54 protein-coding genes and 2 pseudogenes (1 of these 56 running past the window's edge) are annotated in these 57,671 nt (G+C 51.7%); 21 read left to right on the top strand and 35 right to left on the bottom strand.

Annotation, left to right across the window (positions count from 1 at the left end):
• Together sbcC and araJ are read left to right on the top strand one after the other, a co-directional pair.
• Positions 1-2,622, top strand: partial view of an exonuclease subunit SbcC gene (gene sbcC / locus ACJHYR_RS14930; protein WP_072837330.1) — the 3' portion only. 522 nt of this gene lie to the left of the window's left edge; only the last 2,622 of its 3,144 coding nucleotides appear in the window; the start codon falls outside the window, past its left edge; it ends in the stop codon at positions 2,620-2,622.
• A 125-nt stretch (positions 2,623-2,747) separates the two neighbouring features.
• On the top strand, positions 2,748-3,932 hold the full coding sequence (gene araJ, locus ACJHYR_RS14925) for an MFS transporter AraJ (RefSeq protein WP_001337469.1): 1,185 nt from the start codon (positions 2,748-2,750) through the stop codon (positions 3,930-3,932).
• 142 nt (positions 3,933-4,074) lie between these two features.
• On the opposite strand, the gene mak is transcribed toward araJ, so the two are convergent.
• A complete protein-coding gene (mak, locus tag ACJHYR_RS14920) occupies positions 4,075-4,983 on the bottom strand; it encodes a fructokinase (RefSeq protein ID WP_059327723.1) in 909 nt (302 codons plus the stop codon).
• Between the two features lie 124 nt (positions 4,984-5,107).
• On the opposite strand from mak, the gene rdgC reads away from it, so the two are divergent.
• Complete coding sequence (rdgC, locus tag ACJHYR_RS14915) at positions 5,108-6,019, top strand: recombination-associated protein RdgC (protein WP_001366457.1); 912 nt, start codon at positions 5,108-5,110, stop codon at positions 6,017-6,019.
• Positions 6,020-6,096: 77 nt separating this feature from the next.
• Here the strand turns inward: rdgC and ACJHYR_RS14910 are convergent, their stop codons facing one another.
• The 7 genes and pseudogenes from ACJHYR_RS14910 to ACJHYR_RS14880 all read right to left on the bottom strand — a co-directional run bounded on the left by ACJHYR_RS14910 (position 6,097) and on the right by ACJHYR_RS14880 (position 9,363).
• The gene (locus tag ACJHYR_RS14910) at positions 6,097-6,180 is read right to left on the bottom strand and encodes a protein YkiD (protein WP_120795376.1); all 84 of its coding nucleotides are present in this window, start codon (positions 6,178-6,180) and stop codon (positions 6,097-6,099) included.
• Positions 6,177-6,521 (bottom strand): annotated as a pseudogene (locus tag ACJHYR_RS14905) (DUF2773 domain-containing protein); the annotation flags it as partial. The gene ACJHYR_RS14910 and the pseudogene ACJHYR_RS14905, both read right to left, overlap by 4 nt.
• Positions 6,522-6,665: 144 nt before the next feature.
• On the bottom strand, positions 6,666-6,950 hold the full coding sequence (gene ppnP / locus ACJHYR_RS14900) for a pyrimidine/purine nucleoside phosphorylase (RefSeq protein WP_000941942.1): 285 nt from the start codon (positions 6,948-6,950) through the stop codon (positions 6,666-6,668).
• A gap of 71 nt (positions 6,951-7,021) precedes the next feature.
• Positions 7,022-7,699, bottom strand: a complete 678-nt coding sequence (locus tag ACJHYR_RS14895; protein ID WP_001276421.1) for an AroM family protein — start codon at positions 7,697-7,699, stop codon at positions 7,022-7,024.
• 257 nt (positions 7,700-7,956) lie between these two features.
• A complete protein-coding gene (gene yaiA, locus ACJHYR_RS14890; RefSeq protein ID WP_001142439.1) occupies positions 7,957-8,148 on the bottom strand; it encodes a protein YaiA in 192 nt (63 codons plus the stop codon).
• A 49-nt stretch (positions 8,149-8,197) separates the two neighbouring features.
• Positions 8,198-8,722, bottom strand: a complete 525-nt coding sequence (gene aroL, locus ACJHYR_RS14885) for a shikimate kinase AroL (protein ID WP_000193393.1) — start codon at positions 8,720-8,722, stop codon at positions 8,198-8,200.
• A 182-nt stretch (positions 8,723-8,904) separates the two neighbouring features.
• Positions 8,905-9,363: a YaiI/YqxD family protein gene (locus tag ACJHYR_RS14880; protein ID WP_059327724.1), complete on the bottom strand. Its 459-nt coding sequence runs from the start codon at positions 9,361-9,363 to the stop codon at positions 8,905-8,907.
• Between the two features lie 119 nt (positions 9,364-9,482).
• Between ACJHYR_RS14880 and proC the strand changes: the two genes are divergently transcribed.
• Positions 9,483-10,292, top strand: a complete 810-nt coding sequence (proC, locus tag ACJHYR_RS14875; protein WP_001304841.1) for a pyrroline-5-carboxylate reductase — start codon at positions 9,483-9,485, stop codon at positions 10,290-10,292.
• Between the two features lie 16 nt (positions 10,293-10,308).
• Here proC and adrA read toward each other — a convergent pair whose 3' ends face one another.
• The 5 genes and pseudogenes from adrA to ACJHYR_RS14850 all read right to left on the bottom strand — a co-directional run bounded on the left by adrA (position 10,309) and on the right by ACJHYR_RS14850 (position 14,124).
• Positions 10,309-11,424: a diguanylate cyclase AdrA gene (gene adrA, locus ACJHYR_RS14870; RefSeq protein ID WP_000484048.1), complete on the bottom strand. Its 1,116-nt coding sequence runs from the start codon at positions 11,422-11,424 to the stop codon at positions 10,309-10,311.
• A 101-nt stretch (positions 11,425-11,525) separates the two neighbouring features.
• Positions 11,526-11,846: a phosphate starvation-inducible protein PsiF gene (psiF, locus tag ACJHYR_RS14865; protein WP_001295332.1), complete on the bottom strand. Its 321-nt coding sequence runs from the start codon at positions 11,844-11,846 to the stop codon at positions 11,526-11,528.
• 118 nt (positions 11,847-11,964) lie between these two features.
• Positions 11,965-13,380, bottom strand: a complete 1,416-nt coding sequence (gene phoA, locus ACJHYR_RS14860) for an alkaline phosphatase (protein WP_000814390.1) — start codon at positions 13,378-13,380, stop codon at positions 11,965-11,967.
• Positions 13,381-13,479: 99 nt separating this feature from the next.
• Positions 13,480-13,740 carry an anti-adapter protein IraP gene (gene iraP / locus ACJHYR_RS14855; protein WP_000792975.1) on the bottom strand — a complete coding sequence of 87 codons (261 nt, stop codon included), beginning with the start codon at positions 13,738-13,740 and terminating at the stop codon, positions 13,480-13,482.
• A 181-nt stretch (positions 13,741-13,921) separates the two neighbouring features.
• A pseudogene (locus ACJHYR_RS14850) lies at positions 13,922-14,124 on the bottom strand (hypothetical protein).
• Positions 14,125-14,201: 77 nt separating this feature from the next.
• On the opposite strand from ACJHYR_RS14850, the gene ddlA reads away from it, so the two are divergent.
• Entirely contained in the window at positions 14,202-15,296 is a 1,095-nt protein-coding gene (gene ddlA / locus ACJHYR_RS14845) for a D-alanine--D-alanine ligase (RefSeq protein ID WP_000413677.1), read from the top strand.
• Between the two features lie 202 nt (positions 15,297-15,498).
• Here the strand turns inward: ddlA and ACJHYR_RS14840 are convergent, their stop codons facing one another.
• The gene (locus tag ACJHYR_RS14840; protein ID WP_001295334.1) at positions 15,499-15,711 is read right to left on the bottom strand and encodes a DUF2754 domain-containing protein; all 213 of its coding nucleotides are present in this window, start codon (positions 15,709-15,711) and stop codon (positions 15,499-15,501) included.
• A gap of 259 nt (positions 15,712-15,970) precedes the next feature.
• Between ACJHYR_RS14840 and ACJHYR_RS14835 the strand changes: the two genes are divergently transcribed.
• Entirely contained in the window at positions 15,971-16,279 is a 309-nt protein-coding gene (locus ACJHYR_RS14835) for a YaiY family protein (protein ID WP_000763151.1), read from the top strand.
• A 57-nt stretch (positions 16,280-16,336) separates the two neighbouring features.
• Here ACJHYR_RS14835 and yaiW read toward each other — a convergent pair whose 3' ends face one another.
• Both yaiW and sbmA read right to left on the bottom strand, forming a co-directional pair.
• The gene (gene yaiW, locus ACJHYR_RS14830) at positions 16,337-17,431 is read right to left on the bottom strand and encodes a surface-exposed outer membrane lipoprotein YaiW (protein WP_000092043.1); all 1,095 of its coding nucleotides are present in this window, start codon (positions 17,429-17,431) and stop codon (positions 16,337-16,339) included.
• 12 nt (positions 17,432-17,443) lie between these two features.
• A complete protein-coding gene (sbmA, locus tag ACJHYR_RS14825) occupies positions 17,444-18,664 on the bottom strand; it encodes a peptide antibiotic transporter SbmA (protein ID WP_001304845.1) in 1,221 nt (406 codons plus the stop codon).
• Positions 18,665-19,015: 351 nt separating this feature from the next.
• On the opposite strand from sbmA, the gene ampH reads away from it, so the two are divergent.
• Positions 19,016-20,173, top strand: coding sequence for a D-alanyl-D-alanine-carboxypeptidase/endopeptidase AmpH (gene ampH, locus ACJHYR_RS14820; RefSeq protein WP_000830757.1), 1,158 nt, complete (start codon positions 19,016-19,018; stop codon positions 20,171-20,173).
• Here the strand turns inward: ampH and iprA are convergent, their stop codons facing one another.
• Both iprA and ACJHYR_RS14810 read right to left on the bottom strand, forming a co-directional pair.
• Positions 20,174-20,797, bottom strand: coding sequence for a hydrogen peroxide resistance inhibitor IprA (iprA, locus tag ACJHYR_RS14815; RefSeq protein ID WP_001295817.1), 624 nt, complete (start codon positions 20,795-20,797; stop codon positions 20,174-20,176).
• 85 nt (positions 20,798-20,882) lie between these two features.
• Entirely contained in the window at positions 20,883-23,789 is a 2,907-nt protein-coding gene (locus ACJHYR_RS14810; protein WP_000556534.1) for an autotransporter outer membrane beta-barrel domain-containing protein, read from the bottom strand.
• A gap of 525 nt (positions 23,790-24,314) precedes the next feature.
• Between ACJHYR_RS14810 and hemB the strand changes: the two genes are divergently transcribed.
• Positions 24,315-25,289 (top strand): porphobilinogen synthase, encoded by a 975-nt coding sequence (gene hemB / locus ACJHYR_RS14805; protein ID WP_001305473.1) that lies wholly within the window; start codon positions 24,315-24,317, stop codon positions 25,287-25,289.
• 39 nt (positions 25,290-25,328) lie between these two features.
• Here the strand turns inward: hemB and tauD are convergent, their stop codons facing one another.
• Genes tauD through tauA form a run of 4 tightly spaced genes read right to left on the bottom strand, consistent with a single transcriptional unit; the run spans position 25,329 to position 28,743 of the window.
• On the bottom strand, positions 25,329-26,180 hold the full coding sequence (gene tauD, locus ACJHYR_RS14800) for a taurine dioxygenase (protein ID WP_000004074.1): 852 nt from the start codon (positions 26,178-26,180) through the stop codon (positions 25,329-25,331).
• The gene (gene tauC / locus ACJHYR_RS14795; protein ID WP_001615065.1) at positions 26,177-27,004 is read right to left on the bottom strand and encodes a taurine ABC transporter permease TauC; all 828 of its coding nucleotides are present in this window, start codon (positions 27,002-27,004) and stop codon (positions 26,177-26,179) included. Before tauC ends, tauD begins: the two co-directional genes overlap by 4 nt.
• Complete coding sequence (tauB, locus tag ACJHYR_RS14790; RefSeq protein WP_410233115.1) at positions 27,001-27,768, bottom strand: taurine ABC transporter ATP-binding subunit; 768 nt, start codon at positions 27,766-27,768, stop codon at positions 27,001-27,003. Before tauB ends, tauC begins: the two co-directional genes overlap by 4 nt.
• Before the next feature lie 12 nt (positions 27,769-27,780).
• Positions 27,781-28,743: a taurine ABC transporter substrate-binding protein gene (tauA, locus tag ACJHYR_RS14785; RefSeq protein ID WP_001586726.1), complete on the bottom strand. Its 963-nt coding sequence runs from the start codon at positions 28,741-28,743 to the stop codon at positions 27,781-27,783.
• A 608-nt stretch (positions 28,744-29,351) separates the two neighbouring features.
• On the opposite strand from tauA, the gene ACJHYR_RS14780 reads away from it, so the two are divergent.
• From ACJHYR_RS14780 to fghA, 7 genes are all read left to right on the top strand, one after another.
• Positions 29,352-30,023: a PIG-L deacetylase family protein gene (locus ACJHYR_RS14780; RefSeq protein WP_001586725.1), complete on the top strand. Its 672-nt coding sequence runs from the start codon at positions 29,352-29,354 to the stop codon at positions 30,021-30,023.
• A 9-nt stretch (positions 30,024-30,032) separates the two neighbouring features.
• Entirely contained in the window at positions 30,033-31,229 is a 1,197-nt protein-coding gene (locus ACJHYR_RS14775; RefSeq protein ID WP_000860431.1) for a glycosyltransferase, read from the top strand.
• Positions 31,207-31,788 carry an acetyltransferase gene (locus ACJHYR_RS14770; protein ID WP_072148312.1) on the top strand — a complete coding sequence of 194 codons (582 nt, stop codon included), beginning with the start codon at positions 31,207-31,209 and terminating at the stop codon, positions 31,786-31,788. Before ACJHYR_RS14775 ends, ACJHYR_RS14770 begins: the two co-directional genes overlap by 23 nt.
• A 1-nt stretch (position 31,789) precedes the next feature.
• The gene (locus ACJHYR_RS14765; protein ID WP_000596109.1) at positions 31,790-32,563 is read left to right on the top strand and encodes a YaiO family outer membrane beta-barrel protein; all 774 of its coding nucleotides are present in this window, start codon (positions 31,790-31,792) and stop codon (positions 32,561-32,563) included.
• A gap of 185 nt (positions 32,564-32,748) precedes the next feature.
• A complete protein-coding gene (gene frmR / locus ACJHYR_RS14760; RefSeq protein ID WP_001141271.1) occupies positions 32,749-33,024 on the top strand; it encodes a formaldehyde-responsive transcriptional repressor FrmR in 276 nt (91 codons plus the stop codon).
• 34 nt (positions 33,025-33,058) lie between these two features.
• A complete protein-coding gene (gene frmA, locus ACJHYR_RS14755; RefSeq protein ID WP_000842102.1) occupies positions 33,059-34,168 on the top strand; it encodes an S-(hydroxymethyl)glutathione dehydrogenase in 1,110 nt (369 codons plus the stop codon).
• Positions 34,169-34,259: 91 nt separating this feature from the next.
• Positions 34,260-35,093, top strand: a complete 834-nt coding sequence (gene fghA / locus ACJHYR_RS14750; protein ID WP_000419037.1) for an S-formylglutathione hydrolase — start codon at positions 34,260-34,262, stop codon at positions 35,091-35,093.
• A 124-nt stretch (positions 35,094-35,217) separates the two neighbouring features.
• Here fghA and ACJHYR_RS14745 read toward each other — a convergent pair whose 3' ends face one another.
• The 8 genes from ACJHYR_RS14745 to ACJHYR_RS14710 form a co-directional block, all read right to left on the bottom strand.
• Entirely contained in the window at positions 35,218-35,757 is a 540-nt protein-coding gene (locus tag ACJHYR_RS14745; protein WP_001096705.1) for a DUF2058 domain-containing protein, read from the bottom strand.
• 101 nt (positions 35,758-35,858) lie between these two features.
• The gene (mhpT, locus tag ACJHYR_RS14740; protein ID WP_000107638.1) at positions 35,859-37,070 is read right to left on the bottom strand and encodes a 3-(3-hydroxy-phenyl)propionate transporter MhpT; all 1,212 of its coding nucleotides are present in this window, start codon (positions 37,068-37,070) and stop codon (positions 35,859-35,861) included.
• A 276-nt stretch (positions 37,071-37,346) separates the two neighbouring features.
• Positions 37,347-38,360, bottom strand: coding sequence for a 4-hydroxy-2-oxovalerate aldolase (mhpE, locus tag ACJHYR_RS14735; RefSeq protein ID WP_001013507.1), 1,014 nt, complete (start codon positions 38,358-38,360; stop codon positions 37,347-37,349).
• A complete protein-coding gene (gene mhpF / locus ACJHYR_RS14730; RefSeq protein WP_000044308.1) occupies positions 38,357-39,307 on the bottom strand; it encodes an acetaldehyde dehydrogenase in 951 nt (316 codons plus the stop codon). The genes mhpE and mhpF overlap by 4 nt, the downstream gene beginning before the upstream one ends.
• Positions 39,304-40,113 (bottom strand): 2-keto-4-pentenoate hydratase, encoded by an 810-nt coding sequence (gene mhpD, locus ACJHYR_RS14725; protein ID WP_000160742.1) that lies wholly within the window; start codon positions 40,111-40,113, stop codon positions 39,304-39,306. Before mhpD ends, mhpF begins: the two co-directional genes overlap by 4 nt.
• Positions 40,114-40,122: 9 nt before the next feature.
• Positions 40,123-40,989, bottom strand: a complete 867-nt coding sequence (gene mhpC, locus ACJHYR_RS14720) for a 2-hydroxy-6-oxonona-2,4-dienedioate hydrolase (RefSeq protein WP_000121898.1) — start codon at positions 40,987-40,989, stop codon at positions 40,123-40,125.
• Positions 40,990-41,006: 17 nt separating this feature from the next.
• Entirely contained in the window at positions 41,007-41,951 is a 945-nt protein-coding gene (mhpB, locus tag ACJHYR_RS14715; protein WP_000543457.1) for a 2,3-dihydroxyphenylpropionate/2,3-dihydroxicinnamic acid 1,2-dioxygenase, read from the bottom strand.
• A gap of 1 nt (position 41,952) precedes the next feature.
• Positions 41,953-43,617, bottom strand: a complete 1,665-nt coding sequence (locus tag ACJHYR_RS14710) for a bifunctional 3-(3-hydroxy-phenyl)propionate/3-hydroxycinnamic acid hydroxylase (protein ID WP_001007420.1) — start codon at positions 43,615-43,617, stop codon at positions 41,953-41,955.
• 190 nt (positions 43,618-43,807) lie between these two features.
• On the opposite strand from ACJHYR_RS14710, the gene ACJHYR_RS14705 reads away from it, so the two are divergent.
• From ACJHYR_RS14705 to lacA, 5 genes are all read left to right on the top strand, one after another.
• On the top strand, positions 43,808-44,641 hold the full coding sequence (locus ACJHYR_RS14705; protein WP_001309295.1) for a DNA-binding transcriptional regulator: 834 nt from the start codon (positions 43,808-43,810) through the stop codon (positions 44,639-44,641).
• Positions 44,642-44,717: 76 nt separating this feature from the next.
• Positions 44,718-45,800: a DNA-binding transcriptional repressor LacI gene (gene lacI / locus ACJHYR_RS14700; protein WP_000805899.1), complete on the top strand. Its 1,083-nt coding sequence runs from the start codon at positions 44,718-44,720 to the stop codon at positions 45,798-45,800.
• A 122-nt stretch (positions 45,801-45,922) separates the two neighbouring features.
• Positions 45,923-48,997: a beta-galactosidase gene (lacZ, locus tag ACJHYR_RS14695; RefSeq protein WP_059327725.1), complete on the top strand. Its 3,075-nt coding sequence runs from the start codon at positions 45,923-45,925 to the stop codon at positions 48,995-48,997.
• Between the two features lie 51 nt (positions 48,998-49,048).
• A complete protein-coding gene (lacY, locus tag ACJHYR_RS14690) occupies positions 49,049-50,302 on the top strand; it encodes a lactose permease (protein WP_000291549.1) in 1,254 nt (417 codons plus the stop codon).
• A 65-nt stretch (positions 50,303-50,367) separates the two neighbouring features.
• Positions 50,368-50,979: a galactoside O-acetyltransferase gene (gene lacA, locus ACJHYR_RS14685; protein WP_024174090.1), complete on the top strand. Its 612-nt coding sequence runs from the start codon at positions 50,368-50,370 to the stop codon at positions 50,977-50,979.
• Between the two features lie 87 nt (positions 50,980-51,066).
• Here lacA and cynX read toward each other — a convergent pair whose 3' ends face one another.
• From cynX to cynT, 3 genes are read right to left on the bottom strand one after another with little or no spacing between them, the layout of a single operon-like run.
• Entirely contained in the window at positions 51,067-52,248 is a 1,182-nt protein-coding gene (gene cynX / locus ACJHYR_RS14680; RefSeq protein WP_001305465.1) for a cyanate transporter CynX, read from the bottom strand.
• Positions 52,249-52,253: 5 nt separating this feature from the next.
• Entirely contained in the window at positions 52,254-52,724 is a 471-nt protein-coding gene (gene cynS, locus ACJHYR_RS14675) for a cyanase (protein WP_000616245.1), read from the bottom strand.
• 30 nt (positions 52,725-52,754) lie between these two features.
• The gene (gene cynT / locus ACJHYR_RS14670) at positions 52,755-53,414 is read right to left on the bottom strand and encodes a carbonic anhydrase CynT (RefSeq protein ID WP_000658642.1); all 660 of its coding nucleotides are present in this window, start codon (positions 53,412-53,414) and stop codon (positions 52,755-52,757) included.
• Between the two features lie 109 nt (positions 53,415-53,523).
• Here cynT and cynR point away from each other — a divergent pair, with 109 nt between their 5' ends.
• Complete coding sequence (gene cynR, locus ACJHYR_RS14665) at positions 53,524-54,423, top strand: transcriptional regulator CynR (RefSeq protein ID WP_059328256.1); 900 nt, start codon at positions 53,524-53,526, stop codon at positions 54,421-54,423.
• 132 nt (positions 54,424-54,555) lie between these two features.
• On the opposite strand, the gene codA is transcribed toward cynR, so the two are convergent.
• Both codA and codB read right to left on the bottom strand, forming a co-directional pair.
• Positions 54,556-55,839 (bottom strand): cytosine/isoguanine deaminase, encoded by a 1,284-nt coding sequence (gene codA, locus ACJHYR_RS14660; protein ID WP_001305464.1) that lies wholly within the window; start codon positions 55,837-55,839, stop codon positions 54,556-54,558.
• The gene (codB, locus tag ACJHYR_RS14655) at positions 55,829-57,088 is read right to left on the bottom strand and encodes a cytosine permease (RefSeq protein WP_000076233.1); all 1,260 of its coding nucleotides are present in this window, start codon (positions 57,086-57,088) and stop codon (positions 55,829-55,831) included. Before codB ends, codA begins: the two co-directional genes overlap by 11 nt.
• Positions 57,089-57,671 lie beyond the last annotated feature (583 nt).

Genomic DNA, 57,671 nt, shown 5'->3' with positions numbered 1-57,671 from the left:
GAGTTAACTGGCACTGAAATCTACGGGCAAATCTCGGCGATGGTTTTTGAGCAGCACAAATCGGCCCGCACAGAGCTGGAGAAGCTGCAAGCGCAGGCCAGCGGCGTCGCGTTGCTCACGCCAGAACAAGTGCAATCGCTGACAGCGAGTTTGCAGGTACTTACTGACGAAGAAAAACAGTTACTTACCGCGCAGCAGCAAGAACAACAATCACTAAACTGGTTAACGCGTCTGGACGAATTGCAGCAAGAAGCCAGCCGCCGTCAACAGGCCTTGCAACAGGCGTTAGCCGAAGAAGAAAAAGCGCAACCTCAACTGGCGGCGCTCAGTCTGGCACAACCGGCACGAAATCTTCGTCCACACTGGGAACGCATCGCAGAACACAGCGCGGCGCTGGCGCATACTCGCCAGCAGATTGAAGAAGTAAATACTCGCTTACAGAGCACAATGGCGCTTCGGGCGAGCATTCGCCACCACGCGGCGAAGCAGTCAGCAGAATTACAGCAGCAGCAACAAAGCCTGAATGCCTGGCTACAGGAACACGACCGCTTCCGTCAGTGGAACAACGAACTGGCGGGTTGGCGTGCGCAGTTCTCCCAACAAACCAGCGATCGCGAGCATCTGCGGCAATGGCAGCAACAGTTAACCCATGCAGAGCAAAAACTTAATGCGCTTGCGGCGATCACGTTGACGTTAACCGCCGATGAAGTTGCTAGCGCCCTGGCGCAACATGCTGAGCAACGCCCACTGCGACAGCGCCTGGTCGCGCTGCATGGGCAGATTGTCCCCCAACAAAAACGTCTGGCGCAATTACAGGTCGCTATCCAGAATATCACGCAAGAACAGACGCAACGTAACGCCGCACTTAACGAAATGCGTCAGCGTTATAAAGAAAAAACGCAACAACTTGCCGATGTCAAAACCATTTGCGAGCAGGAAGCGCGTATTAAAACGCTGGAAGCCCAGCGCGCGCAGTTACAGACGGATCAGCCTTGCCCACTTTGTGGTTCCACCAGCCACCCGGCGGTCGAGGCGTATCAGGCGCTGGAACCGGGCGTTAATCAGGCCCGGCTATTAACGCTGGAAAACGAAGTGAAAAAGCTCGGTGAAGAAGGTGCGGCGCTACGTGGGCAACTGGATGCATTAACGAAGCAGCTTCAGCGCGATGAAAACGAAGCGCAAAGCCTCCGACAAGATGAGCAAGCACTTACTCAACAATGGCAAGCCGTCACGGCCAGCCTCAATATCACCCTGCAGCCACAGGACGATATTCAACCGTGGCTAGATGAACAAGATGAGCACGAACGCCAGCTGCGGTTACTCAACCAACGGCATGAATTACAAGGGCAGATTGCCGCGCATAATCAGCAAATTATCCAGTATCAACAGCAAATTGAACAACGCCAGCAGCAACTCTTAACGGCATTGGCGGGTTATGCACTGACATTGCCACAGGAAGGTGAAGAAGAGAGCTGGTTGGCGACGCGTCAGCAAGAAGCGCAGAGCTGGCAGCAACGCCAGAACGAATTAACCGCGCTGCAAAACCGTATGCAGCAGCTGACGCCGATTCTGGAAACGTTGCCGCAAAGTGATGAACTCCCACACAGCGAAGAAACTGTGGCGCTGGAAAACTGGCGGCAGGTTCATGAACAATGTCTCGCATTACACAGCCAGCAGCAGACGTTACAGCAACAGGATGTTCTGGCGGCGCAAAGTCTGCAAAAAGCCCAGGCGCAGTTTGACACCGCGCTACAGGCGAGCGTCTTTGACGATCAGCAGGCGTTCCTTGCGGCGCTAATGGATGAACAAACACTAACGCAGCTGGAACAGCTCAAGCAGAATCTGGAAAACCAGCGCCGTCAGGCGCAAACGCTGGTCACTCAGACAGCAGAAACGCTGACACAGCATCAGCAACACCGACCTGGCGGGTTGGCTCTCACTGTAACGGTGGAGCAGATTCAGCAAGAGTTAGCGCAAACTCAGCAAAAGTTGCGTGAAAACACCACCAGTCAGGGCGAGATTCGCCAGCAGCTGAAGCAGGATGCAGATAACCGTCAGCAACAACAAACCTTAATGCAGCAAATTGCTCAAATGACGCAGCAGGTTGAGGACTGGGGATATCTGAACTCGCTAATAGGTTCCAAAGAGGGCGATAAATTCCGCAAGTTTGCCCAGGGGCTGACGCTGGATAATTTAGTCCATCTCGCTAATCAGCAACTTACCCGGCTGCACGGGCGCTATCTGTTACAGCGCAAAGCCAGCGAGGCGCTGGAAGTCGAGGTTGTTGATACCTGGCAGGCAGATGCGGTACGCGATACCCGTACCCTTTCCGGCGGCGAAAGTTTCCTCGTCAGTCTGGCGCTGGCGCTGGCGCTTTCGGATCTGGTCAGCCATAAAACGCGTATTGACTCGCTGTTCCTTGATGAAGGTTTTGGCACACTGGATAGTGAAACGCTGGATACCGCCCTTGATGCGCTGGATGCCCTGAATGCCAGCGGCAAAACCATCGGTGTGATTAGCCACGTTGAAGCGATGAAAGAGCGTATTCCGGTGCAGATCAAAGTGAAGAAGATCAATGGACTGGGCTACAGCAAACTGGAAAGTGTGTTTGCAGTGAAATAACTATTCAGCAGGATAATGAATACAGAGGGGCGAATTATCTCTTGGCCTCGCTGGTCGTTATCCTGCAAGCTATCACTTTATTGGCTACGGTGATTAGTAGCCGTTCTGGTGGTTGTGATGGTGGTATGAAAAAAGTCATTTTATCTTTGGCTCTGGGCACGTTTGGTTTGGGGATGGCCGAATTTGGCATTATGGGCGTGCTCACGGAGCTGGCGCATAACGTAGGAATTTCGATTCCTGCTGCCGGGCATATGATCTCGTATTATGCGCTGGGGGTGGTGGTCGGTGCGCCAATCATCGCACTCTTTTCCAGCCGCTACTCACTCAAACATATCTTGTTGTTTCTGGTGGCGTTGTGCGTCATTGGCAACGCCATGTTCACGCTCTCTTCGTCTTACCTGATGCTCGCCATTGGTCGGCTGGTATCCGGCTTTCCGCATGGCGCATTTTTTGGCGTCGGCGCGATCGTGTTATCAAAAATTATCAAACCCGGAAAAGTCACCGCCGCCGTGGCGGGGATGGTTTCCGGGATGACAGTCGCCAATTTGCTGGGCATTCCGCTAGGAACGTATTTAAGTCAGGAATTTAGCTGGCGTTACACCTTTTTATTGATCGCTGTTTTTAATATTGCGGTGATGGCATCGGTCTATTTTTGGGTGCCGGATATTCGCGACGAAGCGAAAGGAAAGCTGCGCGAACAATTTCACTTTTTACGCAGCCCGGCCCCGTGGTTAATTTTCGCCGCCACCATGTTTGGCAACGCAGGTGTATTTGCCTGGTTCAGCTACGTAAAGCCATACATGATGTTTATTTCCGGTTTTTCGGAAACGGCGATGACCTTTATTATGATGTTAGTGGGGCTAGGGATGGTACTGGGGAATGTGTTAAGTGGCCGGATTTCAGGACGTTATTCACCACTGCGCATTGCGGCAGTAACTGACTTTATTATTGTGCTGGCACTGCTGATGCTCTTTTTCTGCGGCGGCATGAAAATAACGTCGCTTATTTTTGCTTTTATTTGTTGCGCGGGATTATTTGCCCTTTCAGCACCACTGCAAATATTGTTACTGCAAAATGCCAAAGGCGGAGAGTTATTAGGTGCCGCAGGTGGGCAAATAGCGTTTAACCTCGGTAGCGCCGTCGGCGCATATTGCGGTGGTATGATGCTGACGCTGGGGCTGGCATATAATTACGTGGCGCTGCCTGCCGCCCTGCTTTCGTTTGCTGCGATGTCGTCGTTGCTGCTGTATGGTCGCTATAAGCGCCAGCAAGCGGCGGATAGTCCGGTGCTGGCGAAACCACTGGGGTAGATTACTGTCACGGTGCGCGTTGCTTATTGCCGGATGCGGCGTGAACGCCTTATCCGCCCTACGCGGTTCTGGCACATTTTGTAGGCCTGATAAAACGCGGCAAGCGTCGCATCAGGCATGATGCGCCAATTGCCTACGTTTTTTACTCTTGTAGCCATAACCACGCAGCGCCGCGTACGCCGCTGGAATCACCGTGCTTCGCCTTACGCACCGGTGTTTCACATTCGCCGCCGAAGACAAATTGTTTAATCAACTGCGGAACCGTTTGATATAAACGGTCTACATTGCTCATCCCGCCCCCCAGGACAATCACATCCGGATCGAGAATATTCACGACATGTGCCAGCGATTTTGCCAGCCGCAGCTCGTAGCGACGCAATGCCAGTTCCGCTACCGGATCGCTTTCTTCAACCAGGCGGATAATTTCACTGCCTTTCAGCGCATGTCCGCTCAAACGATGATAATCCGTCGCGAATCCCGTGCCCGAAATAAAGGTTTCAATACAACCTTGTTTACCGCAATAACAAGGGACTTCCTCGCGATAACGCAGTTCGTCTTCGTCCATCCACGGTAGCGGATTGTGTCCCCACTCACCTGCCGTGCCATTGCCGCCGATATGCGCCCGCCCATTGAATGCCACGCCCGCGCCGCATCCCGTGCCGATAATCACGGCAAATACCGTCTGCGCTCCCGCTGCCGCGCCATCTACTGCTTCTGAAACCGCCAGACAGTTGGCGTCATTTGCCAGCCGCACTTCCCGCTGCAACCTCGCGCTTAAGTCTTTATCGAATGGCTGACCGTTGAGCCAGGTTGAATTGGCATTCTTCACCACACCGGTGTAAGGCGAAATTGAGCCAGGAATGCCCATCCCCACTGTTCCGCGCTGCCCTGTCGCCTGCTCCGCCATATCAACCAGCGTGGCGATCGTTTCAATGGTCTGGCGGTAATCATCACGCGGCGTGGGCAGACGATGGCGGTACAACTGCTCCCCTGCATCGCCCAGTGCAATCACTTCAGTTTTGGTGCCGCCTAAATCGATACCTATACGCACGGTACTCTCCTTATTTTTTTCAATATCAATAGCGTAGAGACGGACAACCGGATTGGCAATGCAAGCCCGCCGACAATTCGTTATCATGCCCGCTAAATTTAACGACAAGGCCGTGGAAATTATCATGCTGTGGTTCAAAAATTTAATGGTTTACCGTCTTAGCCGCGAGATTTCGCTGCGTGCAGAAGAGATGGAAAAACAGCTAGCCTCGATGGCATTTACCCCATGCGGCAGCCAGGACATGGCAAAGATGGGCTGGGTTCCTCCGATGGGATCGCACAGCGATGCGTTAACGCACGTTGCCAATGGTCAAATTGTTATCTGCGCGCGCAAAGAAGAAAAAATCCTCCCGTCTCCGGTGATTAAACAGGCGCTGGAAGCGAAAATCGCCAAACTGGAAGCGGAACAGGCGCGTAAGCTGAAGAAAACCGAAAAAGATTCGCTGAAAGACGAAGTGCTGCATTCTCTGCTGCCGCGTGCTTTCAGCCGTTTTAGCCAGACAATGATGTGGATCGACACGGTTAACGGTTTGATTATGGTGGACTGCGCCAGTGCCAAAAAAGCGGAAGATACGCTGGCATTACTGCGTAAAAGCCTGGGGTCGTTACCGGTTGTACCATTGAGCATGGAAAATCCGATTGAACTGACGCTGACCGAATGGGTACGCTCCGGCAGCACAGCACAGGGCTTCCAGCTGCTTGATGAAGCCGAGCTGAAATCACTGCTGGAAGATGGCGGCGTGATCCGCGCGAAGAAACAAGATCTGACCAGCGAAGAGATCACCAACCACATTGAAGCCGGAAAAGTGGTGACTAAACTGGCGCTCGACTGGCAGCAGCGCATTCAGTTTGTGATGTGCGACGATGGTTCGCTCAAGCGTCTGAAGTTCTGCGACGAGCTGCGCGATCAAAACGAAGATATCGACCGTGAAGATTTCGCCCAGCGTTTTGATGCCGATTTCATCCTGATGACTGGTGAACTGGCAGCGTTAATTCAAAACCTGATTGAAGGATTAGGTGGCGAAGCACAACGTTAATTGCTGATTTACCTTTAATGCCGGATGCGACGCCTGCCGCGTCTTATCCGGCGTACGAAGCTACACCAGGCATATAATTATTCGCTACGGCGGGCAATAATTTTTAGCGCAGCAATATTATGCGTTTTACGCTGTAACTTGCTCCAGGGGCGTTGTGTCATTGTTTTTCCTCAAGCCGGTGACGCGCTTCACTGCGAATTTTCCGCGTTGCCCCGGTTTTCACTAAATCCCGTAACTGCGAAAGAGCGGGTTGATCGACAAATAAAAGTAATGATGGCTCCTCTTTTAGCCACACCGTTTTCACATCGGCAGCCAGCTGTGGATTATTAATAGCCAGCGACCGATCCTGAGGCTCAGTCAATGTCGTTAACAACGACGCCGAGGTATGTGCGTTGCGCAATGCCGTTTGGCGCAAATGATCATAGCGACTTTGCAGCAAAGCACGCCACCATTCATCATCTGATTTATCTTTTATCGTAACCAGTTCCGCAAAAATATCTGGAGATCTTCGCTGATATTTATATCCACCTTGATGAATTATGAATATATCGGAAATCGAAAAAATCGCAGCAAAGGAAATATTATTATGGGGTTATGAGAGGACATTTCAGAAAAATGCCCTCCCATTCAAGGGGAAGGCGAGGAATTACAGATAGCGGCACAGATAAGAGGTGGGTTCGGCAACTTGCAGATGAAACTCGCTGTGACCGGGAACATTAAACACCGAACCGGCTTCATACACTTGCCAGTCGGTCGCGTCAGGCAGTAACACATTCAGCGCGCCACTGATTACCGTCATCTCTTCAGGCTCAGCGGTGCTGAAGGTGTATTCACCTTCAACCATAACACCCACGCTGGCGCGACCAGTGCTGCTGCTGGAAAAGCCGATCGATTTCACTTTGCCTGAAAAGTACTCATTACTTTGAAGCATAAACTGGCCCTGTCTGGTAGTTGAACATCTACTTCACTATAGGGGCCAGAGGCGCTGGCTGTCACGCAAAATTACACCAGTAATTCCGCAGCCAGCCGTGCAATCAATACGTTAGAGAGCAAGACAGGAACATCAAGCTGTTTTTGCAGTAAATCGCGATGACGTTGGTGAAATCCTAAACAATCCAGCATGATGACATCAGCCCCTTTTGCCAGTAATTCTTTCCCGGCATCGATGATTTTTTGTTCTGAATCATGAATGGGGTTACCCAATGAAAATACCGGCGATTTCTGCAAAATTTGCCATTTTTGCGTCTGAACGGGCAGCATCTCCTCAACCGGAACGATAACCCCCACCTGATGATCTTCAACAATAGAAGAAACCAGCGGAGGCAATATTCGCGACGGCTCAAGAAAGATCGTATTACGCGCAGTCATACTACTAATGTTTGCTGTACTCATTAATAAAATGACGTCATAACCCTGATTATCGAGCACTTCAACCACACCTTGCAGGTCTCGTTCCACTTTACGACGCGAAACATGGGCCAGCTGGTTGTCATTTAATAATGTGAGAATTGTGTCTTCGCCTGCTTCTGGCGCGTACTCCGCCATCACTTCTTCGCGGCTTAACTTCCCCAGCAGGCTATGATGGGAAATATTATCTTCGTCAATGTATTCTGTCAGGAGCGGCAAAACTTCCTGCATAGGTACAATGCCGATGGTCAGGATCGCCAACGACGCACTCATTGTTCTTCCACCTTACTTTTATTTCGTCGTTAATTACCGGGCAAGCGCTAAGCACCACTGCTGACACTTACCTGTGCTACAAATGACAAAAAGCGTAGCAGCAGACCTGCACGGCATAATGTAAAGATTCCAAATGATTCCAGTAATGGATTGTTATTGTTTAATATTCTAATTATTTGAAAAACATGAATTGTGAAAAATGTGACGCAGATCCCTTGTGGTGGCACTCAGAATCCCTTCCGAGCAGTCTGATGCGGTCACTCTTTGTCAGGGTCCTCATAGCGTTTTTTCGCATCCATCGCTTCCTGAGCGGTCGGATGTTCACTGATCAACGAGTCTGGTTTAGGATGATCGGCTCTGAGTTGGTACCAGGTTACCGTCTGTCCTGGTTTTCCTTTTTCAATCGTCACTATATATGCTTCACGAGGATAAGGCGGTTTCGTTGGCATCGTTCTTCCTTATTTCACGGGATGAACGTTAAGTATAGGCGCTCGAAAATCAACAATTGATCGTCTGTGCCAGGGCACTGCGAATTTCAGAAATCACCTGGCTGGGTTCGTTTGTTGCGTCGATGATAATATGCGCAACTTCGCGATATAGCGCATCGCGTTCTTCCAGCACTTCCTGAACTTCTTCGCTCAGCGGTTTCCCCGTTAAGGTTGGCCGTAAATCTTCTTCCGGTGCAGCTTGCAGTCGGTTAACCAGGACTGATACTGGCGCACACAAATAAACCACGATCCCGTTATTTTGCATAAAGTGACGATTAAATTCCGTCAGAATAATGCCGCCGCCCGTAGCGATAACGGTGGATGGCGCAGTTACCGCTTCCAGCGCCGCCGTTTCTCTGGCGCGGAATCCCGCCCACTCTTCCCTTTCGACGATCTCCGCGACCGTCATATTGAGCTGTGATTGCAACCACTGGTCGGTATCGACAAATCGACGGTTAAGCGAATCGGCAAGGGCCATTCCGACCGTTGTTTTACCACAGCCCCGAGGCCCGATCAGAAAAAGAGGTTGTGTCATCGTGGGTTTTCCCCAATAGGTCGCAATGCGGCGAAAGCCGGTGTCATGAGAATAGCGATCATACCATCAAACTAGTACAATTTCGATTGTAAAGAAAAAATTCCACTTAAAGTGAAAATTTTAATACATCCCTTACTATACCAATAAATATTCAAGAATGAAGTGTAAATAATAAATTACATTCAGCCACGACTACGTTGCACTTCCAGCCACCACTTCTCCAGCTCCGCGGCAAAGGCCTGGCGGTCACGTTGTGAAAGACTATCTGGTCCCCCGGTCTGGATCCCACTGGCGCGTAAGGTATCCATAAAATCGCGCATCGTCAGACGCTCACGAATGGTCGCTGGAGTGTAACGTTCGCCGCGTGGATTAAGCGCCGCCGCGCCTTTCTCGATGGCTTCAGCAGCCAAAGGAATATCTGCGGTGATCACCAAATCGCCCGCTTCACACTGCCGGACAATTTCGTTATCGGCAACGTCGAAACCTGCCGCGACGCGCAGCGTACGAATAAATCGCGATGGCGGCACGCGTAAACTCTGGTTTGCTACCAGTACCAGCGGCAACTGCATACGTTCAGCCGCGCGATACAAAATCTCTTTAATTACATTGGAACACGCGTCGGCATCCACCCAAATTGTCATAAAGTCATCCTTTGTTGGGTAATCCTCTATTGTGTCGCGCTTTTGCCTTCCGGCATAGTTCTGTTTATGCTTCTGCCAGCGATTATCAAAACAATGAATTTCACGGCAGGAGTGAGGCAATGGAAAAGAAAATCGGTTTTATTGGCTGCGGCAATATGGGAAAAGCCATTCTCGGCGGTCTGATTGCCAGCGGTCAGGTGCTTCCAGGGCAAATCTGGGTATATACCCCCTCCCCGGATAAAGTCGCCGCCCTGCATGACCAGTTCGGCATCAACGCCGCAGAATCGGCGCAAGAAGTGGCGCAAATCGCCGACATCATTTTTGCCGCCGTTAAACCTGGCATCATGATTAAAGTGCTTAGCGAAATCACCTCCAGCCTGAATAAAGACTCTCTGGTCGTTTCTATTGCTGCAGGTATCACACTCGACCAGCTTGCCCGCGCGCTGGGCCATGACCGGAAAATTATCCGCGCCATGCCGAACACTCCCGCGCTGGTTAATGCCGGGATGACCTCCGTAACGCCAAACGCGCTGGTAACCCCAGAAGATACCGCTGATGTGCTGAATATTTTCCGCTGCTTTGGCGAAGCGGAAGTAATTGCCGAGCCGATGATCCACCCGGTGGTCGGTGTGAGCGGTTCTTCGCCAGCCTACGTCTTTATGTTTATCGAAGCGATGGCCGACGCTGCCGTGCTGGGCGGGATGCCACGCGCCCAGGCGTATAAATTTGCCGCTCAGGCGGTAATGGGTTCCGCAAAAATGGTGCTGGAAACGGGAGAACATCCGGGGGCACTGAAAGATATGGTCTGCTCACCGGGAGGCACCACCATTGAGGCGGTACGCGTACTGGAAGAGAAAGGCTTCCGTGCCGCAGTGATCGAAGCGATGACGAAGTGTATGGAAAAATCAGAAAAACTCAGTAAATCCTGATGACTTTTGCCGGACGTCAGGCCGCCACTTCGGTGCGGTTACGTCCGGCTTTCTTTGCTTTGTAAAGCGCCAAATCTGCCGATTTCAACCACTCACGATAGTGACTCATTTGTGGGTTCAGCGGCGCAACCCCCACACTAATCCGTAAAGTTACCTGTGGCGTATTCGGCAGACGTAATGTATTTAGCCCTTCATGCACTCGTAACATGGCGGTAATGGCGCTCTCAGCTGGCGTACCGGACATGATTACCGCAAACTCATCGCCGCCAAACCGACCAATCACATCGCTACCGCGCAGGGTTATTTGTAATTGTCGGGTAAGCGCCACAATCGCTTCATCGCCCACATCATGGCCCCAGGTATCGTTGATGCTCTTGAAATGGTCGATATCGATAATCAGTAATGTCGCATCGCGGTTATGCCGCCGACAGTTATCAAATTCATTGCGTAACATAGTTTCCCAATGACGTCGGTTATACACGCCCGTCATACCGTCGCGGGTACTCATGACCTGCAACCTGCGTTTATGTTCCGCCAGTTTAGTCGCCGTCTGGTAGCTGACCCAGCCAAACAGCAGAGGATAAATGACGATAATGGGAAGGGAGAGCCACCATTCCAGCGGCGCACTATTGAACGACACGGTGATGCCCGTCAGTTCAAGGGTGACAAGACAGGAAACCACCATCAACACCAGACCCGCGACAAACAGACGGGGGCCGCCTGCCCCCATCAAATTCAGACACATAATCATCAACATCGCGGTGGAAGGCAGCACGTTTACGCCCATTACGCCTACCCACATTCCCGCTAATACTGCATCGGTTTTTAAGTTGTAAATTTCCCGGCTAAGCGGATCGACGGCCCTGCTCGCTATCTGCCAGGCTAAATGCGGCCAGACGAACGCCCAGCCGACCAACACCAGCCACCACCAGCCCGGCGGCGGGTGCGAAACCAGCGTTGAAGCAATCGGTAAGAACATACCAGCCAGGCCAACCGCGCGGGGTAGTCTGACGCGACGGGCGAAGCGCAGCCCGGACCGCTGATGTTCGTTTTGAGGAGTTAAAGGAGGTTCCTCCCCATGCGCCGCCGCTTTTTTGAAAAAGTTTTCATCATTCATTATTTTTGGGAACATTCAGAAACAATTTTCCCAAATTATAGAGACGGGGCTAAAGGCAGAAGTATGAAATTTCGGGTGAGCCATTTTCGTAGCTCACCCGTTAGCACTATCAGGTATCAGGCGGCTTTCTTGAGGCAGGCGCTCATAAACTTATTACGATCATCACCTTTCAGAGATTGTTGCGTTGCTTGATTATTACATTCGCGCATCTTTTGCTGCTGTGGCGTCAAACTTTTTTCACCAGGCGCAGACTTGCTGTTCTTCAGGCAATCACTCATGTAGGTCTTACGAGCATCCCCTTTCAACGCCTGCGCCGTCGCCTGCTGATTACAGGAGGTCATACGCTGTTGTTGCGGGGTTAAGGTTCTCTCGGCAGCGCCGACGGTGGTTAAAAAAACCAGACCGAAAAGCAAGGTAACCAGTAATGTTATTTTCATAGCACCATCCCTCTTCATGTTTTAACCATGAGCATATGCGCCCGTGATCTGCCATTAAGTCTGGTTGCTAACAGCAAAAAAACCACCCGACAGCGAAAATTCACTGCCGGGCGCGGTTTTATTTCAGCCCCAGGGCGGCTTTCATGGTGTAGAAGAGATCGGTCTGGTCGGTCAGTCCAACGACATTGGCGGCATGTGGGCCATACGCAGCAATACGCAGCTGACTACCGGTATGTTCTTGTGAATCCTCTTCAGAGTTCCCGTAACTCATCACCATCACTGCGCCATCTTTGGTATTTAGCGCCTGGGTGAGGCCCGGCGCTTTGGTGTCCGGCGCAACAATCTGGCTGGCGTGGGCGTGATCAGCGGTGACTATGACCAGCGTGTTGCCATCCTTTTTAGCGAATTCCAGCGCACGTTGTACGGCTTCATCGAGATCGACCGTCTCGCCAATTTGCCCACAAGGATTCGCAGCGTGATCCTGTTTATCGATTGATGCACCTTCAACTTGCAGGAAAAAACCTTTCTCATTTTTACTCAACAATTCAATGGCTTTGTCGGTCATCTGCGCCAGGGTCGGTACGCTGTCATTACGTTGCGGATTAGGCGTACAGGTAACTGCGGGCTTGTCGATATTGCCGTGGTACGTTGCTTTCGGTCCTAGCCAGCGCACTGGCATATTGCCGTCAGCAAACAGTCCTAGCAGGGGTTTTTGCTGGTTCGCTTCCGTCACCGCATTTAGCGAGGCAGCATCACTCACCAACTGATAACCACGCGCCTGTGCCTGTTCACGCAGCGTTTTTCCCTGCCATTCGCCGACGGTTGCCGTTTCAGCAAAGGTTTTTGCGCCGCCGCCAAGCGTAACATCGGCACGAGCGTTAAGCAGCTGTTCGGTAATCGATCCTTTCCCGCCTTTTTCCAGAGCGTTACCCGGACATTTTTCACTGGTCGCGCTCGGACCGTAGCATTTGCGCGAGGTCACATGCGCCACCAGCGCGGCGGGCGTGGCATCCTGCAACTCTGCGGTAGAAACGTTACCGGTCGCCAGACCTGCGGCTTTTGCCATTTCCAGAATCGTTGGGTGATCTTTTTCGTGAATATCGACGCCCAGCGCACCGTTATAGGTTTTGACACCGGTTGACCAGGCGGTTGCTGATGCAGCCGAGTCGGTAACGTAGTCCGGTTTGCCGGTTTTTTTATTCAGCGCATAGTGTGTGTATTGTCCGGTAAGCGGTAAGGCATCGATACCTTTAAAAAAGCCGCCCGCACCTTCGGCATAATTGCGTGCAGCAGTAATTTCCGAGTCCCCCATCCCATCGCCAATCAGCAAAATAATATTTTTTGCAGGTTTATCGCTAAGAGAATCACGCAGAGCAGCGGTCTGATCACCCGTTAAGCGGCGAGCACCGCCGGGTGCAGTAATATCGCCCTGAGCAGCCCGGTTTTCCAGAACAGGCATTTCTGGTGTCCGGGCTTTTGTCACAGGGGAAAACAGTAACGGTAAGAGTGCCAGTGCAATAGTGCTTTGTTTCACTTTATTTTCTCCATGTACAAATACATTAAAAATAAAAACAAAGCGACTATAAGTCTCGGCCGTGACAGCTTTATGACAGCTGTTGAAAAGATTAACTTTTTACTGACGAGGATGCTTCAATAACTTCTTTACATAATTGCGCAGCAGCTCCGTATCGTCGTCAGGAATGCTGGCATCGGGCTTTACCTCGTACAGCGCCCCCTCTACCTGATCAATCAACCTTTGTTGGTCATTTTGCGCCATATTGCGAAGCATTGCAGTGACGATAATCTCCAAAGCTTCTACCTGCGCGCACAGTTCTTTCGACTCTTCTTCTTTTTGGGCAAGCTTAAATAACAACTCAGCAATGAGATTTTTCATGTCTGTATTTCCTTATCCAAAGTATGGAGAAGTTAACATTATGTTTCACAACTTCATAGTGTCTGGAAGTATTATTTTTATGACAAAGGAAATACTTTGCGCAAATATTTTTTGTTTGATTACCAGCGAAACGTTTCTCTTATTTTAATAATTACCCACACAAAATATAGGCTTTTAATTATCAACCTTTATTATAAATAAAAGTTATGAAATATATTCTCTTCGTTAACTTATAATTAAGAGAAAAAACTCACTGCATGGCCATACAAGCCAGGAATAAATTAGCTTCCCGTTCATCATTTTTGTGATCTTGCGCACATCATTGAGATAACGCACTTTCTTCACCAGTACGTTGCACGCTTTGTCAGCAGAAGATTGCAACATTCTGTCAGAAGGCCGCGAATCCCCCGTTTTGTCGTGGTAATGTATGCACTTTGTGTTAGACGGGATAGGTTTTTAAGATGGAAAAACTGCGGGTAGGAATCGTTTTTGGTGGTAAATCAGCGGAACATGAAGTGTCTCTGCAATCGGCAAAAAACATTGTCGATGCCATTGATAAAAGTCGCTTCGACGTTGTGCTGCTGGGCATTGATAAACAAGGGCAATGGCACGTCAGCGATGCCAGCAATTATCTGCTAAATGCAGACGATCCTGCCCATATTGCATTGCGCCCTTCGGCGACCAGTCTTGCGCAGGTGCCTGGTAAACATGAACATCAGCTTATCGACGCGCAAAACGGTCAGCCGTTGCCGACGGTGGATGTCATTTTCCCGATTGTCCACGGTACGCTGGGCGAAGATGGTTCTTTGCAGGGAATGCTGCGGGTCGCCAATTTACCGTTTGTAGGTTCTGATGTTCTGGCTTCAGCGGCCTGTATGGATAAAGATGTCACCAAACGTCTGCTGCGCGATGCCGGGCTGAACATTGCGCCATTTATTACCCTGACGCGCGCTAATCGTCACAACATCAGTTTTGCCGAAGTGGAGTCTAAACTGGGGTTACCGCTGTTTGTAAAACCGGCTAATCAGGGCTCTTCTGTTGGTGTCAGCAAAGTAACCAGTGAAGAACAGTACGCAATTGCCGTCGATCTGGCGTTCGAGTTCGACCATAAAGTGATCGTTGAGCAAGGGATCAAAGGTCGTGAGATCGAATGCGCAGTTCTGGGCAACGACAATCCGCAAGCCAGCACCTGTGGCGAGATCGTACTCACCAGCGATTTCTATGCCTACGACACCAAGTACATTGATGAAGATGGCGCGAAAGTGGTAGTTCCGGCAGCCATTGCGCCAGAAATCAACGATAAGATCCGGGCGATTGCCGTTCAGGCTTATCAGACGTTGGGATGCGCAGGCATGGCGCGTGTAGACGTGTTTTTAACCCCAGAGAACGAAGTGGTGATCAACGAGATCAACACACTGCCTGGCTTCACCAACATCAGTATGTATCCGAAGCTGTGGCAAGCCAGCGGTCTGGGTTACACCGACCTGATCACCCGTTTGATTGAACTGGCGCTGGAGCGTCACGCTGCGGATAACGCATTGAAAACCACAATGTAATTTTTAAATGCCTGATAACTTTTATTGGGCATTTAAGACTGATGGAAAAAGTAAGATTGCCTGATGCGCTTTGCTTATCAGGCCTACCAGATAATTGCAATATACTGATTTTGCATGATTTTGTAGGCAGGGTAAGGCGTTCGCGCCGCATCCGGCAAAAACAACGAGCACTTTGTCAGCCCCCAGAACGCCCAATCCTCTGTTATTGGGCGTTTTCAGTTTCTTCATCGCGACGACGAATAATCAGCCCCGCCAGCCAGAAACTAATCACCCACGTCACCAGACCGACGGCATAGGTCTGCCAACCTTTTGCTTCAAATCCCAGTAAACCCACCACGCCATTAAGAATGAATATAAGGCCAATGGCGAACGCATAGTAGTGCCAGTCACGGCGGATTTTTACAGGCAAGTTCATGGCAGCTCCGTTAACGAAAAACAACATCCTTGCATATTCTGCAACAACCGTCTGTGGCGTAGACAACACTTCCGTAATTGTTAATAAATTTAACTTAAGGTTATCATTTTGTGACTCACGACGAAGATTCACGCTTCGGGAATATTCCCAACATCAATTTACCATGATTCTGATATTGACAATCTAAATGTCCTGTCAGACTTGCCATAAGCCGCTGGTATCACACCAGAAGAGAAGCAGATGACTTCCGGAGGTTTTTATGGCTGATTTCACCCTGTCAAAATCGCTGTTTAGCGGAAAATATCGCAATGCCTCTTCAACGCCTGGCAATATTGCCTATGCGTTGTTTGTGCTGTTTTGCTTTTGGGCTGGGGCGCAATTGCTGAACCTGTTAGTGCATGCGCCCGGCGTCTATGAGCGTTTAATGCAGGTCCAGGAAACAGGTCGCCCACGGGTGGAAATTGGTTTAGGTGTCGGCACCATTTTCGGGCTGATCCCGTTTTTAGTAGGCTGCCTCATTTTTGCAGTAGTGGCGCTATGGCTGCACTGGCGACATCGTCGCCAGTAAGATTTACTTGCCAGATAGGGCCTAAAACGCCTTATCTGGCATGACATTCCTGTTTGATCACTGTTTCATACAACGCGCCCGCCGTTCGTCTACGCGCTTCGCAAACCAGGCCGTAGTCAGGTTGCGGGTGATTTTCGGGCTTTCCAGTTGAATGCCAGGCAACATTTCGCGGGGTAGTGATTTCCCCGTTTTCGCTTCGGCAAGTTGATAAACTTTCTTGTACAGCGCCGTCTCCTCAAAAGAGAAGCTGTCGCCTTTCTCTAACTGGCGGCGAATTTCACTGTCGCTCATCCCCAGTTTTCCCGCCAGTTTGCGCGTTGCCAGTTCGGTTTTCCCGGGCTCTTTACTGTCGTAACGAATTAAATCACCGTCCAGTGCCAGCTTCACGCCGCTGGCCTTACTGACCGCGTTCTGAAACGCGGCATTACGGCTGGCGTACCAGCCAGCGTTAAAATCAGCAAAACGGTATATCGGCGCGCTATAGCTGGCGGGATAATTCAGTAAATGGTAAGTACCAAACCACAACCCGCCGCGACGACTGAAGACTTCCTGACGGACTGTACCGTCCATTTTCCACGGATACCCTTTGGTATGCTGTTCGGCAAAAGCAATGCTGACCTGCATCGGCCCACCGGTGCGCACCGGATTAAGCGAACCAAACAACGTCTGCCCCATTGGCACCATGCTGATCAGATCGTCAAAAATCGCGCTCAATTGCTTTTCTGTACGCACCGAATCTAACCGCTCGCTATAGCTTTTGCCGTTTGGCGATTTGATTTTTAGCGCGGTATGCACCAGAAAAGCAGGAATGTGCATCCGTTCAGCACGACGGTCAATCTCTTGCCAGGCGATCTTGCTTAAGCCCGGAACGGCCGGATCTGCCTGATAATTTGACTCCTGCTGCGCCACCGCCAGCACCGAGCAGACGTTTTCCAGCGTCGGTGCCAGCCCCTGACTTTCAAACGTGGTGGCGAGATCTTTCGCCCAGGCATCGCGGTCTTTCACGCTCGCAGGCATCTTCTGCCGCACGACGCTCGCCACATCTATCGCTTTTTCGCCCTTTTTCAACGGTTGCGGAGCCTGACTACTACACCCCGCTAAAACCAGAACCGCCAACAATGACAGCGAAGATAGATGATTGACGCGCGACATTACTTCTCCTTTTTAGCTCAAGGTATGGGTTACTTCCTGAATTTTGTCACCATCCAGCTCATGTTCAAAGCTGCGCAGACGTTTGTAGATAGACATCAACTCAACCAGTGTGGTCCATGAGTTAATCAGGTACTGGAAAGCTCCGCGAACCTGACCAAAAACGTTGGTAATCTGCGTCATCAGGCCGAGCGTAATCGTACCGGCAACAATTGACGGAAACAGCAAGAACAAACCGAAAACGTTATCGACCTGCAAATAGAGAATGCGGGCGATGTTGAAATACATATAGTGAAAATAGAGGCGGAAATAGTTTTTCCGTACGGCGCTAAACAGCTCGCGTACCGTAGGCGGCGTCGCGCGCGTGGCATCGTCTTCACCATAAACCAGCTCTTTACGGTAGGCAGCCTCTACACGCTGGTTTTTAAACTCCAGCCCCGGCAGTTTGATCCCTACCACTGCCAGCAATCCGGTCCCCATCAGCGACCAGACGATAGCGGCAATCACCAGGCCATACGGAATGTGCCCGACAATCGGCAGCTCCGGCACATGCGCGGAGAGCGTTACCAGCACCGGCAGGAAGGCGATCAACGTCATGATAGCGTTGATAAAGCTGACGCCCATATTCTCCAGCGTTGAAGCAAAACGCATGGTGTCTTCCTGCACACGCTGTGCGGCACCTTCGATATGACGCAGTTGTTGCCAGTTCGCCATGTAATATTCGTTCATCGCTGTACGCCAGCGGAACACGTAGTGACTGACAAAGAAGTTGTTCAGCACACTGATCACCACCGCGATCAGCGCAATCCCCAGAAAGACGCCCACTTCGCGGTAAAATTGTTCGATGGTGACTTTATGCGGCGAACTTAGCGCGGTTTGAATCAGATCATAGAACGGCGCATACCAGGCGTTGACGGCGACCCCGACTTCCACCAAAAACCAGGTGACGAAGATGATCAGTGCAGTACCGAGTATTGACCAGTATTGCCAACGATGCGGGCTGTAGATAAACCAGAACAATGCAAAAAGTCCTACACAAACAATGTAGTAAGCGTAAAAAATCAGAAAATCCAACGACCAGAAACGCGCGGCGCTAATCGGGATTTGCCCGGAAGCTCCGGTGATACGCGCCACCCAGTCACCCCCACCTGCTTGCCAGAAGATAACGGCAATCAATGCCCAAACAAAGGCCGAGAGAAAAAACGTTCCCGGCTTTGGGAAAAAAGACTTAAACATATGCACTCCTGCTAACTTCTTATCGTTTTAACAACTGCTGTGTATTAACCGCATGACCGCTACAAAGAGTCAGCCAAATGAAACCGCCCATTGTGACCCATAGCAAGGCGCTTAGTTCGCCAGCCTGAGCATAAGAATTGTTTCGACGGATTTCACAAACCAAAGATTGTTTACATAAGCGGATTAACACGCGCAGGATCACAAATGCAGGCATTGGTGAGCAGGAAAAAGATCGTGTTTACGCGCCGTTACGTTTTTAACACTATTATTGCACTAATTCGCCCTTTGCAATCCATCAATGAGTAGTATAAATACGCTCAGTTACCTTCATTCAATCTATGGACACCACCGTTGAAACGTAGTCTGCTTTTTTCTGCCGTGCTGTGTGCGGCGTCATTGACCTCCGTCCATGCGGCGCAGCCGATCACTGAACCGGAGTTTGCCTCTGATATTGTCGATCGTTATGCCGATTATATTTTTTACGGCAGCGGTGCCACGGGGATGGCGCTGGTAGTTATCGACGGTAACCAGCGCGTCTTTCGTAGTTATGGCGAAACGCGACCTGGTAATAACGTTCGCCCGCAGCTGGATTCGGTCATACGTATTGCTTCCCTCACCAAGTTAATGACCAGTGAGATGCTGGTGAAATTGCTCGATCAGGGGACCGTGAAGTTAAACGATCCGCTAAGTAAATATGCTCCGCCAGGCGCACGCGTACCGACCTACAATGGGACGCCCATTACGCTAGTGAATCTGGCAACCCATACCAGCGCCCTGCCCCGTGAACAGCCCGGTGGCGCGGCACATCGTCCGGTATTTGTCTGGCCAACGCGCGAGCAACGCTGGAAATACCTTTCCACTGCCAAACTAAAAGCCGCGCCGGGCAGCCAGGCCGCGTACTCCAACCTTGCGTTCGACCTGCTGGCAGATGCACTGGCGAATGCGTCCGGCAAGCCTTATACCCAGTTGTTTGAAGAGCAGATTACCCGCCCATTGGGGATGAAAGACACCACCTACACCCCCTCGCCGGACCAGTGCCGCCGTTTAATGGTTGCTGAGCGTGGTGCCAGTCCGTGCAATAACACGCTGGCGGCAATTGGCAGCGGCGGAGTCTATTCCACGCCTGGCGATATGATGCGCTGGATGCAGCAGTATTTGTCATCTGATTTTTATCAGCGCAGTAACCAGGCAGATCGCATGCAGACGTTGATTTATCAGCGCGCGCAGTTTACGAAAGTGATTGGCATGGATGTCCCCGGCAAAGCGGACGCGCTTGGTTTAGGCTGGGTATATATGGCCCCGAAAGAGGGTCGTCCAGGGATTATTCAGAAGACAGGTGGTGGTGGCGGTTTCATTACCTATATGGCGATGATCCCGCAGAAGAACATTGGCGCATTTGTGGTGGTCACTCGTTCGCCATTGACGCGCTTTAAAAATATGAGCGATGGCATCAATGACCTGGTGACCGAACTGAGCGGGAATAAACCGTTGGTCATCCCCGCATCCTGATTAATACTCTGAAGGCAAACGGTTGATAGCGACCAGTTTGCCTTTATTCATTTCGATATAGCCGCCTTTACGTAAAGCAGCGAGAACTTCTGCGACGACAGAACGCGATATGCGTGTACGTTGATGGATGTAATTCATCACACCAATACGTGAGCGTAATTCTTCATTCCAGTCAATCATTGATAATAACGTTGCGCGGATTTGTTCGTAGGAATTATGCCCAATGAGCTGTACGTCACGTAATTCCAGAATTCTATTTTGCCAGGCTAACCAATAAAAAGCGTCTCGCCAGAGTTGATTTTGTTCAATAAGGGTAATGGTTTGTTTGGCTGGTAGATGATATCCCGTACAATTTCCTTCTGATATTAATTTGTATGGTATATCGTTTTTCATTAAACCATCAGCCAGTCCCATAATATAAGGAGCCTGGGTAATACCGATAAGAACGTTTTCTTCTCTACGCAGAGAGATAACGCCCTCTAAAATAACGAAAGTATCTTCGCTATTGACATCACTTGAAAATATAACTTGCTTTTCATTATTAAACTCGAAGCGCGTGCCATATCTGGACAAACATTTATCGAGCTTACCAAATTCCTGAAGAGGTTTAACTACAGATAACATTTGCGCGTCCTTTGCAGTAATGCCCGTCAAATCCTTGACGGGCATTATTTAGATTAAATAACCTATTTCTTCAGAGTGAAGAATATTACCAGGTATATTTAACACCCACGTTCGCGGACCAGTCTTGATCTACGTCACCACCACCGAGGTAGTTAGCATCGGTATAGGCGCTGAAGTTCTTGGTGAAGCTGAACTGAGTACCCAGACCAACACGTACCGCAGACCCTTCAGTACCGTTATCGATGGAATCACCGTTCACATCGTTATCGTTGTTAGAGTCGTCGTAGACGTAAGCCAGTTTGAAGTACGGAGTCAGAGCCTGGTCTTCGCTGTAGGTGAAGGTATAACCTGCATCTACACCCAGTTCATAACGCATGCTGTCGTAAGACTGACCGTCAACTTTCATGTCGTTGCTCAGCTGGTAGTCATCACCAGACTGGAACAGACCAGAAACGCTGCCGTAAGGAGTCACGTAACCAGCATCACCCAGTTTGAAGTCGTAACCGGCTTTCAAACCGAAGCCCCAAGCGTCGGAGTTGGTGCTACCGTCAACGTAAGTACCGTTGCTCATGGTTGCAGACAGGTCGTTGTTGAAGTGAGAGTAGCTCAAGCTACCATCAACAAAGACGTTGTTCGCGAAGTGAGCAGAAGAGTAGATGTAGGCAGTCTGGCTGTCTTGATCCACCTGACCAGAACGGTCATTCATGTCACCTTTAGCGAAGCCTGCAGCCGCACCGACGATCCACTTAGCGTTGTTACCGTCAATTTTGGTATCCACACCGACCATGATGCCGTTAACATCCTGATCATAGTTGATGGTGCCGTTGTCGCCGTTGAAGTTACCACCGAAGTAGCTTACCCATGCGCCGCCGTTATCAGCCAGGCCATGACGAGAGTTGGTCAGACGAGTGCCAACGGTGTCTTGTTCCAGGTTCCAGATATTGGTGTTCGCAGACGGGATGCTCAGCGCCATGTTAGCGTAGTCGGTCAGCTCCATCTGTTGCAGAACAACGGTGTTACCGCGCTGTTCAGCCTGATAGGTGTATGCACCCAAGTCAGCTTTGTTAGCAGCAGAGAAGGTTGCGTTGGTGTTGACGTCGTTTACGTAGATAATTTCTTTATCTTTGTAATCAGCGATTGCGCCAGCGCCAGTTGCGTTGTCGATACGAACTTTGTAGTTACCGGTTGCAGCAACAACGTTGTCTACAGAACTGTTATCCAGTTCGTCGCCGTTGTTGATGTCGCCGTTACCATTGATAGTCAGGTGACCATCAGAGTTCATAGCAACAATACCGTAGCCGTAGTTAGCCTGAGCAGTGTCCCAGGTACGGTCGTTCACCAAATCCGCGTTCAGAACGTAATCGCTGCTGTGGATATCGAATACACCAGACACTACGTTGCCGTTATTGTCAGCAATGTTGCCGCTGGTCAGTTCCAGTTTGTCAGTACGGAAAGCTTCAGTATCGAACTGATCAACGTTCACATCCAATACACCACCGTTAGTTACGGTGATGGTATTGGCGTACAGGTTGTAATCAGCACCCCAACCTGTAGATTCGGTCAACGCAACAGTACTGTAGGAGTTAATAGTCAGATGATCGGTATCAACGTAACCATCTTCACCAATGTTCAGCGAAGAACCGTTAGTTAAATCGATAGTATCTGAAGTTAATTTAGATTCCGAAACATTAACCTGAGAAGCATTATTAACTGTCAAGGTATCAACGATGGAACGACCTGTAGTATCCCATTCAGAACCGTTGTTCAACGCTACGTTAAATACACCGCTCTGGAAGACCTTGTCATCAACAACACGTTTCCAGTCATTGTTTTCATATGTTGCATTAGGAGTAAGGCTGTTTGTAGCAACATCATACATTGCTGACGTTTCAGCAACGTTATAAATTGCCTGACCAACCCACTTGCTTCCGTTATCAAGAGTGAGGTTCAGTTCATCAACGTTGAGGCCATCATCAGTCCAACCACCGTTGGTATCTTTCAGCCCGTCACCGTTGGAATCATGACCATTCGGATCAAAATTACTATTCCAAGTGCTGTTAAATGCAACATCGCCCATCAGCGTTGAATTGCTGAAGTATACGTTGTTCTTCATTGCATAGTCGGAACCTGAATCAGTGAAGGACATTGCAACATCTCCCGGACCGGTATAATCACTCGGTTCACTAGAGTTGCCAAAGTGTCCTGTTTTGACATAAGTATCGCTATCCAGAATAATGTCTGAACCAGAAGTCACTGTGGAATCTTTTACAGAGATATTGTTATCCCAAGTATGAGATTCGGTAGTATAAGTTTCGTTGTAAGTATTACCTTGAGATAATGCAATACCTGCAATGCGGGAGTTATTTGAAATATTGATGTTACTTTCTACATCAAGATTAACAGCAACACCTTCACTGGTATCAAATGTCTCATTTGTGTGTTTGGTTACATCACCATCTTTATAAGAATCAGTGAAGTAAAACGCTTCATAATCATCATCAATGGTAGTGTTAGCAATGTTAAGAGTGAAAACATCACCATCACGCCAGTTTGTGTCAACAAAAGCATCAGTGTAAAAATCATATCCAACCAGAAGATCACTATCTGCATCCAAACGATCATAATAACCGCCTGGCTTCAAAGAAGTAATCGAACCGTGAATCACTGAATTACTGATATCAAGCTGATTAGCAGTACTGTCTGCATAATCATGGTTCAAATAATAGGTTGAGATCGTGCCGTTAACGGTATCGCCGTTAAAGGACTGATCGAAATCACCATTGGTGTTGTTGTAATAGACAAAACCACTATAGTTTACATAGTTGCCATCTACAGTGCCTGCCTTATCCATATGATCCCAATCAAGTGCAGTAACGGGATTGTCGTAATAAGTCCAGGTGTCATAAGTAGTTGCATTAGCCTGAGAGGTGATAGCCAGAGTGCAAGCCAATGCTAATTGTGATACTACAAGTTTCTTTTTCCAGGAGTGCATTTGTCATCCCTCCTCAGGGACGTAATAAGTTGATCCATCAATTATCAATGCATAGAAAACATCTTATGTTTCGCGTTGACGATTATGCGGCGTTATAGAGGAATGGTTCAATTATTCTTTCCCCGAAGTCCGGTTACGGACATATATAAAGCACGGAGGAACACACAAAGAAAAAATTGATAAAGGCTTGATGTTTCAACAAGTTAACAGGAGTTCCATTTTTAAAGCATATGCATTTAAAATATCAAACACACAAACCAGACAAATAATCTATCAATAACCAATGAACTTTAAATCATTCTGTTTTTGATAACGCAATCAAATCCGTAAAAACAATAATCCAGGGATATAAATAAAAATTAAAAATATTTTCAGTGAATATGAAATTATTGCTGTTTCTATTACAAAGATGTCATGGACTCTCTTTCATTCTCTTCTTGTCAACATCGCGACAACTTTCGTAAAACATCCCCACCCTGCTTCAGGTATACTATGCCCCTCGATTCCACAAACATCAGGCAGACCATGACAGACTTAATCCAACGCCCTCGTCGCCTGCGCAAATCTCCTGCGCTGCGCGCTATGTTTGAAGAGACAACACTTAGCCTTAACGACCTGGTGTTGCCGATCTTTGTTGAAGAAGAAATTGACGACTACAAAGCCGTTGAAGCCATGCCAGGCGTGATGCGCATTCCTGAGAAACATCTGGCACGCGAAATTGAACGCATCGCCAACGCCGGTATTCGTTCCGTGATGACTTTCGGCATCTCTCACCATACCGATGAAACCGGCAGCGATGCCTGGCGGGAAGATGGACTGGTGGCGCGGATGTCGCGCATCTGCAAGCAGACCGTGCCTGAAATGATCGTGATGTCAGACACCTGCTTTTGTGAATACACTTCTCACGGTCACTGCGGTGTGCTGTGCGAGCATGGCGTCGACAACGACGCGACTCTGGAAAATTTAGGCAAGCAAGCCGTGGTTGCAGCTGCTGCAGGTGCGGACTTCATCGCCCCTTCCGCCGCGATGGATGGTCAGGTACAGGCGATTCGCCAGGCGCTGGACGCTGCGGGCTTTAAAGATACGGCGATTATGTCGTATTCGACCAAGTTTGCCTCTTCCTTTTATGGCCCGTTCCGCGAAGCGGCAGGAAGCGCATTAAAAGGCGACCGCAAAAGCTATCAGATGAACCCAATGAACCGTCGTGAGGCGATTCGTGAATCATTGCTGGATGAAGCCCAGGGCGCAGACTGCCTGATGGTGAAACCAGCTGGAGCGTACCTCGACATCGTGCGTGAGCTGCGTGGACGTACTGAATTGCCGATTGGCGCGTATCAGGTGAGCGGTGAGTATGCGATGATTAAGTTCGCCGCGCTGGCGGGTGCTATAGATGAAGAGAAAGTCGTGCTCGAAAGCTTAGGTTCGATTAAGCGTGCGGGTGCGGATCTGATTTTCAGCTACTTTGCGCTGGATTTGGCTGAGAAGAAGATTCTGCGTTAATGATCATTATGCCGGGTTATCCAACCCGGCATTTCCCCCTTACCCCGCCCGATAAAACGGTTTATCCCCAAGGATTGTCGCCCGATGCATTATCCGCCGCTGTGGCAGGTAATCCGCATTGGCATAGTGCTGAGTCACGCGGTTATCCCAAATCGCAATATCATTTGGTTGCCAGCGCCAGCGCACCTGAAACTCCGGTTTGGTGATATGGGCAAACAAAAAACTTAACAAGGCTTCGCTCTCTTTCTCGCTGACATCAACAATTCGCGTAGTAAAGCCTTCATTCACAAACAGCGCCTGTTTACCGCTCACCGGATGCGTTCGCACCACCGGATGTAGTAACGGCGGATTTTTCGCGACCGCCTCGCGCCAGCGTTGATGCTCCTCCTCCGTTTTGCGGTATTTGTATTCTGGGAACGATTTACGGAAATCATGCTCCGCACGCAGCCCGCTCAACAGCTGGCGGAAGGGAACAGAGAGTGCCTCATACGCCGCAATACCGCTGGTCCATAGCGTATCGCCGCCAGTCGAGGGTAACTCTTTCGCCGCCAGAATCGCCCCAGCAGGAGGCGTTTCAATAAATGTCACATCGGTATGCCAGTTGTCGTTATCTGGCGGATTATCGTTATGAGTATCCAGTACGATAATCTCGTCAACCCCTTCGGCATGAGGGTAAACAGGATGAATATGCAGCTCGCCAAAACGCTGGGCCAGCGCGCGTTGCTGCTGCGGCGTAATGGCCTGTTCACGCAGAAACACCACCTGATGACGCAGTACCGCATGGTAAAGCTGTTCAAACTGGTTATCACTTAACGGGCGCGTCAGGTCGGCACCCGTAATTTGTGCGCCAATATACGGCCCCAGCGGGGTAATGCTCAGACGTTCACTCATTGTACTTCTCCATGCCAGGGCGTGAGGCGGCGCTGTAACGCGCGCAGACCCAGTTCTAAAAGAAAGGCGATAATCGCAATCACCGCGATCCCCGCCAGCACCACGTCAGTCGCGAGAAATTCACCCGCTGACTGGACCATAAAACCCAAACCGCGCGTCGCGGCAATCAGCTCCGCCGCCACCAGGGTAGACCAGCCCACACCCAGACCAATGCGTAATCCGGTGAGAATTTCCGGCAGCGCACCGGGCAAAATAACAAACCACAGCACCTGCGCACGGCTGGCACCCAGCGACTGGGCGGCACGAATGCGAACCTGCTGCGCGCTTTTCACCCCCGCCAGCGCCGACATCGCCACAGGTGCAAAAATCGCTAAATAGATCAGTAAGATCTTCGAGGTTTCACCAATACCAAACCAGATCACCATCAGCGGCAAATACGCCAGCGGCGGCACCGGGCGATACAATTCAATTATCGGATCCAGAATGCCGCGCACCGTCGGGCTTAGCCCCATGGCGATCCCAACCGGAATGCCGATCAACACCGCCGCAAGTAGCGCCAGCACAATGCGCGTCAGGCTGGCTGCCAGATGCTGCCACAGGGTGGCGTCCATAAATCCCTGCGGTCCGGCAATGGTGAGCAGTTTTGCCAGTACTTGTTGCGGCGGCGGCAAAAACAGCGGGCTAATCAGTTGCAGCGCCGCCACTGCCCACCATACAGTGAGTAAAATCGCTAACGTGCCAATGCTTAAGGTCACCTGACGCGAGAGCGGCCAGCGCCATTTCAGCCGATGCGAATGCAGTTTTTCATTAATGAGCACACTCATGAGAACGCCTCCCGTTGCTCAAATACGCGGCTTAAAACATATTCGCGCATGGCGATGAATTGTGGATCGGACTTGATGCTGCGGCTCGACTCTCCCGCAACAAAGCGGCGAGCAAAGTTGAGCGGCAGCCGCTCCAGCACGCGGCCAGGGCCGGGTGAAAGCAGAACCAGTTCAGTCGCCATAAACACCGCTTCTTCTATATCGTGGGTAATCAACAGCATCTGCTTGCCCGTCTCCTGCCAGAGTTTCAGCAGCAGAGTTTGCATCTGATCGCGGGTGAAGGCGTCCAGCGCGCCAAACGGTTCGTCGAGTAATAACAGCTGGGGATTCGCCGCCAGCGCGCGGGCAATCCCTACCCGCTGACGTTGACCGCCGGAAAGCTGCCAGATATAGCGTTTTTCTGCGCCTTCCAGCCCCACTTTTTTCAGCATCTGGTGCGCGATTTCCAGGCGCTGTACTTTCTCTACACCTGCCAGTTGCAGGCCGAACGCCACGTTGTCTACCACATTACGCCACGGCAACAGCCCTTCATTCTGAAAAACCACGCCCCGCTCTGCGCCCGGTCCCTCAATGCACTTACCCGCCAGTTGAATGCTGCCATGCTGATAAGGCACAAAACCGGCAATCAGATTCAGCAAGGTGGTTTTGCCGCAGCCAGACGGTCCCAGAACCACCAGAAGCTCGCCGCTTTCCAGCGTCAGGTTGATATCTTCCAACGCCGGTTTGCCGCCATAATCGGCGTAAAGATGAGAGATTTGCAGCATCTGCGCCTCCTTTTATTGCACGAAGCGCGAGGTCACGTACTGGCTGTAATCGTTCGCTACAGCCGGGACTTTGCCCTGCTCTTTCAAAAACTGCGCGGTGTCGATGATCGCTTTGTTCACCGATCCGGTCAGTTCTGCCGTTTGCTGCTGCGGCGTCAGATAGGTATTCCCCTTCACCAGCCCCGGAACGTCACCTTCAGGCACGCCGCTTAAACGTGCCAGTTTGCTGATGTTTTCAGGCTGTATCAGCCACGCGTCTGGGTTAGCAATGTACGGTTGCTGAGCATCGATGGCGCTTTTAGCGAACGCTTTCACGACCTCAGGATGTTTCTCGGCAAAATCTTTGCGCACTACCCAGACATCCAGCGTCGGCGCGCCCCACTGCCCGACCTGTTCAGAATCGGTCAGCACCTTGCCGTCTTTTTCCAGGGCGTTAACCGCCGGTGCCCAGACATAAGCACCATCAATGTCTCCCCGTTGCCATGCGGCGATAATCGCGGGTGGCTGCAGGTTCACTATCTCCACTTGTCCGGGTTTTATACCCCAGTGTTTCAGCGCCGCCAGCAGGCTGTAGTGGGTGGTGGAGATAAACGGTACGGCGATGCGTTTGCCAATGAGATCTTCCGGTTTGCTGATAGTTTTCTTTACCACCAGCGCTTCGGAGTTACCCAGTTTTGACGCCAGTAAGAAGACTTCAATCGGCACCTGTTGGCTGGCTGCCACCGCTAATGGGCTGGAACCGAGGTTACCGATTTGGACATCGCCTGAAGCCAGCGCCCGCACGATGCTGGCTCCGCTGTCAAACTTACGCCAGTCCACCGTCGCCCCGCTCTCTTTAGCAAAGGTGTTATCAGCCTGAGCCACTTTCGCCGGTTCAGCGGAGGTTTGATAGGCCACGGTGACGTTCACCGCCTGTGCCTGAAAAGCGATGAATGCCAGTGCGGCAAGAAGTGTGTTACGCGATGAAATTGCCATGATTGTCTGCTCCCCTGTCTTGTTATAGGAGCAGTATTCAGGAATAAAAACATTCATTAAAAGAATTAGTCGTTATCGCACAGATGATTTTATTCTTAGCAAAAAAGCGGCAAAGGAAAGATTAAATATGCAATTACACCCACTCTGACAATTCAGTAAGTTACTGCACTTCATTTTTATTAATGCATAAACAAGCAGAACATAATGTCTTTTATTTTATTAACAGCAATACATATAATGAAATCATTATATTCACATTGCATATATAAGTGTATCATTCTCAATCAACCACATAATACATTCACATAATGTATATAACCCATATTTGTGCATAGAACATATTTTTAATATGTAATTAATTGACAAACTAAATCACATCTAAATACAATATATAAAACAATATAACTATACAAACCAAACACACAAACACTTAACATATGAACTACATAAAAGATTACGCAGTCGTATCCCCGTACCTGAAAGCCCCTTATTTTTCAGCTATCAGCAATTTTTAACACTTAAAAATTAGCATCTGTCTGCGCCAGAGATTACGTCTCTGCGGGCGTCGTTGTGCTTGTAGTATAATAAATAAAATGGAGTGTCATTAAGTGGATAAGGTTTTAGATTCAGCCATCCTTTCTTCGGAAAATAAAAGAAAGGGTATCCTTGCTATTGGCGCACATCCTGATGATATAGAATTGGGCTGTGGCGCGTCGCTTGCTCGTCTTGCGCAAAAAGGAATTTATATCGCAGCCGTGGTGATGACTACCGGCAACTCTGGCACAGATGGAATAATCGATCGCCATGAAGAATCGCGCAACGCCCTAAAGATATTAGGGTGCCACCAAACTATTCATCTTAATTTTGCTGACACCCGCGCGCATTTACAGCTCAATGATATGATTTCCGCCCTGGAAGATATCATTAAAAATCAAATTCCTTCTGATGTTGAAATCATGCGGGTATATACCATGCATGATGCCGACCGCCATCAGGATCATCTTGCTGTTTATCAAGCTTCAATGGTTGCCTGCCGAACTATTCCACAAATTCTCGGCTACGAAACCCCAAGCACCTGGCTTTCATTTATGCCTCAGGTTTTTGAATCCGTTAAAGAAGAATATTTCACAGTCAAACTTGCTGCATTAAAAAAACATAAAAGCCAGGAACGACGCGATTATATGCGTCATGATCGCCTGCGTGCAGTTGCACAATTTCGCGGGCAACAGGTCAATAGCGATCTGGGTGAAGGCTTTGTAATTCATAAAATGATTCTTTGAGCAAATTGCATGAAAACCTGGATATTTATCTGTATGTCCATAGCAATGTTGCTATGGTTTTTAAGTACGCTAAAACGTAAACCCAGTCAAAAGAAAGGCTGTATTGACGCAATTATACCTGCTTATAACGAAGGCCCGTGTCTGGCACAGTCACTGGATAATCTGCTGCGTAACCCTTATTTTTGCCGGGTAATTTGCGTAAACGACGGCTCCACGGACAATACCGAATCGGTCATGGAGGAAGTCAAACGCAAATGGGGCGACCGCTTTGTTGCCGTCACGCAAAAAAATACCGGTAAAGGTGGTGCGCTGATGAATGGCCTCAATTACGCCACCTGCGACCAGGTTTTTTTAAGTGATGCCGACACCTATGTTCCGCCCGATCAAGACGGAATGGGCTATATGCTGGCAGAAATTGAGCGCGGTGCCGATGCCGTAGGCGGCATTCCCTCTACTGCGTTGAAAGGCGCGGGTCTGTTACCACACATCCGCGCGACCGTAAAGTTGCCGATGATTGTTATGAAGCGCACGCTACAGCAGCTCGTGGGCGGCGCACCGTTTATTATCAGCGGTGCCTGCGGGATGTTCCGTACTGATGTATTGCGTAAGTTCGGTTTCTCGGATCGTACTAAAGTCGAAGACCTTGATCTCACCTGGACATTGGTGGCAAACGGCTACCGTATTCGGCAGGCGAATCGCTGCATCGTATACCCACAGGAATGCAACAGCCCGCGTGAGGAGTGGCGTCGCTGGCGGCGTTGGATTGTGGGCTACGCGGTCTGTATGCGCCTGCATAAAAGACTTTTATTTAGCCGCTTCGGTATCTTCAGTATATTTCCTATGCTGTTGGTTGTGCTTTATGGCGTTGGGATTTATCTCACTACCTGGTTTAATGAATTCATTACCACCGGGCCGCATGGTGTGGTGTTGGCAATGTTTCCGCTTATCTGGGTCGGCGTAGTTTGTGTTATTGGTGCTTTTAGCGCCTGGTTTCATCGTTGCTGGTTGTTGGTGCCTTTAGCACCGCTTTCCGTTGTGTATGTATTATTAGCTTATGCCATCTGGATTATTTATGGACTTATTGCCTTTTTTACTGGACGCGAACCTCAGCGCGACAAACCCACCCGCTATTCCGCACTGGTGGAAGCGTCAACCGCTTATTCCCAACCTTCTGTCACAGGAACTGAAAAACTTTCTGAAGCTTAATGTTAAAGAGAAAAATATTCAGATTGCAGACCAGGTAATTATTGATGAAACTGCAGGTGAAGTTGTTATCGGCGCGAATACCCGTATTTGTCACGGTGCCGTTATTCAGGGTCCGGTAGTGATTGGCGCAAACTGCCTGATAGGTAATTATGCGTTTATTCGTCCTGGCACAATAATCAGCAATGGCGTAAAAATTGGTTTTGCCACCGAAATTAAAAATGCGGTTATTGAAGCGGAAGCAACGATTGGTCCGCAATGCTTTATCGCCGACTCGGTAGTTGCAAACCAGACATATTTGGGCGCACAAGTACGTACCAGTAATCATCGTCTGGATCAACAGCCCGTATCTGTTCGAACTCCAGAGGGAATTATCGCTACCGAATGCGATAAATTAGGTTGTTATATCGGGCAGCGTTCACGCCTTGGTGTACAAGTTATTATTTTGCCTGGGCGAATTATTTCCCCGAACACGCAACTTGGCCCGCGCGTGATTGTAGAACGTAATTTACCTACCGGAACTTATTCACTCCGACAAGAACTTATCCGTACAGGAGATTAAAATGATAAAACGGACGTTATTAGCGGCAGCAATTTTTAGCACATTGCCCGCTTATGCCGGGTTAACTTCCATTACCGCGGGCTACGATTTTACCGATTATTCTGGCGATCATGGCAACCGTAATTTAGCGTATGCTGAACTGGTGGCGAAAGTTGAAAACGCAACGCTGCTTTTTAATCTTTCCCAGGGGCGTCGTGATTATGAAACTGAACATTTCAATGCCACTCGCGGTCAGGGTGCGGTCTGGTATAAATGGAATAACTGGCTGACAACCCGAACGGGTATTGCCTTTGCGGATAATACGCCGGTCTTTGCCCGCCAGGATTTTCGTCAGGATATTAACCTGGCACTGTTGCCAAAAACGCTTTTCACGACCGGTTATCGCTACACTAAATATTACGATGATGTCGAAGTCGATGCCTGGCAAGGCGGCGTATCCCTCTATACTGGCCCGGTGATCACCAGCTATCGCTATACCCATTATGACTCCAGCGATGCAGGTGGTAGTTACAGCAATATGATTTCCGTGCGTCTGAATGACCCGCGCGGCACTGGTTATACGCAACTATGGCTAAGCCGCGGAACAGGTGCTTACACCTATGACTGGACGCCAGAAACACGCTACGGCAGCATGAAGAGCGTCAGTCTGCAACGTATTCAACCGCTGACTGAGCAACTTAATCTCGGGCTGACGGCAGGTAAAGTGTGGTACGACACCCCAACCGATGATTATAACGGTCTGCAACTTGCAGCCCATCTGACCTGGAAATTCTGATTCCTTCTGCCGCCCGCTATCCGGGGCGGCCTTCCCTGCCGATTAGCCCCCCCCTTTCCTCTTTGTTTTCCGACCACATTCACCGGATAAATTTTATTCTCCAGTGTTATATACTATAGGGGGGTATGCATTGACATATAGCATACCCCCCTATAGTATATTGCGTGCAGATGATGAGGTGCGAAATGCCCAGTACTCCGGAAGAGAAGAAAAAGGTCCTTACTCGAGTTCGTCGTATTCGGGGGCAGATTGATGCTCTGGAACGGTCGCTGGAGGGTGATGCCGAATGCCGTGCCATACTCCAACAGATCGCTGCCGTTCGGGGCGCGGCTAACGGGCTGATGGCAGAAGTGCTTGAAAGCCATATCCGGGAAACGTTTGACCGAAATGACTGCTACAGCCGCGAAGTCAGCCAATCCGTTGACGACACTATTGAACTGGTTCGTGCCTATCTTAAATAGCTGAATCTATTACCATATTGAGGAAGAGCGAGAGATGAAATCACGTGCTGCCGTTGCATTTGCTCCCGGTAAACCGCTGGAAATCGTTGAAATTGACGTTGCACCACCGAAAAAAGGTGAAGTGCTGATTAAAGTCACCCATACCGGCGTTTGCCATACCGACGCATTTACCCTCTCCGGCGATGACCCGGAAGGTGTATTCCCGGTAGTTCTCGGTCACGAAGGGGCCGGCGTTGTGGTTGAAGTCGGTGAAGGCGTAACCAGCGTCAAACCTGGCGACCATGTGATCCCGCTTTACACCGCAGAGTGCGGCGAGTGTGAGTTCTGTCGTTCCGGCAAAACCAACCTCTGTGTTGCGGTTCGCGAAACCCAGGGTAAAGGCCTGATGCCAGACGGCACCACCCGTTTTTCTTACAACGGGCAGCCGCTTTATCACTACATGGGATGCTCTACATTCAGTGAATACACCGTGGTCGCGGAAGTGTCTCTGGCCAAAATTAATCCAGAAGCAAACCACGAACACGTCTGCCTGCTGGGCTGTGGCGTGACCACCGGTATTGGCGCGGTACACAACACGGCTAAAGTCCAGCCAGGTGATTCTGTTGCCGTATTTGGTCTTGGCGCGATTGGTCTGGCAGTGGTTCAGGGCGCGCGTCAGGCGAAAGCGGGACGGATTATCGCTATTGATACCAACCCGAAGAAATTCGATCTTGCGCGTCGATTCGGTGCTACCGACTGCATTAACCCGAATGACTACGACAAACCGATTAAAGATGTCCTGCTGGATATCAACAAATGGGGTATCGACCATACCTTTGAATGCATCGGTAACGTCAACGTGATGCGTGCGGCGCTGGAAAGTGCGCACCGCGGCTGGGGTCAGTCGGTGATCATCGGGGTAGCTGGTTCTGGTCAGGAAATCTCCACCCGTCCATTCCAGTTGGTCACCGGTCGCGTATGGAAAGGTTCCGCGTTTGGCGGCGTGAAAGGTCGTTCCCAGTTACCGGGTATGGTTGAAGATGCGATGAAAGGCGATATCGATCTGGAACCGTTTGTCACGCATACCATGAGCCTGGATGAAATTAATGACGCCTTTGACCTGATGCATGAAGGCAAATCCATTCGAACCGTAATTCGTTACTGATTTCCCGCAGGTTTACCCGTCCAGTTCAGACGGGGTTCTTAATACTCTCCCCGGGCAGCCGTCCGGGGGATTAACCGTGAGATAATGACTGATGGAACTCATTGAAAAACATGCCAGCTTTGGCGGCTGGCAAAATGTGTATCGGCATTATTCCCCATCACTGAAATGTGAAATGAATGTCGGCGTCTATCTCCCACCAAAAGCCGCAAGTGAAAAATTGCCGGTGTTGTACTGGCTTTCAGGGCTGACTTGCAACGAGCAGAATTTCATTACTAAATCGGGGATGCAACGTTACGCGGCTGAGCACAACATTATTGTTGTTGCGCCAGACACCAGTCCGCGAGGCAGTCATGTCGCAGATGCCGACCGTTACGATCTCGGGCAAGGTGCCGGGTTTTACCTGAACGCAACGCAAGCGCCGTGGAATGAACATTACAAAATGTATGATTATATCCACAACGAGCTGCCGGATTTAGTGATGCAACATTTTCCGGCAACGGCCAGAAAGTCTATCTCAGGTCATTCTATGGGCGGGCTGGGCGCACTGGTGCTGGCGTTACGTAACCCAGATGAATATGTCAGCGTCTCGGCGTTTTCGCCCATTGTCTCCCCATCGCAAGTACCGTGGGGACAGCAAGCCTTTACCGCATATCTTGGTGAAAATAAAGAGGCGTGGTTGGATTACGATCCGGTGAGCCTTATTTCACAAGGTCAACGCGTTGCGGAAATAATGGTTGATCAGGGGTTGAGTGATGATTTTTACGCAGAACAGCTGCGGACTCCAAATCTTGAAAAGATCTGCCAGGAGATGAATATCAAGACGTTAATCCGTTATCACGAGGGTTATGATCACAGCTATTATTTTGTCTCCAGTTTTATTGGCGAGCATATTGCCTACCACGCCAATAAACTGAATATGCGTTAATAATAGTGCACGACTGCCGGATGCGGCGTGAACGCCTTATCCGCCTACATTTCGCCCGCAGGCCGTAGGCATGATAAGACGCGCATAGCGTCGCATCAGGCATCTGCGCACGACTTATCTATGTTTACCACATCAAATCATCAGGCACTTTGAAGTCGGCATACGGATCGTCTTCATCCTGCTCTTCGGCACTGAGCGCGCTGTGCAACACAATACTGCTGGCATCACGCTGAGCAATTTTATCGGCAACGCTGGCGGGAATAATTGCGTATTCACCTTCGCTATTGTTATCGACCAACAAGCGGGCAATCGCCAGACGACCATTAATCAACTGCGCTTGCGTGAGCTTATCGACAAAGATTTTCTTAATCAGATTACCGTCAGTGAAGTTAAAACCAATATCGCCATTAGCAATGGTGATTCGGTTCATTTCAATGAGCTGCTTCACCTGAGCTTTATATTCTTTCGCCAACGCCGCTTGTTTTTGCTGCTCGCTAAGCTGTTTATCACGTTCAAGCTGTGCCTTTTTATTTTCTTCTACCGCCGCCCGAGCTTCACGCGCCTGAACGCGCGATTTTTTCGCCGTTCTCTCGACCTTCGCCGCTTTTTTGCTGGTGACTAATCCTGCTTTGAGCAACTGCTCTTGTAAGGTAAGTTTTGCCATCTTTGTTTCCAAACCCGCTGAATAATTTTTAGCGAGTATACCTGTAAACGCCGTAGGTGTATTGGGGGCAAGTCCCTTTCGCCCCTACTTAATAAGGCGCGTCAGGCATCGGCACACGGCTGCATTCGTGATCTCCGGCTCATCAAAATAAACACTGCCAGGCCAGCAACAAGAATACCCGGCGCTGAAGCGGCCATTACGCCAACCGTGCCAGTACCTAATGCCAGCATTTTCCCGGCCAGTAACGGACCGCTCATAGCCCCCAGACGCCCTACCGCCACGGCTGTTCCCACACCTGTTGCGCGGATCTGCGAACTGTAAAACAACGGTGCCAGGGCATACAAAACGCTTTGCCCACCTGTCGCAAACAACCCCGCGACGAATCCCGCCAGCAACATACCGTTAAATGACGACACCGTTCCCAGCGCCAGCAGCGAAGCTAACATGCCGCTATAAATCAGTAGCGACATGGTTACTGGACGCAGCTTATCCATCAATGCGCCCAACATTAACGTCCCGCTTGCCGCCCCCATTTGCAGTGCAAACATCACCCCTGCCGCCTGCGATGGCTGGAATCCTTGCTCCACCAAAAGCAGCGGTAGCCAGTTGATCAACATGTAGACCACCAGCAGAGTGAAGAAATAACACAACCACAGCAGCAGCGTCGCGGTGGCCGTTTCTGGCGCAAATAAGGCACGCAGTGGTGGCGCAGCCTGTTTTTCGCCAGCGAACACCGCCGACTCCGGCAGCCAACGCATTAATAGCGGCACCAGAATCAACGGCACCACACCACCGACCCAAAACACCGTTTGCCATGCTAAGTTTGCCCCCGCGAAACCCAGTGTCGCCGCCAGCGCCGCGCCAATGGGAACACCGCAATACATCAGGCTCACTGCCGTCCCACGAAAACGTGGACCCGCGGCTTCAGACGTCAGGGCGATAAGATTCGGCAACGCCGCCCCCAGCCCGACACCGGTCATCAGCCGCGCAAAGACCAGTGAGGGGAAATCCCAGGCAATCGCCGTTGCCAGTGAGAACAAACCAAACAGCGCAACTGAGCTAATTAAAATACGCTTACGACCATAACGGTCCGCCAGCATTCCGCCAACCAGCGCGCCGGGTAGCAAACCGAGTATTCCGGCGCTGAATATCCAGCCCATTTGCATTTTATCGAGTGCGAAAGCCTGGGCGATGCCACCCGCCGCAATGCCAGCCGCCTGAAGATCCAGCCCTTCCATCAGAGCGACCAAAAAACAAAGCCCGATGGTCAGCATCAGGCGGGATGAAGATGATGAAGGGGTACGAGTCGACATAAGATGAACCTCGTTGCGAGTGCAGGTGAATCGCGGCTGATACATTGTCAGCCGCGTAATCAGAACCATTTAATGACTGCCTACAGGCGAAATGTAGGCCGAACAAGACGTTTACGCCGCATCCGGCAGTCGTGCTCAGATGCCTGATGCGACGCTAACGCGTCTTATCTGGCCTACAAATTCTCGCGCCATCCGTAGGCCGGATAAGGCGTTCACGCCGCATCCGGCAGTCGTGCTGGGATGGGCATACAAAATGCACGTTCTCGGCAGTCAATATTATTTGTTGTTGCGCAGATCCAGCGCCACGTCAACGATCATATCCTCCTGGCCGCCAACCATCCGGCGTTTGCCCAGCTCAACGAGAATATCCACCGCGCTTAAGCCATAACGCGCCGCCGCCGTTTCACAGTGACGCAGGAAGCTGGAGTAAACACCAGCGTATCCCAGCGCCAGCGTTTCGCGATCGACTCGTACCGGACGATCCTGCAACGGACGCACCAGGTCGTCAGCGGCATCCATTAACGCATAGAGATCGGTCCCATGCTGCCAGCCCAGTTTATCCGCGGCGGCAATAAACACTTCCAGCGGCGCGTTACCTGCGCCCGCGCCCATTCCTGCGAGACTGGCGTCGATTCGGTCACAGCCCTCTTCCACCGCCGCGATAGAGTTCGCCACGCCAAGACTCAGGTTATGGTGAGCGTGCATGCCGGTTTGCGTTTCTGGTTTCAGCACTGCTTTCAGGGCGCGGAAACGGTCACGGATATCGCTCATGTTCATCGCACCGCCAGAATCCACCACATAAATACAGGTCGCACCGTAGCCTTCCATCAGCTTTGCCTGCTTTGCGAGATTCTCTGGCGTGGTCATATGGCTCATCATCAGAAAACCAACGGTGTCCATTCCGAGCTCGCGGGCATACTGAATATGCTGGGCGGAAACATCAGCTTCGGTACAGTGCGTTGCCACACGAACCACCCGCGCGCCAGCCTGCCAGGCATTTTTCAAATCGTGAATAGTGCCGATTCCTGGCAGCAACAACGTCGCGATTTTGGCGTGCTTCACCACATCCGCCGCTGCTTCAATCCATTCAAGGTCGCTATGTGCGCCGAAACCATAGTTAAAGCTGGACCCCTGCAAACCGTCGCCGTGGGCCACTTCAATCGAATCCACGCGGGCATCGTCCAGTGCTTTGGCAATCTGGCGAACGTTTTCCAGCGAATACTGATGACGAATGGCGTGCATACCGTCACGCAACGTGACGTCCGAGATATATAGTTTTTTACCGTTCATGCCGCTTCTCCTGCCTTGCGCGCCAGTGACTGGGCCATTTTTTCCGCTGTCGCCAGCGCACTGGAAGTCATAATGTCGAGGTTGCCCGCATAGGCAGGCAGATAATGTGCTGCGCCTTCGACTTCCAGCCAGACCGCCGTTTTCAGCCCGGAGAACTGCCCCACGCCCGGCAAATTAACCGGTTTATCCTGCGGGATGACTTCAAACTGCACGCGCTGTTTCAGGCGATAACCTGGTACGTAAGCCTGCACCGCTTCAGCCATTTCATTGATTGAGGCTTCGATATCATCTTGTGAAGCTTCATCGCTCAATACATACACCGTGTCACGCATCATCAACGGTGGCTCTGCTGGGTTAAGCACAATAATCGCCTTCCCTTTTGCCGCGCCACCCACCACTTCAATGGCGCGCGAAGTGGTTTCCGTAAATTCATCGATATTGGCACGCGTGCCAGGTCCGGCAGATTTACTGGCAATAGAAGCGATAATTTCGGCGTAATGAACACGCGCCACGCGTGAAACTGCCGCTACCATTGGAATGGTGGCCTGGCCGCCGCAGGTAACCATGTTGACGTTCAGTTGTTCGACATTCGCATCAAGGTTAACCACCGGCACGCAGTAGGGGCCGATGGCAGCAGGCGTCAGGTCAATTAAGCGAATATCCGGTTTCGCTTCGCGCAAAGCGGCATCGTTTTTCACATGCGCACCCGCGCTGGTCGCATCAAATACAATGTCGATATCAGCAAATTCAGGCATGTTCATCAGCCCGATCACCCCTTCATGGGTGGTGGCGACGCCCATACGTCTGGCACGCGCCAGACCGTCGGACTGAGGATCAATGCCGACCATCACCGCCATCTCCAGATGCTGACCGTGACGCAAAATTTTAATCATCAGATCGGTGCCAATGTTGCCAGAACCGATAATGGCGACTTTACGCTTACTCATGACAGACTTCCTTTTGGGGCTGCGCTTGAAAATGTCGCAGCAACTGAACCTATGCCTTCGATATGGGCTTCAAAACGATCGCCCGCATTCACCGCCACCATCGGACCTAATGCCCCGGTAAGAATGATATCTCCGGCGCGCAGCGGTTCTCCCAGGCTGGCCATTTTGCGTGCCAGCCAGACGGCAGCATTAAGCGGATGTCCCAGGCATTCGCTGCCACGCCCGCTGGAAACCTCTTCGTTATTACGCGTCATCTTCATGGCGCAGTTTTTCAGGTCTAACCCCGCCGGACGTTGCGCCGGACCGCCGATGACATACACCCCGCAGGAGGCGTTATCTGCCACGGTATCGACAAACTGAATCGACCAGTCGCGAATGCGGCTACCCACCACCTCCAGCGCCGGAAGTACCCATTCAATGACGTTATACAGTTCGTCGAAGGTGATATCGGTTGCGGGCAAATCGCGGTTCAACACCAGTGCAATCTCCGCTTCAATGCGGGGTTGCAGAACACGGGAAAAAGGAATGGTTTCGTTATCGCCATAACACATGTCGGCAAATAATGTCCCGAAATCCGGTTGATCAACGCCCAGTTGTTGCTGCACTTTCGGATGCGTCAGGCCCACTTTACGCCCCACCACGCGACGCCCCTGCGCAACGTCATGTTGCACATTGATGCGCTGAATGGCGTAGGCCGCTTCAGCGTTTTCAATACCAATCAGATCGCGCAGCGGCGCAATCGCTTCGCCCTGCTCTGCGGCGCGGCGTAAATCCGCCGCCAGTTGCTCAAGAGTATGCTTCGTCATGACCGTTCCTTAAGGGCGTGCGAGGAAATTCAGCACCAGTTGATTGAAAGCGTCGGCATGTTCCCACTGCGCCCAGTGACCACAGTCGCGGAAGATATGCAGTTCAGAACCGGCAATGCCGGACAGCAGACGCAGACCCGCATCCATCGGCACAAAGCGGTCGTTGCGCCCCCAGACAATCAGGGTTTGCGCTTTGATTTCCGCCAGACGTGGGCCAAAATCCGGGAACTGTTTCGGATTGGCTTCCAGGCTCTTAACGAAGTTTTCCAGGTGATCGCGGCGCGACAGCATATTATTCAGGCGCGCTTCAAACAGGGCGTCGGTCAAATCGCTGGTATCAAAAACGAAGATATCCATCATCAGCTTCAGGTTTTCGATAGTCGGCTGACGATAAAGCTGATTCAGTCGCTTAATACCTTCGGTTGGCATCGGCGTAAACAAACTCATGCCGCCCGTACCGCCGCCCATCAGCACCAGTTTGCCGACGCGCTCCGGCCAGTTAAGAGTGAACGCCACAGAACTGTGGCCGCCCATCGAGTTGCCCAGCAGGTGGATTTTGGCGATATCCAGTTGATCCACCACGCTTTTCAGGATTCGCGCATTAAGATCCGATCGCGAACCACTATTAACGATCGAATCGCTCTTACCCCAACCCGGACAATCCAGCAGGATCACCCGATAGCCCGCCTCTACCAGCGGATCGATATTGCGGCTGAAGTTCGCCCAGCCAGTAGCACCCGGGCCGGAACCATGCAGCAGGACAACAGTTTCGTCGCCTTGTCCGCAGTCATTAAAATGGATGCGCAGCGTTTTACCCGCTTCTTCTACATTCAGAAAACGGCTGGTGGCGGCTTCGGTTTGTGGCTGATAACTCATCATCTTCTCCTGCATATTCAGTTCTCTGTTCTGGCGCTTAACGAGCCAAATCCGGCAATCCACTCCGGGATTGGGCGGTAATAACGCCCTTCGCTACGCCAGTTGCCAAACGCAGAAATAGCGGCAAAAGCGGCGACCCAGGTTTTGATTTCATGTGTCGACTTTCCGGCAATGGCGGAAAGCTCTTCGTTACTGACGGCATCCAGTTCCTGTATGCGTCCCTGCTCCAGCAAAGTCATGAACTGGTTATCCCAAATCGGGTTGAGGGGATGCAGCGTTCTCTGATCCTCAACAAACTTCTCAGCGGCGCTAATCACCCGTTGCTGACGCAATTCGCGCTCACTGGCGGGTAAATCTTTCCCGCTCCCCAACAGACGGTCGCGCATATGGGCATCGGCTTTCGCCAGTTCTGGCACCGGCGGCTGATGGGAAAGCCCACCGGAACCCAGGAACAGCACGCGTTTATTGAGAGTACTGGTGAAACGTCCAATGGCTTCACCCAACATGCGGGTACGCTGGAAACCGGGCAACGGCGTGGCGACACCGTTGATGAACACAGGCAAAACCGGCACCTTATCCAGCCCGCCGAGCAGGAACTCCAGCGGCTGGGCGAACCCGTGGTCCACCTGCATACAGTAAGAAACGGCAAGATCGATCCCGCTCTTCATGACGGCATGCGCACAGGCCTCCGCCAGCTCAACAGGCACGGGCAGCTCTCCTGCCGCACTACCGAAATCACCAATTGCCGTCGCTCCAACGCCTAAACAGAACGGTGGCATCACGTCATAGAAAAAGCCGTTGTAGTGATCTGGCGCAAACAGCACCACCAGTTCAGGGGAGAAAGCCGCAATACGCTCGCGGGCGCTGGCAATCACGCCATTGACCTCATCGAGCACCTCTTGCGCCGGGTCGACATACCCCACCAGCGGCGAGTGGGAAAGACAGTGAAGATAAGCGTGCATATCAGGCTACCTTTTCGACAGAAACGTCGGCATCAGGGCGGGTCAGCGTCATCACCGACGCCAGTTTATTCAGGGTCTTGCCCAGGGTTTGCGGAATGGCGGTGGCGGCAACAAAGCGATCCGGGCGCATCACCACCAGCGAAGCATTGTGTTGCGCGAACCAGCTACGCAGGCGACCTTGCGTATCGCCCACGCGTAGTACGCCGTCGTGGTTATCCTGTGCGGTATGAATTTGCACTTCCGGCACCACCTGAATGAAGCGTGTGCCCAACGCGCGCCACTGCTGGATTTGCTCGTCGCTCATCCCCCACAGTGGATTGCATCCCCAGCCAATTACCGCGAAGTTCGCGCCGATCGCGTTATCGAGCAGCGTCACGTCGCCGTTTTCCAGCGTGACTTTCGGCTGAATAAACATCTTGCCGACCGGAGAGTGCTTCGCTTCGCCCTCACGCACCAGCGCACCGCCGTAATATTGCGGCATCGGCTTGAAGCGCATTTCGAGGAAGTAGCGTTTTACTGGCGGCAGATAATTCAACAGCCAGGAAACGCCGTCACGTAACGTACCCTGCCAGCGTTTCGGCGGAGCCAGCACGTTGCCCGCCGTCACGGACAGGTCAATCATCGCTTTGGCGTGATCGCGACGTTCTTGTTGATAGGTATCGAGCAGCGCATCACGGGCTTTCCCCTGGATAACCAACGCCAGTTTCCATGCGAGGTTAAAGGCGTCGCGCATACCACTGTTATAGCCCTGCCCCTGCCACACCGGCATGATGTGCGCGGCATCGCCCGCCAGCAGTACGCGATCAATACGGAAACGTTGCGCCAGTCGCGCGTTATGGGTGTAGACACGCTGGCGAATCAATTCAACATTGTCCGGATTAGGCAGCACTTTGCTTAACAGCTTGCGCATATTTTGCGGCTCACGCAGCTGTTCTTCGGTTTCTCCCGGCATCACCATAAATTCAAAGCGACGTACCGCATGAGGCAGCGCGGCAGAAACATACGGGCGCACCGGATCACAACACAAATAGATATGGGGCGTACTTAACGGATCGTTGGCGATATCTACCACAATCCACTGATTTGGCGCAGTTTTACCTTCAAACGGCACATTCAGGGTGCGACGGACAAAACTTGCCCCACCATCACAGGCCACCAGCCACTGGGCTTTGACCGTTTCCCGCTGCCCTTCTTCCGTTTTCAGGTGCAAGGTCACTTCGTCATCTTGCTGGCTGAAGGCCTCCAGCTCGCGGGAAAACAGGCAGCGCACATTCGGAAAACGCGACAATCCTTCCAGCATCACCGCATCGACCTGAGGCTGAATAAAGGCGTTACGGCGCGGCCAGCCAAATTCATCGGTCATTGGCTGAATATCAGCAAAACAGCGGCCTTTCGGGGTGAGAAAACGCATCGCGTGCCACGGCGTAGTGTGCGGCAGAACATTATCGACCAGGCCAACCGACTGCATGGTGCGCAGCGCCTCGTCATCAATACCAATCGCCCGCGGGTAGTCGATCAACTTATCGAGTTTCTCCACCACCAGCACGTCAATGCCCATCTGGCCGAGATAGTTCGCCATCATCAGCCCGACCGGACCGGCACCAGCGATCGCCACCTGAACGCTATGGTTAACAGCAGGCTGGATGTCAGGGTGTTGTATTGCCATTTCAGTACCTCACGACTCGGACAAAATGCCGTTGCGCGCACAGTACAGCGCAACTTATTTTGTTAAAAACATGTAAATGATTTTTTATTGTGCGCTCAGTATAGGAAGGGTGTTTTCGGCTACAATCAAAACATGCCCGAATGTGCACCAGGTGCACAACGTTGTTTTAACTATAGAAATGTCAATTAATATGCAGAACAATGAGCAGACGGAATACAAAACCGTGCGCGGCTTAACCCGCGGTCTAATGTTATTAAATATGTTAAATAAACTTGATGGCGGTGCCAGCGTCGGGCTGCTGGCGGAACTCAGCGGCCTGCATCGCACCACTGTGCGGCGACTGCTGGAGACGCTGCAGGAAGAGGGATATGTCCGGCGTAGTCCCTCCGATGACAGTTTTCGTCTGACCATCAAAGTGCGGCAATTAAGCGAAGGATTTCGTGACGAACAGTGGATTTCTGCACTGGCGGCCCCACTGCTGGGCGATCTGTTGCGCGAAGTGGTATGGCCGACAGATGTGTCCACGCTGGATGTTGATGCAATGGTGGTACGCGAAACCACTCACCGTTTCAGCCGCTTATCCTTTCACCGGGCAATGGTCGGGCGACGTTTACCGCTCCTGAAAACCGCCTCGGGCCTGACCTGGCTGGCCTTTTGCCCGGAACAAGAACGCAAGGAATTAATCGAGATGTTAGCCTCCCGCCCCGGTGATGACTATCAACTGGCACGGGAACCGTTAAAGCTGGAAGCCATTCTGGCGCGCGCGCGCAAAGAGGGGTACGGACAGAACTACCGCGGCTGGGATCAAGAAGAAAAGATCGCCTCTATTGCCGTACCGCTGCGCAGTGAACAACGGGTGATTGGCTGTCTGAATCTGGTGTATATGGCGAGCGCAATGACCATTGAACAGGCAGCGGAAAAGCATCTTCCGGCGCTACAACGGGTGGCAAAACAGATCGAAGAAGGGGTTGAATCGCAGGCTATTCTGGTGGCCGGACGGCGAAGCGGCATGCATTTACGTTGACACCATCGAATGGCGCAAAACCTTTCGCGGTATGGCATGATAGCGCCCGGAAGAGAGTCAATTCAGGGTGGTGAATGTGAAACCAGTAACGCTATACGATGTCGCAGAGTATGCCGGTGTCTCTTATCAGACCGTTTCCCGCGTGGTGAACCAGGCCAGCCACGTTTCTGCGAAAACGCGGGAAAAAGTAGAAGCGGCGATGGCGGAGCTGAATTACATTCCCAACCGCGTGGCACAACAACTGGCGGGCAAGCAGTCGTTGCTGATTGGCGTTGCCACCTCCAGTCTGGCCCTGCACGCGCCGTCGCAAATTGTCGCGGCGATTAAATCTCGCGCCGATCAACTGGGTGCCAGCGTGGTGGTGTCGATGGTAGAACGAAGCGGCGTCGAAGCCTGTAAAGCGGCGGTGCACAATCTTCTCGCGCAACGCGTCAGTGGGCTGATCATTAACTATCCGCTGGATGACCAGGATGCCATTGCTGTGGAAGCTGCCTGCACTAATGTTCCGGCTTTATTTCTTGATGTCTCTGACCAGACACCCATCAACAGTATTATTTTCTCCCATGAAGACGGTACGCGACTGGGCGTGGAGCATCTGGTCGCATTGGGTCACCAGCAAATCGCGCTGTTAGCAGGTCCATTAAGTTCTGTCTCGGCACGTCTGCGCCTGGCGGGCTGGCATAAATATCTCACTCGCAATCAAATTCAGCCGATAGCGGAACGGGAAGGCGACTGGAGTGCCATGTCCGGTTTTCAACAAACCATGCAAATGCTGAATGAGGACATCGTTCCTACTGCGATGCTGGTTGCCAACGATCAGATGGCGCTGGGCGCAATGCGCGCCATTACCGAGTCCGGGCTGCACGTTGGTGCGGATATCTCGGTAGTGGGATACGACGATACCGAAGACAGCTCGTGTTATATCCCGCCGTTAACCACCATCAAACAGGATTTTCGCCTGCTGGGGCAAACCAGCGTGGACCGCTTGCTGCAACTCTCTCAGGGCCAGGCGGTGAAGGGCAATCAGCTGTTGCCCGTCTCACTGGTGAAAAGAAAAACCACCCTTCCGCCCAATACGCAAACCGCTTCTCCCCAGGCGTTGGCAGATTCTTTAATGCAGCTGGCGCGACAAATTTCCCGACTCGAAAGCGGGCAGTGAGCGCAACGCAATTAATGTGAGTCAGCTCACTCATTAGGCACCCCAGGCTTTACACTTTATGCGTCCGGCTCGTATGTTGTGTGGAATTGTGAGCGGATAACAATTTCACACAGGATACAGCTATGACTATGATTACGGATTCACTGGCCGTCGTATTACAACGTCGTGACTGGGAAAACCCTGGCGTTACCCAACTTAATCGCCTTGCGGCACATCCCCCTTTCGCCAGCTGGCGTAATAGCGAAGAGGCCCGCACCGATCGCCCTTCCCAACAGTTGCGCAGCCTGAATGGCGAATGGCGCTTTGCCTGGTTTCCGGCACCAGAAGCGGTGCCGGAAAGCTGGCTGGAGTGCGATCTTCCTGACGCCGATACTATCGTCGTCCCCTCAAACTGGCAGATGCACGGTTACGACGCGCCCATCTACACCAACGTGACCTATCCCATTACGGTCAATCCGCCGTTTGTTCCCGTGGAGAATCCGACAGGTTGTTACTCGCTCACATTTAATGTTGATGAAAGCTGGCTACAGGAAGGCCAGACGCGAATTATTTTTGATGGCGTTAATTCGGCGTTTCATTTGTGGTGCAACGGGCGCTGGGTCGGTTACGGCCAGGACAGCCGTTTGCCGTCTGAATTTGACCTGAGCGCATTTTTACGCGCCGGAGAAAACCGCCTCGCGGTGATGGTACTGCGCTGGAGTGACGGCAGTTATCTGGAAGATCAGGATATGTGGCGGATGAGCGGCATTTTCCGTGACGTCTCGTTGCTGCACAAACCGACCACACAAATCAGCGATTTCCATGTTGCCACTCGCTTTAATGATGATTTCAGCCGCGCGGTACTGGAGGCAGAAGTTCAGATGTGCGGCGAACTGCGCGATGAGCTGCGGGTGACGGTTTCTTTGTGGCAGGGTGAAACGCAGGTCGCCAGCGGCACCACGCCTTTCGGCGGTGAAATTATCGATGAGCGTGGTGGTTATGCCGATCGCGTCACGCTACGTCTGAACGTCGAAAACCCGGCGCTGTGGAGCGCCGAAATCCCGAATCTCTATCGTGCGGTGGTTGAACTGCACACCGCCGACGGCACGCTGATTGAAGCAGAAGCCTGCGATGTCGGTTTCCGCGAAGTGCGGATTGAAAATGGTCTGCTGCTGCTGAACGGCAAGCCGGTGCTGATTCGCGGCGTTAACCGTCACGAGCACCATCCTCTGCATGGTCAGGTCATGGATGAGCAGACGATGGTGCAGGATATCCTGCTGATGAAGCAGAACAACTTTAACGCCGTGCGCTGTTCGCATTATCCGAACCATCCGCTGTGGTACACGCTGTGCGACCGCTACGGCCTGTATGTGGTGGATGAAGCCAACATTGAAACCCACGGCATGGTGCCAATGAATCGTCTGACCGATGATCCGCGCTGGCTACCGGCGATGAGCGAACGCGTAACGCGAATGGTGCAGCGCGATCGTAATCACCCGAGTGTGATCATCTGGTCGCTGGGGAATGAATCAGGCCACGGCGCTAATCACGACGCGCTGTATCGCTGGATCAAATCTGTCGATCCTTCCCGCCCGGTGCAGTATGAAGGCGGCGGAGCCGACACCACGGCCACCGATATTATTTGCCCGATGTACGCGCGCGTGGATGAAGACCAGCCCTTCCCGGCTGTGCCGAAATGGTCCATCAAAAAATGGCTTTCGCTGCCTGGAGAGACGCGCCCGCTGATCCTTTGCGAATACGCCCACGCGATGGGTAACAGTCTTGGCGGCTTCGCTAAATACTGGCAGGCGTTTCGTCAGTACCCCCGTTTACAGGGCGGCTTCGTCTGGGACTGGGTGGATCAGTCGCTGATTAAATATGATGAAAACGGCAACCCGTGGTCGGCTTACGGCGGTGATTTTGGCGATACGCCGAACGATCGCCAGTTCTGCATGAACGGTCTGGTCTTTGCCGACCGCACGCCGCATCCGGCGCTGACGGAAGCAAAACACCAGCAGCAGTTTTTCCAGTTCCGTTTATCCGGGCGAACCATCGAAGTGACCAGCGAATACCTGTTCCGTCATAGCGATAACGAGCTCCTGCACTGGTCGGTGGCGTTGGATGGCAAGCCGCTGGCAAGCGGTGAAATGCCTCTGGATGTTGCTCCACAAGATAAACAGTTGATTGAACTGCCTGAACTACCGCAGCCGGAAAGCGCCGGACAACTCTGGCTTACGGTACACGTAGTGCAACCGAACGCGACCGCATGGTCAGAAGCCGGACACATCAGCGCCTGGCAGCAGTGGCGTCTGGCGGAAAACCTCAGCGTGACACTCCCCGCCGCGTCCCAGGCCATCCCGCATCTGACCACCAGCGAAATGGATTTTTGCATCGAGCTGGGTAATAAGCGTTGGCAATTTAACCGCCAGTCAGGCTTTCTTTCACAGATGTGGATTGGCGATGAAAAACAACTGCTGACGCCGCTGCGCGATCAGTTCACCCGCGCACCGCTGGATAACGACATTGGCGTAAGTGAAGCGACCCGCATTGACCCTAACGCCTGGGTCGAACGCTGGAAGGCGGCGGGCCATTACCAGGCCGAAGCAGCGTTGTTGCAGTGCACGGCAGATACACTTGCCGACGCGGTGCTGATTACGACCGCTCACGCGTGGCAGCATCAGGGGAAAACCTTATTTATCAGCCGGAAAACCTACCGGATTGATGGTAGTGGTCAAATGGCGATTACCGTTGATGTTGAAGTAGCGAGCGATACACCGCATCCGGCACGGATTGGCCTGACCTGCCAGCTGGCGCAGGTCGCAGAGCGGGTAAACTGGCTCGGATTAGGGCCGCAAGAAAACTATCCCGACCGCCTTACTGCCGCCTGTTTTGACCGCTGGGATCTGCCATTGTCAGACATGTATACCCCGTACGTCTTCCCGAGCGAAAACGGTCTGCGCTGCGGGACGCGCGAATTGAATTATGGCCCACACCAGTGGCGCGGCGACTTCCAGTTCAATATCAGTCGCTACAGCCAACAACAACTGATGGAAACCAGCCATCGCCATCTGCTGCACGCGGAAGAAGGCACATGGCTGAATATCGACGGTTTCCATATGGGGATTGGTGGCGACGACTCCTGGAGCCCGTCAGTGTCGGCGGAATTCCAGCTGAGCGCCGGTCGCTACCATTACCAGTTGGTCTGGTGTCAAAAATAATACTAACCGGGCAGGCCATGTCTGCCCGTATTTCGCGTAAGGAAATCCATTATGTACTATTTAAAAAACACAAACTTTTGGATGTTCGGTTTATTCTTTTTCTTTTACTTTTTTATCATGGGAGCCTACTTCCCGTTTTTCCCGATTTGGCTACATGACATCAACCATATCAGCAAAAGTGATACGGGTATTATTTTTGCTGCTATTTCTCTGTTCTCGCTATTATTCCAACCGCTGTTTGGTCTGCTTTCTGACAAACTCGGGCTGCGCAAATACCTGCTGTGGATTATTACCGGCATGTTAGTGATGTTTGCGCCGTTCTTTATTTTTATCTTCGGGCCACTATTACAATACAACATTTTAGTAGGATCGATTGTTGGTGGTATTTATCTTGGCTTTTGTTTTAACGCCGGTGCGCCAGCAGTAGAGGCATTTATCGAGAAAGTCAGCCGTCGCAGTAATTTCGAATTTGGTCGCGCGCGGATGTTTGGCTGTGTTGGCTGGGCGCTGTGTGCCTCGATTGTCGGCATCATGTTCACCATCAATAATCAGTTTGTTTTCTGGCTGGGTTCTGGCTGTGCACTCATCCTCGCCGTTTTGCTCTTTTTCGCCAAAACGGATGCACCCTCTTCCGCCACGGTTGCCAATGCGGTAGGTGCCAACCATTCGGCATTTAGCCTTAAGCTGGCGCTGGAACTGTTCAGACAGCCAAAACTGTGGTTTTTGTCACTGTATGTTATCGGCGTTTCCTGCACCTACGATGTTTTTGACCAACAGTTTGCTAATTTCTTTACTTCGTTCTTTGCCACCGGTGAACAGGGTACGCGGGTATTTGGCTACGTAACGACGATGGGCGAATTACTTAACGCCTCGATTATGTTCTTCGCGCCGCTGATCATTAATCGCATCGGTGGGAAAAACGCCCTACTGCTGGCTGGCACTATTATGTCTGTACGTATTATTGGCTCATCGTTCGCCACCTCAGCGCTGGAAGTGGTTATTCTGAAAACGCTGCATATGTTTGAAGTACCGTTCCTGCTGGTGGGCTGCTTTAAATATATTACCAGCCAGTTTGAAGTGCGTTTTTCAGCGACGATTTATCTGGTCTGTTTCTGCTTCTTTAAGCAACTGGCGATGATTTTTATGTCTGTACTGGCGGGCAATATGTATGAAAGCATCGGTTTCCAGGGCGCTTATCTGGTGCTGGGTCTGGTGGCGCTGGGCTTCACCTTAATTTCCGTGTTCACGCTTAGCGGCCCCGGTCCGCTTTCTCTACTGCGTCGTCAGGTGAATGAAGTCGCTTAAGCAATTAATGTCGGATGCGGCGCGAGCGCCTTATCCGACCAACATATCAGGACGGAATGATCGCAATGAACATGCCAATGACCGAAAGAATAAAAGCAGGCAAGCTATTTACCGATATGTGCGAAGGCTTACCGGAAAAAAGACTTCGTGGGAAAACGTTAATGTATGAGTTTAATCACTCGCATCCATCAGAAGTTGAAAAAAGAGAAAGCCTGCTTAAAGAAATGTTTGCCACGGTAGGGGAAAACGCCTGGATAGAACCTCCCGTCTATTTCTCTTACGGTTCCAACATCCATATAGGCCGCAATTTTTATGCAAATTTTAATTTAACCATTGTCGATGACTACACGGTAACAATCGGTGATAACGTACTGATTGCACCCAACGTTACTCTTTCCGTTACGGGACACCCGGTACACCATGAATTAAGAAAAAACGGTGAGATGTACTCCTTTCCGATAACGATTGGCAATAACGTCTGGATCGGAAGTCATGTGGTTATTAATCCAGGCGTCACCATCGGGGATAATTCTGTTATTGGCGCGGGTAGTGTCGTCACAAAAGACATTCCACCAAACGTCGTGGCCGCTGGCGTTCCTTGTCGGGTTATTCGCGAAATAAACGACCGGGATAAGCAATATTATTACAAAGATTATAAAGTTGAGCCTTCAGTTTAAATAAGCACTGAAATAAATGTCGGATGCGCCACTGGGCACATCCGACAATAATTTACTCTTCCATCATCTGGCGAAACAAGCGTCGCATCATGCCTCTTTGACCCACAGCTGCGGAAAACGTGCTGGTGCAAAACGCAGGGTTATGATCATCAGCCCAACGACGCACAGCGCATGAAATGCCCAGTCCATCAGGTAATTGCCGCTGATACTACGCAGCACGCCAGAAAACCACGGGGCAAGCCCGGCGATGATAAAACCGATCCCCTGCATAAACGCCACCAGCTTGCCAGCAATAGTCGGTTGCACAGAGTGATCGAGAGCCAGCAGCAAACAGAGCGGAAATGCGCCACCCAGACCTAACCCACACACCATCGCCCACAATACCGGCAATTGCAGCGGCAGCCAGATAAGGCCGCAGAAACCCACCAGTTGTAACGCCAGTGCCAGCATTAAAAGTTTCCGCCGATCCTGATGGCGAGCCATAGCAGGCATCAGCAATGCCCCTGCGGCTTGCCCAAGCGTCATCAATGCCAGCAAGGAACCGCTGTACTGCGCGCTGGCACCAATCTCAATATAGAAAGCGGGTAACCAGGCAATCAGGCTGGCGTAACCGCCGTTAATCAGACCGAAGTAAACACCCAGCGTCCACGCGCGGGGAGTAAATACCACGCGAACCGGAGTGGTTGTTGTCTTGTGAGAAGAGGCGACCTCGCGGGCGCTTTGCCACCACCAGGCAAAGAGCGCAACAACGGCAGGCAGCGCCCACCAGGCGAGTGTTTGATACCAGGTTTCGCTATGTTGAACTAACCAGGGCGTAATGGCGGCACCAAGTCCACCGCCGCCCATCAGAGCCGCGGACCACAGCCCCATCACCAGTGGCGTACGGTGCTGAAACCGCCGCTTAATTACCGAAGGCATCACCGCCTGAATGATGCCGATCCCCACGCCACCAAGCAGTGCGCTGCTAAGCAGCAGCGCACTTTGGGGGTAAAGCTCACGCATCAATGCACCGACGGCAATCAGTAACAAACTGATGGCGACGCTGCGACGTTCGCTGACATGCTGATGAAGCCAGCTTCCGGCCAGTGCCAGCCCGCCCATGGTAACCACCGGCAGAGCGGTCAACAGGGCAGCCACGCTAAAGCTCATTCCGCTTGCCTGGCGCAATTGCGGTAGCAGTGGCCCGACGGAGGTGAGCAGTGGTCGCATATTAAGACCAATCAGCACCAGAACCAGCAGCATCGTGAACGTCTTTTGATGGTTACGCATGGCCGTCAGAACGGTTTGGTCGGCAGATATTTACCATCTAAGGTGATGACCGCACGTTCGCCACCTTCCGGGTCCGCCACTTTCTTAACGTCGAGTTTGAAGTTAATCGCGCTGATAATGCCATCGCCAAACTTCTCATGAACCAACGCTTTCAGGGTTGTGCCGTACACCTGCAACATTTCATAGAAACGATACATCGTTGGGTCGGTTGGAATACGGTTATCAATGCAGCCACGCAGTGGAATCATCTGCAACAGTAGAATGGCGTCTTCGTCGAGATCCAGCTTCGTTCCGACCAGGCGGGCGGCGTCGGCAGGAAGCGCCTGCTGCCCCAGCAAAGCCGCGGTTACAAAGGCTTCTGCCAGACCGGTGCCGTCGGCAATCTCGGCAAATGAGAGATCTTTTTTAGCTTTGCTGAGCAAAATGGCATCGGCAAGATCAAGACGAATATTGCGGTTAATTTGCGACTGAATCATGGTGGATCTCCTGATGGTTTAAAAATAAGGTTACGCTGCGGTCGGTTGGCGTAGCGGTATGGCACAAACGCGAGGATTAGCTGCCAGTGGCACAAACTGGCGGGTTGCGCCGTCAAAAGCTGCGATGCTGCCGCTTTCGATGTCGTAGACCCAGCCGTGCAGGGCGATCCGCCCCTCTTCGAGCGCCAGGCGCACCGATGGATGAGTTTGCAAATTAGCCAACTGAGCAATGACGTTTTCACGTACCATCGCCGCAGCTTTTGACGGTAAATCGGGATGCGGGCGCGCCTCATTAACGACGCGGGCTGAATCGGCATAACGCAGCCAGTGGGAGACGGCAGGCATATGGTCCATGCACTGACAGCTGGCAATGGCGGTCATCGCGCCACAGTTGGAATGACCGCAAATCACAATGTCAGATACCCGAAGCGCAGCGACGGCATACTCCACCGAAGCAGAAACGCCACCGGGTTCCGGCCCGTAGGAAGGGACGATATTGCCCGCGTTGCGAATAACGAACAGATCGCCAGGCTCACGTTGCGTCACCAGCTCAGGGACCAGACGGCTGTCGGAGCAGGAGATAAAAAGTGTGCGCGGGCTTTGCTGTGTCGCCAGCTGTTTAAACAAGGCTTCCCGCTTCGGAAATGCCTCGCGCTGGAATTTAAGGAATCCATCAATAATCTCTTTCACCGTTAACCTCTGTCTGTCTCTGGAATGAGAGGCAGACTACTCGCCGATTGTCATAAGGTAAAAGTCTCATTTATGATGGGTTCTATTGGATTTACTTATAGGTTGGCGAATGCTCTCTCGACATATCAATTATTTTCTTGCCGTGGCTGAACATGGCAGCTTTACCCGTGCCGCCAGTGCGTTGCACGTCTCCCAGCCTGCGCTTTCCCAGCAGATTCGCCAGTTAGAGGAAAGTTTGGGCGTGCCGCTGTTTGACCGTAGCGGGCGAACGATTCGTCTCACTGATGCAGGAGAAGTCTGGCGACAGTACGCCAGCCGGGCGTTACAGGAACTGGGGGCGGGTAAACGGGCGATTCATGATGTTGCCGATCTGACGCGAGGATCGCTGCGTATCGCCGTCACTCCCACCTTTACAAGCTACTTTATCGGCCCTTTAATGGCGGATTTCTATGCGCGCTACCCCGGCATCACGCTCCAGCTACAGGAAATGTCGCAGGAGAAAATCGAAGATCTGCTTTGCCGCGACGAGCTGGACGTTGGGATTGCCTTCACGCCTGTGCATTCGCCGGAGCTGGAGGCAATTCCTTTACTGACAGAAAGTTTAGCGTTAGTCGTGGCGCAACATCATCCGCTGGCTGCCTGTGAACATGTGGCGTTGAGTCGCTTGCATGATGAAAAACTGGTCCTGCTCAGCGCGGAATTTGCCACCAGAGAGCAAATTGACCACTACTGCGAGAAAGCGGGGCTACATCCACAGGTGGTCATTGAGGCGAACTCAATTAGCGCGGTTCTGGAGCTGATTCGCCGCACTTCCCTTTCCACATTGTTGCCAGCAGCGATTGCCACACAACATGAAGGGCTTAAAGCTATTTCTCTTGCCCCACCACTACTGAAGAGAACGGCGGTTTTGTTGCGGCGGAAAAATAGCTGGCAGACAGCCGCCGCGAAGGCATTTTTGCAAATGGCGTTGGATAAATGCGCGGTTGTTGGCGGGAATGAATCGCGGTAACCACTGACACAATTGCCTGATGCGCTACGCTTATCAGGCCTACGAGTTCAGTGCTCTACGTAGGCCGGATAAGGCGTTCACGCCGCATCCGGCATAAACTACGCTCGCTTTGTCAACACACAGCCCAGCCGATCACCGTTTGTAATCGATGGCTTCTGGCTGCTCCAGATATACGGTGGTTTGTGCCGGTTGTGTGCTGGCAATCACCTTGCCGCCACGTACCGAATAACGTACCGGAACCTGACGGCGCAGCGCATCAAACCCATTTTCAGCCGGTAGGATAATCAGGTTAGCGCTTTTTCCGGCGGCAATGCCGTAATCCTGCAAATTCAACGTCCTGGCACTGTGGTGGGTGATTAAATTCAGGCCATCGTTAATCTGCCCGTAGCCCATCAGCTGGCAAACATGCAGCCCCATATGCAGCACTTGCAGCATATTCGCCGTTCCCAGCGGATACCACGGATCGAAGACATCATCGTGACCAAAGCAGACGTTAATGCCGGACTCCAGCATCTCTTTAACGCGCGTGATGCCGCGACGTTTTGGATAGGTATCGAAACGTCCTTGTAGATGAATATTGACCAACGGGTTGGCGACAAAGTTAATACCGGACATTTTCAGCAAGCGGAACAGGCGTGAGGTATACGCCCCGTTATAGGAGTGCATTGCCGTGGTGTGGCTGGCGGTGACTCGCGCGCCCATGCCTTCACGGTGCGCCAGGGCAGCAACGGTTTCGACAAAGCGCGACTGTTCGTCATCAATCTCATCACAGTGAACGTCGATGAGACGGTCGTATTTTTGCGCCAGGGCGAAGGTTTTATGCAGCGACTCCACGCCGTATTCACGGGTAAATTCAAAATGCGGAATCGCCCCCACTACATCTGCCCCTAAGCGTAACGACTCTTCCAGCAACGCTTCACCGTTGGGATACGACAAAATCCCTTCCTGCGGGAAGGCGACGATTTGCAGATCAATCCACGGCGCGACTTCCTGCTTCACTTCCAGCATTGCTTTCAGCGCAGTCAGCGTTGCATCCGAAACATCGACATGGGTACGCACATGCTGAATGCCGTTGGCAATCTGCCATTTCAGCGTTTGCCAGGCGCGTTGTTTCACATCGTCATGGGTTAATAACGCTTTGCGCTCGGCCCAGCGTTCAATGCCTTCAAACAGCGTGCCAGACTGATTCCAGTTCGGTTGTCCGGCGGTTTGCGTGGTGTCCAGGTGAATATGTGGCTCCACAAACGGCGGTATAACTAAACCTTGTTCGGCATCCAGGCTGTTTTCAGTTACGGGCATCACCCCGGATTGCGCATCAATGGCGCTGATTTTTCCGTCCAGCAGATGAATCTGCCACAGCCCCTCTTTGCCGGGTAACCGGGCGTTAATAATTGTCTGTAAAGCGTTATTCGACACTGTTAGCCTCCACATGCGTCATTGCAGCCGTCGTTTTGCGATTCAAAATCGGGTTAAGGATCAGATAGCTCAGCGCGCCACCTAATACCGCGTTGACCGGAACAATACCCGGTAACCAGTGGCCTGCGGCAATCCCCAAGGCGACCGCCAGAATCGCCACCCAATTGACACTCATCATACGCGTGGTCGCAAAGTGCTCATAGCGGCGACGGTTCATCAGATAGTCAGCGATGATCACGCCCCCTACCGGAGGAATAGCTGCCGAAAGGAAGGTCAGCCAGCCGACAAAATTGTTATACAACCATAATGCGCAGACCGTACCGATAATACCGTTAATCACCGAAAGGGTTTTACTCGACATCCCGGTAATGTTGGCGAAACCTAAACCCGACGCATAAAGTGCGTTATCGTTGGTGGTCCAGATATTCAGCCCCAGCACCACAATCGCAGGTAGCAGCAGACCCTGAGCAATCATCACATCAGAGATATCCGCCATCCCCAGTGCCGCCGCGCCCGCTGCACCGAAAATAAACATCAACGAGTTGCCGAGGAAAAAGGCCACCATCGCCACCAGCACCGCCAGTTTGGCATTACGACCAAACCGGACAAAGTCAGCGGTGAGCGTGCCCGCACTGATAAATGACCCCACAACCAGCGCCAGCGCGACATTGAAATCTAACGGTTGTGCGGGAACGACCGCTTTTAATGCGTCCAGGCCGCCCATGCCGTTAACGGCCAACCACACGGAATAACCGCCAAGACAGGCGATAGCCGGAACTGCAATCACCGAAAGAACCGTCAGCGCCGAAATGCCAAAAAAGACGGTGACGGTCATCAGTAAACCGGAAACGGCAATCAGCAAATTAATATCCAGCCCGGTTGCCTTACCCACCGGAATAGCAAACATCGCCACACCGACGCCAAACCAGCCAACCTGAGTTCCGCCCAGTAGCAGTGAAGGCAGCCATGAGCCTTTAACACCAAACGAGAAGCGAGCAAGAAGATGAGTGGTCAGGCCGGTTTTTGCGCCAATGTAACCGAGAAATGAAGTGTAAATACCGAGGAGAAGATTACCGATGAGAACTGCGAGGAAGAAATCATGATAGCTAAGACCGGTTCCGAGAGTGCCGCCGGTCCACATACTGGCGGAAAAGAAGGTTAATCCCAGCATGACGAACGTCAATGCCAATACCCCTTTCCGCGCCGACTGCGGGACTGGCCCCTGGCTAAAGTTGTTATCTTGCGACACGAAATTCCCCCTTTTTGCTGTTTGAAACCCAAAAAATCCGCCGCATTCTATTCATCTGAAGATAAAAAGCAATCGTTTTCGTGGGGAAATATATTTTTTATATGAATGAGTGCAAAAAGGTGGGGGAAAAATTATCCACGGTTCAGGCCTGTGGGCATGATAAGACGCGTCAGCGTCGCATCAGGCATCTGCGCACGGTGTCGGATGCGGCGCGAGCGCCTTATCCGACCTACGGTTCAGACCTGTAGGCATGATAAGACGCGCCAGCGTCGCATCAGGCATCTGCGCATGGTGTCGGATGCGGCGCGAGCGCCTTATCCGACCTACGGTTCAGGCCTGTAGGCATGATAAGACGCACCAGCGTCGCATCAGGCATCGGCGCACGGTGTCGGATGCGGCGCGAGCGCCTTATCCGACCTACGGTTCAGGCCTGTAGGCATGATAAGACGCGCCAGCGTCGTATCAGGCATCTGCGCACGGTGTCGGATGCGGCGCGAGCGCCTTATCCGACCTACGGTTCAGGCCTGTAGGCATGATAAGACGCGCCAGCGTCGTATCAGGCATCTGCGCACGGTGTCGGATG

Origin of the sequence: Escherichia sp. WS1450, from assembly GCF_046487395.1 — a bacterium.
Classification (GTDB): Bacteria; Pseudomonadota; Gammaproteobacteria; order Enterobacterales; family Enterobacteriaceae; genus Escherichia; species Escherichia coli.
Note: the sequence above shows the minus strand (reverse complement) of the source record. Positions and strands in the feature narration are given on the sequence as shown.

What these genes read in the sequence shown, in the direction of transcription:
- araJ (WP_001337469.1), top strand. Translation starts at nt 2,748, where the DNA reads ATGAAAAAAGTCATTTTATCTTTGGCTCTGGGCACGTTTGGTTTGGGG.
- rdgC (WP_001366457.1), top strand. Translation starts at nt 5,108, where the DNA reads ATGCTGTGGTTCAAAAATTTAATGGTTTACCGTCTTAGCCGCGAGATT.
- ACJHYR_RS14910 (WP_120795376.1), bottom strand. Translation starts at nt 6,180, where the DNA reads ATGACACAACGCCCCTGGAGCAAGTTACAGCGTAAAACGCATAATATT.
- ppnP (WP_000941942.1), bottom strand. Translation starts at nt 6,950, where the DNA reads ATGCTTCAAAGTAATGAGTACTTTTCAGGCAAAGTGAAATCGATCGGC.
- ACJHYR_RS14895 (WP_001276421.1), bottom strand. Translation starts at nt 7,699, where the DNA reads ATGAGTGCGTCGTTGGCGATCCTGACCATCGGCATTGTACCTATGCAG.
- yaiA (WP_001142439.1), bottom strand. Translation starts at nt 8,148, where the DNA reads ATGCCAACGAAACCGCCTTATCCTCGTGAAGCATATATAGTGACGATT.
- aroL (WP_000193393.1), bottom strand. Translation starts at nt 8,722, where the DNA reads ATGACACAACCTCTTTTTCTGATCGGGCCTCGGGGCTGTGGTAAAACA.
- ACJHYR_RS14880 (WP_059327724.1), bottom strand. Translation starts at nt 9,363, where the DNA reads ATGACAATTTGGGTGGATGCCGACGCGTGTTCCAATGTAATTAAAGAG.
- proC (WP_001304841.1), top strand. Translation starts at nt 9,483, where the DNA reads ATGGAAAAGAAAATCGGTTTTATTGGCTGCGGCAATATGGGAAAAGCC.
- adrA (WP_000484048.1), bottom strand. Translation starts at nt 11,424, where the DNA reads ATGTTCCCAAAAATAATGAATGATGAAAACTTTTTCAAAAAAGCGGCG.
- psiF (WP_001295332.1), bottom strand. Translation starts at nt 11,846, where the DNA reads ATGAAAATAACATTACTGGTTACCTTGCTTTTCGGTCTGGTTTTTTTA.
- iraP (WP_000792975.1), bottom strand. Translation starts at nt 13,740, where the DNA reads ATGAAAAATCTCATTGCTGAGTTGTTATTTAAGCTTGCCCAAAAAGAA.
- ddlA (WP_000413677.1), top strand. Translation starts at nt 14,202, where the DNA reads ATGGAAAAACTGCGGGTAGGAATCGTTTTTGGTGGTAAATCAGCGGAA.
- ACJHYR_RS14840 (WP_001295334.1), bottom strand. Translation starts at nt 15,711, where the DNA reads ATGAACTTGCCTGTAAAAATCCGCCGTGACTGGCACTACTATGCGTTC.
- ACJHYR_RS14835 (WP_000763151.1), top strand. Translation starts at nt 15,971, where the DNA reads ATGGCTGATTTCACCCTGTCAAAATCGCTGTTTAGCGGAAAATATCGC.
- yaiW (WP_000092043.1), bottom strand. Translation starts at nt 17,431, where the DNA reads ATGTCGCGCGTCAATCATCTATCTTCGCTGTCATTGTTGGCGGTTCTG.
- sbmA (WP_001304845.1), bottom strand. Translation starts at nt 18,664, where the DNA reads ATGTTTAAGTCTTTTTTCCCAAAGCCGGGAACGTTTTTTCTCTCGGCC.
- iprA (WP_001295817.1), bottom strand. Translation starts at nt 20,797, where the DNA reads ATGTTATCTGTAGTTAAACCTCTTCAGGAATTTGGTAAGCTCGATAAA.
- ACJHYR_RS14810 (WP_000556534.1), bottom strand. Translation starts at nt 23,789, where the DNA reads ATGCACTCCTGGAAAAAGAAACTTGTAGTATCACAATTAGCATTGGCT.
- hemB (WP_001305473.1), top strand. Translation starts at nt 24,315, where the DNA reads ATGACAGACTTAATCCAACGCCCTCGTCGCCTGCGCAAATCTCCTGCG.
- tauD (WP_000004074.1), bottom strand. Translation starts at nt 26,180, where the DNA reads ATGAGTGAACGTCTGAGCATTACCCCGCTGGGGCCGTATATTGGCGCA.
- tauC (WP_001615065.1), bottom strand. Translation starts at nt 27,004, where the DNA reads ATGAGTGTGCTCATTAATGAAAAACTGCATTCGCATCGGCTGAAATGG.
- tauB (WP_410233115.1), bottom strand. Translation starts at nt 27,768, where the DNA reads ATGCTGCAAATCTCTCATCTTTACGCCGATTATGGCGGCAAACCGGCG.
- tauA (WP_001586726.1), bottom strand. Translation starts at nt 28,743, where the DNA reads ATGGCAATTTCATCGCGTAACACACTTCTTGCCGCACTGGCATTCATC.
- ACJHYR_RS14775 (WP_000860431.1), top strand. Translation starts at nt 30,033, where the DNA reads ATGAAAACCTGGATATTTATCTGTATGTCCATAGCAATGTTGCTATGG.
- ACJHYR_RS14765 (WP_000596109.1), top strand. Translation starts at nt 31,790, where the DNA reads ATGATAAAACGGACGTTATTAGCGGCAGCAATTTTTAGCACATTGCCC.
- frmR (WP_001141271.1), top strand. Translation starts at nt 32,749, where the DNA reads ATGCCCAGTACTCCGGAAGAGAAGAAAAAGGTCCTTACTCGAGTTCGT.
- frmA (WP_000842102.1), top strand. Translation starts at nt 33,059, where the DNA reads ATGAAATCACGTGCTGCCGTTGCATTTGCTCCCGGTAAACCGCTGGAA.
- fghA (WP_000419037.1), top strand. Translation starts at nt 34,260, where the DNA reads ATGGAACTCATTGAAAAACATGCCAGCTTTGGCGGCTGGCAAAATGTG.
- ACJHYR_RS14745 (WP_001096705.1), bottom strand. Translation starts at nt 35,757, where the DNA reads ATGGCAAAACTTACCTTACAAGAGCAGTTGCTCAAAGCAGGATTAGTC.
- mhpT (WP_000107638.1), bottom strand. Translation starts at nt 37,070, where the DNA reads ATGTCGACTCGTACCCCTTCATCATCTTCATCCCGCCTGATGCTGACC.
- mhpE (WP_001013507.1), bottom strand. Translation starts at nt 38,360, where the DNA reads ATGAACGGTAAAAAACTATATATCTCGGACGTCACGTTGCGTGACGGT.
- mhpF (WP_000044308.1), bottom strand. Translation starts at nt 39,307, where the DNA reads ATGAGTAAGCGTAAAGTCGCCATTATCGGTTCTGGCAACATTGGCACC.
- mhpD (WP_000160742.1), bottom strand. Translation starts at nt 40,113, where the DNA reads ATGACGAAGCATACTCTTGAGCAACTGGCGGCGGATTTACGCCGCGCC.
- mhpC (WP_000121898.1), bottom strand. Translation starts at nt 40,989, where the DNA reads ATGAGTTATCAGCCACAAACCGAAGCCGCCACCAGCCGTTTTCTGAAT.
- mhpB (WP_000543457.1), bottom strand. Translation starts at nt 41,951, where the DNA reads ATGCACGCTTATCTTCACTGTCTTTCCCACTCGCCGCTGGTGGGGTAT.
- ACJHYR_RS14710 (WP_001007420.1), bottom strand. Translation starts at nt 43,617, where the DNA reads ATGGCAATACAACACCCTGACATCCAGCCTGCTGTTAACCATAGCGTT.
- ACJHYR_RS14705 (WP_001309295.1), top strand. Translation starts at nt 43,808, where the DNA reads ATGCAGAACAATGAGCAGACGGAATACAAAACCGTGCGCGGCTTAACC.
- lacZ (WP_059327725.1), top strand. Translation starts at nt 45,923, where the DNA reads ATGACTATGATTACGGATTCACTGGCCGTCGTATTACAACGTCGTGAC.
- lacY (WP_000291549.1), top strand. Translation starts at nt 49,049, where the DNA reads ATGTACTATTTAAAAAACACAAACTTTTGGATGTTCGGTTTATTCTTT.
- lacA (WP_024174090.1), top strand. Translation starts at nt 50,368, where the DNA reads ATGAACATGCCAATGACCGAAAGAATAAAAGCAGGCAAGCTATTTACC.
- cynX (WP_001305465.1), bottom strand. Translation starts at nt 52,248, where the DNA reads ATGCGTAACCATCAAAAGACGTTCACGATGCTGCTGGTTCTGGTGCTG.
- cynS (WP_000616245.1), bottom strand. Translation starts at nt 52,724, where the DNA reads ATGATTCAGTCGCAAATTAACCGCAATATTCGTCTTGATCTTGCCGAT.
- cynR (WP_059328256.1), top strand. Translation starts at nt 53,524, where the DNA reads ATGCTCTCTCGACATATCAATTATTTTCTTGCCGTGGCTGAACATGGC.